The sequence below is a fragment of the Prochlorococcus sp. MIT2304 genome (genome assembly GCF_059772405.1).
In genome coordinates this window covers 57,672-115,342 of record NZ_CM186286.1, presented here as the reverse complement: position 1 = coordinate 115,342, position 57,671 = coordinate 57,672, and the positions used below count along the sequence as shown (strand labels likewise).

At 33.8% G+C, this 57,671-nt stretch carries 59 protein-coding genes and 1 tRNA gene (2 of these 60 cut by a window edge); 25 read left to right on the top strand and 35 right to left on the bottom strand.

The annotated features are described in order from the left end of the window. Nucleotides 1-278: the 5' end (the start) of a uracil-DNA glycosylase gene (locus AC6EIY_RS00565; protein ID WP_498507019.1), read on the bottom strand. The gene continues 289 nt to the left of window position 1, outside the view; the window shows 278 of its 567 coding nt (coding positions 1-278); it begins with the start codon at nt 276-278; its stop codon lies off the left edge, out of view. Continuing rightward, nucleotides 275-679 carry a lactoylglutathione lyase gene (locus tag AC6EIY_RS00560; protein WP_498507018.1) on the bottom strand — a complete coding sequence of 135 codons (405 nt, stop codon included), beginning with the start codon at nt 677-679 and terminating at the stop codon, nt 275-277. Before AC6EIY_RS00560 ends, AC6EIY_RS00565 begins: the two co-directional genes overlap by 4 nt. A gap of 100 nt (nt 680-779) precedes the next feature. Here AC6EIY_RS00560 and AC6EIY_RS00555 point away from each other — a divergent pair, with 100 nt between their 5' ends. From AC6EIY_RS00555 to AC6EIY_RS00535, 5 genes are read left to right on the top strand one after another with little or no spacing between them, the layout of a single operon-like run. Further along, entirely contained in the window at nt 780-1,958 is a 1,179-nt protein-coding gene (locus tag AC6EIY_RS00555) for a pyridoxal phosphate-dependent aminotransferase (protein WP_498507017.1), read from the top strand. Between the two features lie 9 nt (nt 1,959-1,967). Then, entirely contained in the window at nt 1,968-2,879 is a 912-nt protein-coding gene (locus AC6EIY_RS00550; RefSeq protein WP_498507016.1) for a putative selenate ABC transporter substrate-binding protein, read from the top strand. After that, a complete protein-coding gene (locus AC6EIY_RS00545) occupies nt 2,876-3,613 on the top strand; it encodes an ATP-binding cassette domain-containing protein (RefSeq protein WP_498507015.1) in 738 nt (245 codons plus the stop codon). Before AC6EIY_RS00550 ends, AC6EIY_RS00545 begins: the two co-directional genes overlap by 4 nt. Beyond that, nucleotides 3,613-5,166: a PhnE/PtxC family ABC transporter permease gene (locus AC6EIY_RS00540; RefSeq protein ID WP_498507014.1), complete on the top strand. Its 1,554-nt coding sequence runs from the start codon at nt 3,613-3,615 to the stop codon at nt 5,164-5,166. Before AC6EIY_RS00545 ends, AC6EIY_RS00540 begins: the two co-directional genes overlap by 1 nt. A 24-nt stretch (nt 5,167-5,190) precedes the next feature. Then, complete coding sequence (locus AC6EIY_RS00535; protein ID WP_498507013.1) at nt 5,191-5,838, top strand: GDSL-type esterase/lipase family protein; 648 nt, start codon at nt 5,191-5,193, stop codon at nt 5,836-5,838. A 4-nt stretch (nt 5,839-5,842) separates the two neighbouring features. Here the strand turns inward: AC6EIY_RS00535 and AC6EIY_RS00530 are convergent, their stop codons facing one another. The 3 genes from AC6EIY_RS00530 to AC6EIY_RS00520 all read right to left on the bottom strand — a co-directional run bounded on the left by AC6EIY_RS00530 (nt 5,843) and on the right by AC6EIY_RS00520 (nt 7,870). Further along, nucleotides 5,843-6,586, bottom strand: a complete 744-nt coding sequence (locus AC6EIY_RS00530) for a TIGR00297 family protein (RefSeq protein WP_498507012.1) — start codon at nt 6,584-6,586, stop codon at nt 5,843-5,845. Nucleotides 6,587-6,649: 63 nt separating this feature from the next. Next, a complete protein-coding gene (locus AC6EIY_RS00525; RefSeq protein ID WP_498507011.1) occupies nt 6,650-7,414 on the bottom strand; it encodes a 16S rRNA (uracil(1498)-N(3))-methyltransferase in 765 nt (254 codons plus the stop codon). Nucleotides 7,415-7,420: 6 nt separating this feature from the next. Beyond that, nucleotides 7,421-7,870, bottom strand: a complete 450-nt coding sequence (locus tag AC6EIY_RS00520) for a DUF3531 family protein (RefSeq protein WP_498507010.1) — start codon at nt 7,868-7,870, stop codon at nt 7,421-7,423. Between the two features lie 115 nt (nt 7,871-7,985). On the opposite strand from AC6EIY_RS00520, the gene AC6EIY_RS00515 reads away from it, so the two are divergent. Both AC6EIY_RS00515 and hslO read left to right on the top strand, forming a co-directional pair. After that, on the top strand, nt 7,986-8,612 hold the full coding sequence (locus AC6EIY_RS00515) for an ABC transporter ATP-binding protein (protein WP_498507009.1): 627 nt from the start codon (nt 7,986-7,988) through the stop codon (nt 8,610-8,612). Nucleotides 8,613-8,628: 16 nt separating this feature from the next. Then, nucleotides 8,629-9,528: an Hsp33 family molecular chaperone HslO gene (gene hslO / locus AC6EIY_RS00510; protein WP_498507008.1), complete on the top strand. Its 900-nt coding sequence runs from the start codon at nt 8,629-8,631 to the stop codon at nt 9,526-9,528. Nucleotides 9,529-9,532: 4 nt separating this feature from the next. On the opposite strand, the gene AC6EIY_RS00505 is transcribed toward hslO, so the two are convergent. The 3 genes from AC6EIY_RS00505 to AC6EIY_RS00495 are packed head-to-tail and all read right to left on the bottom strand — an operon-like array spanning nt 9,533 to nt 12,664. Next, a complete protein-coding gene (locus AC6EIY_RS00505) occupies nt 9,533-10,222 on the bottom strand; it encodes a CPP1-like family protein (protein WP_498507007.1) in 690 nt (229 codons plus the stop codon). Nucleotides 10,223-10,276: 54 nt separating this feature from the next. Then, entirely contained in the window at nt 10,277-11,944 is a 1,668-nt protein-coding gene (locus AC6EIY_RS00500; protein ID WP_498507006.1) for a peptide chain release factor 3, read from the bottom strand. Between the two features lie 36 nt (nt 11,945-11,980). Further along, entirely contained in the window at nt 11,981-12,664 is a 684-nt protein-coding gene (locus AC6EIY_RS00495; protein ID WP_498507004.1) for a class I SAM-dependent methyltransferase, read from the bottom strand. 118 nt (nt 12,665-12,782) lie between these two features. Between AC6EIY_RS00495 and nrdJ the strand changes: the two genes are divergently transcribed. Then, a complete protein-coding gene (gene nrdJ / locus AC6EIY_RS00490) occupies nt 12,783-15,113 on the top strand; it encodes a ribonucleoside-triphosphate reductase, adenosylcobalamin-dependent (RefSeq protein ID WP_498508242.1) in 2,331 nt (776 codons plus the stop codon). Nucleotides 15,114-15,273: 160 nt separating this feature from the next. Further along, on the top strand, nt 15,274-15,537 hold the full coding sequence (locus AC6EIY_RS00485) for an RNA recognition motif-containing protein (protein ID WP_498507003.1): 264 nt from the start codon (nt 15,274-15,276) through the stop codon (nt 15,535-15,537). A 72-nt stretch (nt 15,538-15,609) separates the two neighbouring features. On the opposite strand, the gene AC6EIY_RS00480 is transcribed toward AC6EIY_RS00485, so the two are convergent. Beyond that, complete coding sequence (locus AC6EIY_RS00480) at nt 15,610-15,804, bottom strand: hypothetical protein (protein ID WP_498507002.1); 195 nt, start codon at nt 15,802-15,804, stop codon at nt 15,610-15,612. Nucleotides 15,805-16,001: 197 nt separating this feature from the next. Between AC6EIY_RS00480 and AC6EIY_RS00475 the strand changes: the two genes are divergently transcribed. The 3 genes from AC6EIY_RS00475 (at nt 16,002) to AC6EIY_RS00465 (ending at nt 18,807) form a co-directional block, all read left to right on the top strand. Then, nucleotides 16,002-16,088 (top strand) — tRNA-Ser (locus AC6EIY_RS00475). A 372-nt stretch (nt 16,089-16,460) separates the two neighbouring features. Next, nucleotides 16,461-16,631: a hypothetical protein gene (locus AC6EIY_RS00470; protein WP_498462485.1), complete on the top strand. Its 171-nt coding sequence runs from the start codon at nt 16,461-16,463 to the stop codon at nt 16,629-16,631. Nucleotides 16,632-16,962: 331 nt separating this feature from the next. Beyond that, the gene (locus AC6EIY_RS00465; protein WP_498507001.1) at nt 16,963-18,807 is read left to right on the top strand and encodes an ArnT family glycosyltransferase; all 1,845 of its coding nucleotides are present in this window, start codon (nt 16,963-16,965) and stop codon (nt 18,805-18,807) included. A 51-nt stretch (nt 18,808-18,858) separates the two neighbouring features. Here the strand turns inward: AC6EIY_RS00465 and AC6EIY_RS00460 are convergent, their stop codons facing one another. Continuing rightward, on the bottom strand, nt 18,859-20,064 hold the full coding sequence (locus AC6EIY_RS00460; protein WP_498507000.1) for a lipid-A-disaccharide synthase-related protein: 1,206 nt from the start codon (nt 20,062-20,064) through the stop codon (nt 18,859-18,861). A gap of 253 nt (nt 20,065-20,317) precedes the next feature. Here AC6EIY_RS00460 and AC6EIY_RS00455 point away from each other — a divergent pair, with 253 nt between their 5' ends. Next, entirely contained in the window at nt 20,318-21,028 is a 711-nt protein-coding gene (locus tag AC6EIY_RS00455; RefSeq protein ID WP_498506999.1) for a pectate lyase, read from the top strand. A 224-nt stretch (nt 21,029-21,252) separates the two neighbouring features. On the opposite strand, the gene AC6EIY_RS00450 is transcribed toward AC6EIY_RS00455, so the two are convergent. Beyond that, nucleotides 21,253-21,723 carry a pentapeptide repeat-containing protein gene (locus tag AC6EIY_RS00450; protein ID WP_498506998.1) on the bottom strand — a complete coding sequence of 157 codons (471 nt, stop codon included), beginning with the start codon at nt 21,721-21,723 and terminating at the stop codon, nt 21,253-21,255. A gap of 370 nt (nt 21,724-22,093) precedes the next feature. Here AC6EIY_RS00450 and AC6EIY_RS00445 point away from each other — a divergent pair, with 370 nt between their 5' ends. Beyond that, nucleotides 22,094-23,737: a GMC oxidoreductase gene (locus AC6EIY_RS00445; protein WP_498506997.1), complete on the top strand. Its 1,644-nt coding sequence runs from the start codon at nt 22,094-22,096 to the stop codon at nt 23,735-23,737. On the opposite strand, the gene AC6EIY_RS00440 is transcribed toward AC6EIY_RS00445, so the two are convergent. Then, a complete protein-coding gene (locus AC6EIY_RS00440; protein WP_498506996.1) occupies nt 23,727-23,996 on the bottom strand; it encodes a DUF2811 domain-containing protein in 270 nt (89 codons plus the stop codon). The two genes, AC6EIY_RS00445 and AC6EIY_RS00440, sit on opposite strands and share 11 nt — an antisense overlap. Before the next feature lie 385 nt (nt 23,997-24,381). After that, nucleotides 24,382-25,437, bottom strand: a complete 1,056-nt coding sequence (locus AC6EIY_RS00435; RefSeq protein WP_498506995.1) for a sirohydrochlorin chelatase — start codon at nt 25,435-25,437, stop codon at nt 24,382-24,384. A gap of 80 nt (nt 25,438-25,517) precedes the next feature. On the opposite strand from AC6EIY_RS00435, the gene AC6EIY_RS00430 reads away from it, so the two are divergent. Next, entirely contained in the window at nt 25,518-26,786 is a 1,269-nt protein-coding gene (locus AC6EIY_RS00430) for an FAD-binding protein (RefSeq protein ID WP_498508241.1), read from the top strand. Nucleotides 26,787-26,835: 49 nt separating this feature from the next. Here the strand turns inward: AC6EIY_RS00430 and AC6EIY_RS00425 are convergent, their stop codons facing one another. From AC6EIY_RS00425 to AC6EIY_RS00405, 5 genes are read right to left on the bottom strand one after another with little or no spacing between them, the layout of a single operon-like run. Continuing rightward, nucleotides 26,836-27,729: a homoserine O-succinyltransferase gene (locus AC6EIY_RS00425; RefSeq protein ID WP_498506994.1), complete on the bottom strand. Its 894-nt coding sequence runs from the start codon at nt 27,727-27,729 to the stop codon at nt 26,836-26,838. A 21-nt stretch (nt 27,730-27,750) separates the two neighbouring features. Next, on the bottom strand, nt 27,751-29,076 hold the full coding sequence (locus tag AC6EIY_RS00420; protein ID WP_498508239.1) for an O-acetylhomoserine aminocarboxypropyltransferase/cysteine synthase family protein: 1,326 nt from the start codon (nt 29,074-29,076) through the stop codon (nt 27,751-27,753). Between the two features lie 53 nt (nt 29,077-29,129). Then, the gene (locus tag AC6EIY_RS00415) at nt 29,130-29,825 is read right to left on the bottom strand and encodes a hypothetical protein (protein WP_498506993.1); all 696 of its coding nucleotides are present in this window, start codon (nt 29,823-29,825) and stop codon (nt 29,130-29,132) included. Nucleotides 29,826-29,880: 55 nt separating this feature from the next. Then, a complete protein-coding gene (locus tag AC6EIY_RS00410) occupies nt 29,881-31,044 on the bottom strand; it encodes a phosphotransferase (RefSeq protein WP_498506992.1) in 1,164 nt (387 codons plus the stop codon). Between the two features lie 10 nt (nt 31,045-31,054). Next, nucleotides 31,055-32,596, bottom strand: coding sequence for a DUF8648 domain-containing protein (locus AC6EIY_RS00405; RefSeq protein WP_498506991.1), 1,542 nt, complete (start codon nt 32,594-32,596; stop codon nt 31,055-31,057). Nucleotides 32,597-32,758: 162 nt separating this feature from the next. Between AC6EIY_RS00405 and stpA the strand changes: the two genes are divergently transcribed. Both stpA and arsS read left to right on the top strand, forming a co-directional pair. Then, nucleotides 32,759-33,958, top strand: a complete 1,200-nt coding sequence (gene stpA, locus AC6EIY_RS00400; RefSeq protein WP_498506990.1) for a glucosylglycerol 3-phosphatase — start codon at nt 32,759-32,761, stop codon at nt 33,956-33,958. Between the two features lie 76 nt (nt 33,959-34,034). Continuing rightward, entirely contained in the window at nt 34,035-34,979 is a 945-nt protein-coding gene (gene arsS, locus AC6EIY_RS00395) for an arsenosugar biosynthesis radical SAM (seleno)protein ArsS (protein ID WP_498506989.1), read from the top strand. An 8-nt stretch (nt 34,980-34,987) separates the two neighbouring features. Here arsS and AC6EIY_RS00390 read toward each other — a convergent pair whose 3' ends face one another. Next, the gene (locus tag AC6EIY_RS00390) at nt 34,988-35,374 is read right to left on the bottom strand and encodes a Fur family transcriptional regulator (RefSeq protein ID WP_498508237.1); all 387 of its coding nucleotides are present in this window, start codon (nt 35,372-35,374) and stop codon (nt 34,988-34,990) included. A gap of 213 nt (nt 35,375-35,587) precedes the next feature. Here AC6EIY_RS00390 and AC6EIY_RS00385 point away from each other — a divergent pair, with 213 nt between their 5' ends. Together AC6EIY_RS00385 and AC6EIY_RS00380 are read left to right on the top strand one after the other, a co-directional pair. After that, nucleotides 35,588-36,196 carry an isochorismatase family protein gene (locus AC6EIY_RS00385; protein WP_498506988.1) on the top strand — a complete coding sequence of 203 codons (609 nt, stop codon included), beginning with the start codon at nt 35,588-35,590 and terminating at the stop codon, nt 36,194-36,196. Between the two features lie 66 nt (nt 36,197-36,262). Further along, nucleotides 36,263-37,279, top strand: coding sequence for a mechanosensitive ion channel family protein (locus AC6EIY_RS00380; protein ID WP_498506987.1), 1,017 nt, complete (start codon nt 36,263-36,265; stop codon nt 37,277-37,279). A 7-nt stretch (nt 37,280-37,286) separates the two neighbouring features. On the opposite strand, the gene AC6EIY_RS00375 is transcribed toward AC6EIY_RS00380, so the two are convergent. Then, the gene (locus AC6EIY_RS00375; protein ID WP_498506986.1) at nt 37,287-38,309 is read right to left on the bottom strand and encodes an SDR family NAD(P)-dependent oxidoreductase; all 1,023 of its coding nucleotides are present in this window, start codon (nt 38,307-38,309) and stop codon (nt 37,287-37,289) included. A 293-nt stretch (nt 38,310-38,602) separates the two neighbouring features. Between AC6EIY_RS00375 and crtL the strand changes: the two genes are divergently transcribed. Beyond that, a complete protein-coding gene (gene crtL, locus AC6EIY_RS00370; RefSeq protein ID WP_498506985.1) occupies nt 38,603-39,889 on the top strand; it encodes a lycopene beta cyclase in 1,287 nt (428 codons plus the stop codon). Continuing rightward, nucleotides 39,886-40,599: an SDR family NAD(P)-dependent oxidoreductase gene (locus tag AC6EIY_RS00365; protein ID WP_498506984.1), complete on the top strand. Its 714-nt coding sequence runs from the start codon at nt 39,886-39,888 to the stop codon at nt 40,597-40,599. Before crtL ends, AC6EIY_RS00365 begins: the two co-directional genes overlap by 4 nt. Before the next feature lie 366 nt (nt 40,600-40,965). Here the strand turns inward: AC6EIY_RS00365 and AC6EIY_RS00360 are convergent, their stop codons facing one another. Further along, a complete protein-coding gene (locus AC6EIY_RS00360) occupies nt 40,966-41,526 on the bottom strand; it encodes a GIY-YIG nuclease family protein (protein ID WP_498506983.1) in 561 nt (186 codons plus the stop codon). A 183-nt stretch (nt 41,527-41,709) separates the two neighbouring features. Between AC6EIY_RS00360 and AC6EIY_RS00355 the strand changes: the two genes are divergently transcribed. Continuing rightward, on the top strand, nt 41,710-42,378 hold the full coding sequence (locus AC6EIY_RS00355) for a glutathione S-transferase (RefSeq protein ID WP_498506982.1): 669 nt from the start codon (nt 41,710-41,712) through the stop codon (nt 42,376-42,378). 9 nt (nt 42,379-42,387) lie between these two features. Here the strand turns inward: AC6EIY_RS00355 and AC6EIY_RS00350 are convergent, their stop codons facing one another. The 3 genes from AC6EIY_RS00350 to AC6EIY_RS00340 form a co-directional block, all read right to left on the bottom strand. Next, nucleotides 42,388-42,645, bottom strand: coding sequence for a hypothetical protein (locus tag AC6EIY_RS00350; RefSeq protein WP_498462464.1), 258 nt, complete (start codon nt 42,643-42,645; stop codon nt 42,388-42,390). A 74-nt stretch (nt 42,646-42,719) separates the two neighbouring features. Next, the gene (locus AC6EIY_RS00345) at nt 42,720-44,105 is read right to left on the bottom strand and encodes a sodium/glutamate symporter (RefSeq protein WP_498506981.1); all 1,386 of its coding nucleotides are present in this window, start codon (nt 44,103-44,105) and stop codon (nt 42,720-42,722) included. A gap of 444 nt (nt 44,106-44,549) precedes the next feature. After that, entirely contained in the window at nt 44,550-45,602 is a 1,053-nt protein-coding gene (locus tag AC6EIY_RS00340) for a chlorophyll a/b binding light-harvesting protein (protein WP_498506980.1), read from the bottom strand. Between the two features lie 376 nt (nt 45,603-45,978). On the opposite strand from AC6EIY_RS00340, the gene AC6EIY_RS00335 reads away from it, so the two are divergent. Next, nucleotides 45,979-46,143 carry a hypothetical protein gene (locus AC6EIY_RS00335; RefSeq protein ID WP_498506979.1) on the top strand — a complete coding sequence of 55 codons (165 nt, stop codon included), beginning with the start codon at nt 45,979-45,981 and terminating at the stop codon, nt 46,141-46,143. A 46-nt stretch (nt 46,144-46,189) separates the two neighbouring features. Here the strand turns inward: AC6EIY_RS00335 and AC6EIY_RS00330 are convergent, their stop codons facing one another. The 7 genes from AC6EIY_RS00330 to AC6EIY_RS00300 form a co-directional block, all read right to left on the bottom strand. Beyond that, nucleotides 46,190-46,432, bottom strand: coding sequence for a helix-turn-helix domain-containing protein (locus AC6EIY_RS00330; RefSeq protein ID WP_498506978.1), 243 nt, complete (start codon nt 46,430-46,432; stop codon nt 46,190-46,192). Between the two features lie 51 nt (nt 46,433-46,483). Continuing rightward, nucleotides 46,484-46,819 (bottom strand): TIGR02450 family Trp-rich protein, encoded by a 336-nt coding sequence (locus AC6EIY_RS00325; RefSeq protein ID WP_498506977.1) that lies wholly within the window; start codon nt 46,817-46,819, stop codon nt 46,484-46,486. Nucleotides 46,820-46,882: 63 nt separating this feature from the next. Next, on the bottom strand, nt 46,883-47,092 hold the full coding sequence (locus AC6EIY_RS00320) for a hypothetical protein (RefSeq protein WP_498506976.1): 210 nt from the start codon (nt 47,090-47,092) through the stop codon (nt 46,883-46,885). 88 nt (nt 47,093-47,180) lie between these two features. After that, complete coding sequence (locus tag AC6EIY_RS00315) at nt 47,181-48,584, bottom strand: nucleotide sugar dehydrogenase (RefSeq protein ID WP_498506975.1); 1,404 nt, start codon at nt 48,582-48,584, stop codon at nt 47,181-47,183. Nucleotides 48,585-48,605: 21 nt separating this feature from the next. After that, entirely contained in the window at nt 48,606-49,877 is a 1,272-nt protein-coding gene (gene hisS, locus AC6EIY_RS00310) for a histidine--tRNA ligase (protein WP_498506974.1), read from the bottom strand. 128 nt (nt 49,878-50,005) lie between these two features. Beyond that, nucleotides 50,006-50,293 carry a hypothetical protein gene (locus tag AC6EIY_RS00305; protein ID WP_498506973.1) on the bottom strand — a complete coding sequence of 96 codons (288 nt, stop codon included), beginning with the start codon at nt 50,291-50,293 and terminating at the stop codon, nt 50,006-50,008. A gap of 94 nt (nt 50,294-50,387) precedes the next feature. Beyond that, the gene (locus tag AC6EIY_RS00300) at nt 50,388-51,089 is read right to left on the bottom strand and encodes a 3'-5' exonuclease (RefSeq protein WP_498508235.1); all 702 of its coding nucleotides are present in this window, start codon (nt 51,087-51,089) and stop codon (nt 50,388-50,390) included. A 285-nt stretch (nt 51,090-51,374) separates the two neighbouring features. Between AC6EIY_RS00300 and AC6EIY_RS00295 the strand changes: the two genes are divergently transcribed. Continuing rightward, nucleotides 51,375-52,100: a DUF1350 family protein gene (locus AC6EIY_RS00295; RefSeq protein WP_498506972.1), complete on the top strand. Its 726-nt coding sequence runs from the start codon at nt 51,375-51,377 to the stop codon at nt 52,098-52,100. Nucleotides 52,101-52,102: 2 nt separating this feature from the next. Here AC6EIY_RS00295 and acs read toward each other — a convergent pair whose 3' ends face one another. Further along, entirely contained in the window at nt 52,103-54,079 is a 1,977-nt protein-coding gene (gene acs / locus AC6EIY_RS00290; RefSeq protein WP_498506970.1) for an acetate--CoA ligase, read from the bottom strand. A 92-nt stretch (nt 54,080-54,171) separates the two neighbouring features. Here acs and AC6EIY_RS00285 point away from each other — a divergent pair, with 92 nt between their 5' ends. Then, entirely contained in the window at nt 54,172-54,870 is a 699-nt protein-coding gene (locus AC6EIY_RS00285) for an HAD family hydrolase (RefSeq protein WP_498506969.1), read from the top strand. On the opposite strand, the gene sds is transcribed toward AC6EIY_RS00285, so the two are convergent. The 3 genes in view from sds to AC6EIY_RS00270 are tightly spaced (at most 22 nt apart) and all read right to left on the bottom strand, a layout consistent with a single transcriptional unit that may run on beyond the window. Further along, nucleotides 54,854-55,825, bottom strand: coding sequence for a solanesyl diphosphate synthase (sds, locus tag AC6EIY_RS00280; protein WP_498506968.1), 972 nt, complete (start codon nt 55,823-55,825; stop codon nt 54,854-54,856). The two genes, AC6EIY_RS00285 and sds, sit on opposite strands and share 17 nt — an antisense overlap. 22 nt (nt 55,826-55,847) lie before the next feature. Next, a complete protein-coding gene (murI, locus tag AC6EIY_RS00275) occupies nt 55,848-56,645 on the bottom strand; it encodes a glutamate racemase (protein WP_498506967.1) in 798 nt (265 codons plus the stop codon). Nucleotides 56,646-56,647: 2 nt separating this feature from the next. After that, on the bottom strand, nt 56,648-57,671 hold the 3' portion of the coding sequence (locus AC6EIY_RS00270) for an N-acetylmuramoyl-L-alanine amidase (protein WP_498506966.1). It continues 62 nt past the right edge of the window; 1,024 of the gene's 1,086 nt are visible here — the last part of the coding sequence; its start codon lies beyond the right edge, outside the window — the gene reads right to left on this strand; its stop codon occupies nt 56,648-56,650.

Genomic DNA, 57,671 nt, shown 5'->3' with positions numbered 1-57,671 from the left:
GTTGGGCGTCTATTTTTTGGCGGTCTACATTTGACCACGTTGCAAAAATAAACATCTTGGCTGATATCAATCCCCACATTTTGAAGCAATTGATCTAGTAACTTTCCAGATCTTCCGACAAAAGGCTCTCCTAACTCCTCCTCCTTTGCGCCCGGAGCCTCTCCAACAATCATCAACTTAGCTAAGGGGGTTCCTCTTGATACAACGATTTTGTTTATGGGATTGCCTAAATTTAGAAAATCAGAAATACCCTTTTCAGGGGGAGTGTTATTGCTCAAATCAAGGCCTCCATATCTGATCTACTTGAAAGATATGGCACCAAAATTAAGAATTGGTTTTTTTCTGGATCAAGCATCCATTGCTCAGAACCAAAGTTTGCCAATTTTGGGATTCCCTTAGCACTACCTCCTATTTTCAAGATCTCAGATGTCCAGCTTTCTATAATTCTTGATGGATCTTCACAAGGTTCGCGTTGAAAACACAGTGAAGTTGAGTTTCCTTTCCTTTGCCATTCGTGATTTTCATTAGGTAGATAAAAATGTATTTTGGATCGATTACTTAATGAAATAAAATAATGAGTTTCATTGAAACCTTTATTCACCTTGTCAGAGTTGATCTTGGCATAAAATCCAGACAATTCTTTTGGGTTTTTAGAAGCGATTACAAAGTTTATGTTCATCAAAGGCATGCAAGTATCTGATTAAGTAGTAAATTTGTAATTACATCAATTCACTTTAAAAGTGAATCTAAGAAATACATTTTGAAGTTATGCTTCGAAGATGACTGAAAAATCACAGATATCTAAAAGAGCTCTCTCAATAAAACCTTCTCTAACTCTTGAGATCAGCGCAAAAGCTAAGGCTTTAAAAGCTGAAGGAAAAAACATTTGTAGTTTAAGCGCTGGAGAACCTGATTTCGATACCCCAGAATTTATTATCGATGCCACTTTAAAAGCATTAAAAGATGGAAAAACACGTTATGGACCTGCTGCTGGAGATCCAGTATTAAGAGAAGCCATTGCCCAAAAGCAATCAGATATTAATAAAGTTCCTACAAAAACAGACAATGTTTTGGTAACAAATGGAGGGAAACAGGCAATATACAATTTATTTCAAGTAGTACTTAATCCTGGAGATGAAGTTCTTATACCTGCACCATATTGGCTTAGTTATCCAGAGATAACCCTTTTAGCTGGTGCCAAGCCAATTAAAATTAAATCTTCAACTAAAGATAATTTCAAAATAGATATCAATTCTCTAGAAGAAAACGTAACTGATAAAACAAGGTTATTAATTATCAACTCTCCAAGTAATCCAACAGGCTGCGTTTTAACCGAGCAAGAAATGAATATTATTTCTGAGTTTTTAAGAAGACATCCAAGAATTTTTTTAATGAGTGATGAAATTTATGAATTTCTTATTTCTCCAAATCAAGTTCATCACAGTTTCGCAAAAATAGCACCAGATTTAAAAAATAGAATTTTCACAGTCAACGGTTTTGCCAAGGCCTGGGCAATGACTGGCTGGAGGATTGGATACCTAACAGGAAATACAGAGGTAATAAAGAAAGCAATTGCTTTACAAAGTCAAAGTACTAGCAATGTATGTAGTTTTGCTCAAAAAGGAGCTATTGCCGCACTTCAGGGCTCAAAAGATTGCGTTCATCAAATGGCAGAAATTTATAACAAAAGGCGGTTGTTGATAACAGAAAGACTAAAAAAAATAAAAACTATTTCATTTGTCCCTCCTACTGGAGCCTTCTATGTTTTCCCAGAAATTAATCTAGAGGAAATAGATTCAATAAGTTTCTGTAAATTGGCGCTAGAGAAGGTTGGCCTAGCGATAGTTCCAGGGATTGCTTTCGGAGATGACAAATGCATAAGAATCTCATATGCATCCTCAAATGAAATGATCAATGATGGAGTTGATAGATTAGAAAAGCTCTTGAATGATTTTTAAATAAATAAAATGAACCAAGCCATAAGAAAAATAAAGTTTACGAAAATAACCATTGCTCTTTTATCAATACTTAATTTATCTAATATTGGCTCATTAAAAGCAGAAGAAATACTTCGCATTGGGGCGATACCAGATCAAAACCCAGAGCACCTGAATCGTTTATATAAAATATTATCCTCTGAATTAAGCGAGCAACTCAATGTTCAAGTCCGTTATAAACCAGTAACTAACTATGCTTCAGCTGTAACAGCTTTTAGAACCGGGAATCTAGATTTAGTATGGTTTGGTGGTTTAACGGGTGTACAAGCAAGACTTCAAAGTAAAGGATCCAAGGTAATAGCTCAAAGAGATATTGATGAAAAATTCCATAGCGTTTTTATTGCAAACAAGAAAAGTTCAATCAAAAAAATAAACAACATAAATGACTTAAAAGCACTAAAAGGTAAGCGTTTTACTTTTGGCTCTGAAAATTCAACATCAGGAAGATTGATGCCACAATATTTTTTAAACGAAGCAGGAGTTCAACTTAAAGATTTCAAAGGTAGAAGCCCTGGCTTTAGTGGTAGTCACGATACAACACTAATTCTCGTGCAAAGTGGTTCATATGAGGCAGGTGCTCTTAGCGAAGAAGTGTGGAAGAGAAATCTTGAGAAAGGACGCGTAGATCCCTCAAAAGTCTTTGTAATTTGGAAGACTCCTTCTTATCATAATTATCATTGGCTTGCTCAAAGAAACCTAGATAAAAAGTTCAGAAGAGATTTTACGAAAGAGCTTACAAATGTATTTTTAAGTTTCAATGAAAAGTCAAAGAAACAAAAACAAATTCTCGAATTATTTAGCGCAAAGAAATTTACAATATCAAAAAACGAGAATTATAATAAAATAGAAAAAGTAGGTAGAAAAATTGGGAAGATTAAGTGACTAAGTTACTAGAATTAAAGAATATAAGCCATAAAAGTAAAGAAATTATTAGATTAAAAGATATTAATTTAACAATAAATCAAGGTGAGAAGATAGCGCTTATTGGCAAGAGTGGATCTGGCAAAAGTACTTTAATCTCGATCGCGAATGGATCACTAATCCCAAACGAAGGGGATGTAACATGGAAAGGTTCTCACATTAACAGTATCTCAAATATTGAGTCGTCAAAAATAGGAACTATATGGCAGGATTTATCTTTAATAGAAGAGCTAAATGTCGCACAGAATATAAACTGCGGTGCATTAGGTAAACACAATTTCATATGGGCTTTAAAAAATCTCCTAGGAGTCGTAGACAAAGGTTTATGCCAAGAGTGCTTAGCAGCAGTCTCTCTGCCTAAAGAAACTATTTATTCCTATATAAATAAACTTTCTGGTGGGCAAAAAAAAAGAATAGCAATTGCGCGTCTTTTAAGACAAGAACCAGAGATTCTTCTTGGAGACGAACCTTTCTCAAATTTAGACCCTCTATTATCAAAAAATATCTTAAATTTATTTATTAATCAAAAAAATTATCTTAGAATCAAAATCCCTGAGACCATACTTATAAGTCTTCATCAAATAAATCTAATAAATTATTTCAATAGAGTTATTGCGTTAAAAGATGGAAAGATTGTAATAGATAGAGAAATTTATAATATTAAGCAATCAGAATTTGATTGCATATTTAATTGATGATGAAATTAATAAAACCAGTATCAACTTTATTAACATTAATCCCATCAATAGCCTACATCCCCATTCTAATAGAAATCATTAAAGGGCTTCATCTTGGGGGTCTAGGTATCATATTTCTCTTCATAAGATCAGCAATTAAACCATCTTTAAATCTAGAAGTAGTTAAAAGCGCATGGGAAGGACTTCAAATAACAATTGCTACTGCTTTAATTAGCTGGGTTATCAGTATACTTATTGGAATTCTTTTAGGTGTACTATCTACAGATTTATTTTGGAAAAGTATTTCTAAATTTTCTTATTTAGGTAAATTCATAAAATACTCATTAGCAATTCCAAGATCAATACATGAAGTAGTTTGGGGCTTGCTATTTATACAAATCTTAGGCTTGAATATTTGGGTGGCAATTATATCTATAGTCATTCCCTATTCAGCCTTAACCGCAAGAGTAATTTCAGAGCAATTAGATAGTTTTGACATAGAAGCCCTATTAGCAATCAAGCAAACCGGATCTAATTTTATGAGCTCATTTATAACTATTTTACTTCCAAAGTTAATACCCATTGTATCTACATATGGAAGTTACAGATTTGAATGTGCAATTAGAAGTGTAACATTACTTGGAATATTTGGATTAGGAGGTATAGGAACAGAACTATATTTAACCTTAAAGTCCTTTGAGTTCAATGAAATGTGGACTTGTTTGTGGATGCTTTGGTTAGTAATAATTTTATTTGAGAAATTTATAAGATTTTTAAGAAATCATTTATCTAAAAAAATTATTCTTAAGAATTCTTTCTTAATTTCAATCTTAATATTTTCACTATCTTTATCATTAGGTATTAGTTGGCTTTATAATCTAAATTTTGAGATATTTACTCCATTAAGCTTTTCGTATTTGAATTTCCCTTCATTCGTAGAAATAAGAAATGGATTTAATACCTTACCTCTGTTTAATCTAATAATTACAACTATTTTAATAACTTTTTTTGCGTCTGGGATTGCAATAGGTACACCTCCTCTTTTACTAGTATTATTACCAGGTAAATTCTCTCTAAAAGTTCAAAATCTTATTTGGATCTTCTTTAGATTGATACCTCCTCCATTGACCACTATACTTATTCTTCTTTTTACTAATCCTAATATATCTGTAGCCGCATTATCACTAGGAATTACACATATGGGGGCCATGGGAAGATTACTTACAGATAACATACTAAATCAAGAAAAAACCATTTATCGAGCAATTAAAAGCAATGGATCAAAAAAGAAATCAGCAACTCTTTATGGAATATTAGCCCCCCAAAGTAATAGTTATTTAGCTTATGGAGCATATAGAAGTGACGTAATCCTAAAGGAAACAGCAATTATAGGTGCAGTTGGAGGAGTAGGATTAGGGTGGCAATTACAGGAATCACTAAGCTCATTCGATTGGGCTCAAGTCATGGTAATAACTGCTACTTTCTCTTTATTAACAATATCAGGAGAATTTCTATTTAACACTTCTCAAAATTATTGGTTAAATAATTCAACCAACAATTTCATTAGTTAATTATTTTATTAAACATATCGACTTATGAATAAATATCAGAAAAAATTAATCATAATTGGAGATAGTGGGGTTTACGGATGGGGAGATCTAGAGGGAGGAGGATGGTCTGAGAGATTAAGACAAAATTGGTTAAATTTAGATGGTGCTCCTATCATTTATTCTCTTGGAGTAAGAGGAGATGGATTAGAGAAAGTTGCTATAAGATACAAGAATGAGTGGGCAACAAGGGGAGAGTTAAGAAGAAAAGTTCCTGAAGGTATTTTGTTATCAATTGGATTGAATGATACAGCTAGAATTGGAAGAAAAGATGGCAGGCCCCAACTTTCCGAGGATGCTTTTAAATTTGGCTTAAAACAATTAGTATACGAAATTAAGAATGAAGTACATATAATGGTCACTGGATTAACACCTGTTAATGAAGACTCAATGCCTTTTGCAGAATGTCTTTGGTATTCAAACCAAGCTTGTTCTAAGTATGAAAATAAAATAGAAGAAACTTGCTTAGAATTAAATGTCCCATTTTTATCTATTCATGAAAAAATGATTAAGTTATTATCTTATAAGGAACTACTCTCATCAGACGGAATACATCTGAATACTAAGGGTCATAAATGGATTTACGAACAAATTAGTGAATGGCCAGCATTAAAGAGTTGGGCTGATTTAAGGTGAATATTTATACAAAATTCAAGTAAAAAAAGATAGAAATAACAGCTGCTATAGATGTTTGTATAGAGTTAACTAATTCATTAGTCATCCAATCAATCTGATTTTGCACCACTGCTCCAATATAACTCTCTAGAAAAGTTGCCAAATAGCCAGATAAGAAAACTATAAAAGCAACAGATAATCCAGAAATGATGGATAGATTAAGCATAAACAGGGTCATGATTAGACTTCCCAACAACCCTGCCATCGAACCTTCGATGCTTATTGCCCCTTCTGTCCCTGGTGATACAGGCTTTAAGGTCGTAATTAGAAAAGTTCTTTTACCAAATCTTTTGCCAATTTCACTTGAAAACGTATCGGAAAGTTTTGCACTAAAACTAGAAGCAAAACCTACCATGAATAAATTTAAAAAATTTGGCCAAAGACAACTTAATAAAGCGAGCGAGCAACCTGTGGCTGCAGACCCCCATACATTTTCAGGCCCACGTTGACCACCTCTTGCTTCAGCAATCCCTCGGGAAGCTTTATTTTTGTATCCAATTTTTGTAACTAAAGTTCCCAACAAGAGATATACACAAACTGATATCCAACCATTCCATCCAACAGATCCTAATAAAAGTGTGCCAAGTATTCCAGCATGAATCCAACCTTGCCTAGTTAAAAATGGAAGCCTATGTCCTAAAAATACCAACAAGAAATTAACCAAAAAAGCATTAACCCAAATACCGCTAATAAAAGAGAAGTTGGCCATAGTTTCTAATCAGCATGCCTGTTTCTAAACAATAGACGGTTATATGTTCAAAAATTTTCAATCTTAAAGGGATGATTTAACTCTTCTCCATGAAGTCATTAACTGACAGGCACTAACTGCAGCTGTTGATGTCCTCAAAATAGTTTCTCCCATAGACACCCCAGACAAGCCAGATTCAAAAGCTAATGCCTCTTCATCTTTATTCCAGCCTCCCTCAGGGCCAACTACCACCCAAACTTGATTGACTTTATTTGGTGTTTCTTTTAACCAATTCACACAATCTTGTAAGTTCTGAATGCGTGTAGTGGCAAATCCGATTTGAGCTTTGGAAGGCAAATCACTTATCCAATGGGGAAATGTCAATGCCTGCATTAGTTCTGGACTCCAGAGCCTTTCAGATTGCTCAACGGCTTCATGAATAATTTTTTGAAATCTAATAAATTTTTCGTTATTGCATTCTTTAACTACTGATCGTTTTGAAAATAATGGTTGAATAATATCAACACCTATCTCACAACTCATTTGCAAAATGTTTTCAAAACCTTTTTTAGGAATAACTACAGCAATGCCTACTAATGGAATCTCTCTTGAAACGACTTGAATAGGTTTATCAAAACCATTAGTAAGTTTTATAGTTTTTTTTTCAACAATTTTTGCGTTCCAAAGATGACCTTTTCCATCAATAACCTCTAAAAGATCTTCCGATCTCATCCTCATAACCCTAGATAAATAATGTGATTCATTGGAGGTCAATATCAACTCTCCATTTGAATCGATTTCATCACTTAATCGATTTGGATTTATAAATAATCTTCTTTTCTCAGCCATAGAAAATTAATCTGTTGAAGGAAAAATTGCATCAGGATGTTCTTCTACTGGCCAATCTTCATTTACTCCTCCGATAATTAGTTCCTCTATTTTCACAACATCAACATCCATTTGTTTAAGTACATTTATCAAAACATCTATTGCGATGAGGTCAGAAGTACCTAAATCGACCCAACATCTAGCCCAACACTCGTTAAATTCAAATTCTCCAAGATTATGCATTAATGATGGAAGACTAGAAGATGTATCTTCATTTTCATAGCTCATCCAACTGACATCAGAACCAATTTCATGAGTTTGCAAATTTTCAGAATTAAATCCCCCAAGTCTGCCCAGCACATACCAAGAATCAAAAATACCATCAACGTATTCTTTTTCTCCCTGACTTGGAACCTCTGAATATCTAAGCCATATCCAACAATTGAAAGGATCAACTTCACGAAATCGAACTTCCATAAACAATAGATCTTAAAAAAGAAAAACTAAAAGATATCAAACATAATCTAATGTAAATTGATTAAAGAAAATCAAAAAATCTTTATTTAATTGATCTAAATCTCAATAAAAAAGAATGCTTTGTTTAAAAAATATTTATTACCATCCCTCAACAGCAGAGAAACCAATCCTTAGAGATTTGTGTTTAAAATCAAATACTGGAAAAATAACAATAGTTAGAGGACCCAGTGGAAGTGGAAAAACTACACTAGTAGAAATCATTAGCGGTCTATCGGGATATCAAAAAGGAGAAATAACATGGTTCAACAAAACTCTAAATGCACGTCAGCGCAGGTCGTTATGTGGATTAGTTTTTCAATTTCCAGAAAGATATTTTCTTGGATTATCGGTAGCTCAAGAATTACTACTTGGACATAAGAGGTTAACGACAGAAGAACAAATTTCAGCTCTCACAAAAGTGGGGTTAATCAATTTAGATTTAAAGAAGCCGCCAGAATCTCTTAGTGGAGGACAACAACGCCGACTAGCTATTGCTGTTCAATTATTAAGGAGTCCAAAAGTACTTTTATTGGACGAGCCAACAGCAGGTTTAGATTGGTCAGTAAAAAACGGAATTATAGAATTACTCGTAAAGCTTAAAAACAAGCAAACTATTCTAATAGTTACACATGAACCAGAACTTTTTAAAAATTTGAATACCGAAAATTATGAGTTGCACAATGGTCAACTTTTCCCTGAGTAAACAATTCAATTAATCAATGACAGATTCACTAGTTAGAGCTACTGCTGCGAAAGGAGGGATCAGGCTAGTCGCCGTATCAACAACTGAATCAACAAAAGAGGCAAAAGAAAGACATTCTCTTTCATATTTAACTTCTGCAATTGTAGGTAGGGCCATGAGTGCAAGCCTCTTACTTGCAAGCTCAATGAAGGTAAATCATGGAAGGGTGACTTTGAGGGTAAGCTCAAATGGACCCCTAAAAGGATTAACTATTGATGCAGGTAGAGATGGAAGCGTGAGAGGTTTCGTTGGCAACCCAAGTCTTGAATTAGACCTAATTAAAAATAAAAGCAATCAATATACATTTGATTTTAAAAAAGCTACAGGCATTGGCTATCTTCACGTTATTAGAGATGATGGCAAAGGTGAACCGCACAACAGCACAGTTGAATTAATTAATGGAGGTATAGGTGAAGACATAGCTTCCTATTTACTTCATTCTGAACAAACTCCATCAGCTGTGTTTGTTGGAGAAAGAATTAATCAGGATGGAATAGTTTGTAGCGGAGGACTTTTAGCTCAAATACTACCCAAAGCTGAACGAGACTATTCATTAATAGCCCTACTCGAAGATAGATGTAAAGAAATCAACTCTTTTAGTGAATTATTAAACAAAAAAAGGACAAACCTTATTTCACTAATTGAAGAAATTTTTCCTGATCTTGATCAATCACATTCAGATATTACTAGCACATCTCAAGAAGTTCATTTTAAATGTAGATGCTCAAGAGAAAGAAGCCTATCAGCATTGAAGATATTGGGGAAAAAAGAGCTTCAGGAAATGATAAAACAGGATGGGAAAGCAGAACTTACATGTCAATTCTGCAAAAGTATTTATATTATTAAAGAAGATGAATTGTTATCTTTAATCGATTAGAGGATTAATCAAGGAAAATCACTCCTAACCAAAGTAAAAATACTGCGGGTATCGCCTCAAATTTATCTGAAGACAATGATCCAGCGTTGTCAATAAATGATTCAGCACCGCCCAAAAGTAATGCACCGGATAGAAGTCCAATACTAAGAAGAAGAATGCACCAGAGGATAGAAGAAAAGAAAGGCCTGCCTCTGCGAGACTGACTAATGAATAAGGCTATTGTTGAGAATGAAAGTATTAATTCAACACTTTCAGAAGGCACAATTAAAATGAGTAAAAAAGCCAATATTCCACAAGAAATTCTTATATTTAATTCTTGTCCAGAGGGCAACTCTAAGCTTGGTAAAAAATTAGATGTTGATGCCTCATATTTAGGAAGATTGAAATTTTTCAACCTAGTGAGAAGAGAACTAGGTCCTATGTCACCAACTTTCTTTGCTTCATTTTCTTTCTTTGATGCGGTTATTGCCTCGTTACTTGCATTACCAAGTTGTCTTGACTTAAGACTTACCATTAGCAACGAATCGTAAGCAGCTTCTATTTTTGCTTTAGTGATTTGGTCTTGTCCTGCCTCTATTAATTTTTTATCCCTTGCTTCTTGAATAGCATCAAAACTTGCACCCTCGTTTATTCCAAGTATCAAATATGGATCTTGTGAATTTGAATTTGATTGTGAATTAGTACCAGGATCCATAGATTTTCAAAAAAGATTTATGAACTCTCTTTATTAGTTAGATATTAATCTATTTTAAAGGGAAACAGGATCAACACCACTGACAACAGGAGCAACTGAATTTAATTCCATTTCAGGATGATCTTCCTTTAACTGATTTAAATTCCATTCATTTTTAAAAAGCAGTACTGGTCTAAGCCAAGCATCCTGAACAGTTTTGCAATTAAAAATTCTACCAACCTCCTCTAAAACAGGCCATCCCCCTTTTACCCATCTAGCAACTTGGAAACCCATTGGTTCAAGCCTGGTTTCCACTCCATATTCACTAGCAAGTCGATGTTGTACTACCTCAAGCTGAAGCTGACCAACTGCGGCCAAAATTGGATCTCTTTTGCTTTGATCTTTATCGTAAAGAATTTGGACTGCTCCCTCCTCTCTCAATTCATTAACACCTTTTCTAAAGTTTTTAAAAGCTGAAGGATTTGGATTTCGTAGCCAGCTAAATATCTCGGGGCTAAAACAAGGAATACCCTCAAATTCAACTCTAGATCCAATAAATAATGTATCTCCAATAGAGAACATTCCTGGATTATTCAAACCAATAACATCCCCAGGGTAAGCATCATCAACAACGGCCCTATCTTGTCCAAAAATCTTTTGGGGCCTTGAAAGTCTGATTTGTTTACCCGTCCTAGCGTGTTGAACTGTCATATCTTTTTTAAACCTTCCACTACAAACCCGCACGAAGGCAACTCTATCTCTATGTTTTGGATCCATATTGGCTTGTAATTTAAATACAAATCCACTAAATGATTCTCTTGTAGGTGAGATTGGCCCATCAAAGCTATTTCGAGCAACGGGTCCCTGAGATAGCTCAAGAAAATTATCTAGAAACGGCCTAACCCCGAAGTTGGTCATTGCAGATCCAAAAAATACAGGAGTTAATTCGCCAGATGATATTAATTCTTTATCCAGGTCAGAACCAGCCTCATCAAGTATCTCAATCTCTTCAAATGCTTTTTTCAATAGTTCTTCTTCTACTAAATTTTTAAGTTCAGGATCATTAATTTTCAACCTTATTTCACTAGATTGCTTTCCTCTTTCTGCTCGAGAGAATAAAATGACCTCGTTGGTTGCACGCTCAACAACACCTCTAAAAAGCTCACCACTTCCTATTGGCCAATTGACTGCAAAGGTTGATAATCCTAATTCAGACTCAATCTCATCTAATAATTCCAGTGGTTCTTGACCTGGCCTATCCATCTTATTGATAAAGGTAAAAATTGGAATTTGACGCATTCTGCAAACCTCAAAAAGCTTTCTTGTTTGAGGTTCAAGTCCTTTAGCTGCATCCTCAAGCATCACAGCATTATCAGCAGCGGCAAGTGTCCTATATGTATCTTCCGAAAAATCTTGGTGCCCAGGGGTATCTAACAAATTAATAGTCTTTTCCTTGTATGCAAATTGTAAAACAGTTGATGTAATTGATATGCCTCTTTGTTTTTCAAGCTCCATCCAGTCAGAAGTGACTTTTCTCTGCTCTCCTCTAGCTTTTACTGCTCCTGCTTGTTGTATAGCTCCGCCATAAAGTAAAAGTTTTTCTGTCAAAGTGGTCTTCCCTGCATCAGGGTGGGAAATAATCGCAAAATTTCTTCTTTTAGCAACCTCCGTACTTAAAGGTATAGTTATCTCTTCTTCTAAAATTTGATCTAAATTAGTTTTGTCTTGGGGATTTGATTTCATTATTGTTTTTGGTTGTTCAATTGTTCAGGGAAAAGATTAAATACACCCAATAATCTCAAAATAAAGCTCATCAATTTGAAAAACCTCTAAATGAGACAACCCTGCATCAACGAGCTGTTGAGATACTTCCTCAACTGTAAATGATGCCTTGAGAGATGCATAAAAATCCTTTTTCAGAATTTCTGGAGAATTTGAAAGATGTTTTTCTTTTAGCTCAAATGCTTTTTTCAGAGAAGCAGGCCTTATTAAATCACGATGAATATGAATAGACTTTGTTTTACCAAGTTTTTTTAATGCATCCCAAAAACAATAAGGATCGTGAAAATGATGCAAGGCACTATTACTGACTAGGACATCAGCTTTATCAGGAAGATTTATATCACCTGAGGCTATCGAATTGATGTCAATCAATTTATAAGAAAGATTCTTAGTAAGATTGCCGGAAAGTCTGTTTTCTGCTTCATTCAACATTTCCTTTGAGCCATCAATTCCAACAACATTTACAAAAGGCCAATTTTTGGCAATTCTCTCTGCAATATTTCCTGGCCCACATGCCATATCAAAAATCACATCATTTTTATTAAGAGTTCTTCCTGCTTTTTTTAAATATTCTTCAAGCGATTTAACAACCATAGAATCACTCCTAGAGAAGTCCGCATCCGCATAAGCCCTTACCTGCGAAGGGATTTGCATAAGTTCTGGTTCCGGTGTTCTCTTCATTACTAACAAAAAAACAATTTGTTTTCCCTTGGAGCCCTGTAGATGGTGTTAAAAAAACTTGCTAACGCTATACATGGCGTTACCGTAGTAGTTACTCAAGGGATAAAAGATTTTGACAATCGCAACAAGCCAGCCCGAAACCAATAATTCAGAATCGGGTAAAAAAAATGTCACAACTGATTTTCCAATAACTGCACCTGCAGCCAATCCTGTCTTTTACAGAACTTATAGCAGGAAACTTCCAGCAGGTCGTGAAAGCTGGGAACAAGTAAATACACGAAATCTCGATGGTCTAAAGAAACTTGGAGGATTAAACGAAGCAGAAATAAATTTAATGCAAAGAATGCAACAGGAGAAAAAAGCTCTTCCCTCAGGCCGATGGCTTTGGATAGGCGGAACAGAATGGATTGAGAAAGAGAAGAATTTTTCTGGAGCCTACAATTGCACCTCAACAAATCTTGTTGATTGGCAAGCCTTCGGACTTATGATGGATTTAGCGATGATGGGTTGTGGGACGGGTGCAATAATTGAGCCTCACTTGATTGATCAACTGCCAGAGGTTAAAAATACAATTAATATTCAAAATGTTTCAGATATTGGATTAACCCCTTCTGAAGAGAGAAATGAAAACACTACATTCTCCATTCAAGACAATAATGTACTCATCAAAGTGGGTGATAGTAGACGTGGATGGGTGGATAGCTATCAAAAAATCCTAGAACTGAGTAGTGACATTAGTTTCAATTCTAAAATTATTAATATCTCTATTGATTTAAAAGATGTAAGGCCAGCAGGTGAATCACTAAAAGGTTTTGGAGGCATGGCAAACCCTGTAAAACTGAAAGATTTATACCCTCGTGTGGCAAATCTTTTAAACAAAGCCGTAGGCAGGAAACTAACTTCAATTGAATGTTGTCTACTAATCGACGAAGCAGCGGTCACAATAGTTGCTGGCAATATCAGAAGAAGTGCAGGTATGCGACAATTTTCATCGAACGATTTAGAAGCTGCTGGCGCCAAAGAAAATTTATGGAAGCAAGACAAAGATGGAAATTGGAGTATAGACCCAGAAAAGGATGCCTTAAGGATGGCTAATCATACTCGTGTTTACCACACCAAACCTGAATTAAGTATTCTTATCGAAGCCGTTACCAAGCAATTTCATTCAGGAGAAGGTGCTATTCAATTTGCACCAGAAGCAATTGCTCGCTCTAATGCAGACATACTTTCAACAGTCGAACTAAGGAATGAATTTATAAATATCTATTGCGATCAAGGCAAAGAAGAGGCCTCTAAATGGATTCAATCAAATTACGGTCCATTTGATGCAAAAGAACTCTCTCACAGACTCAGTAGATATGGTCTTAATCCATGCGGTGAAATTTTAGGCTCAGATTTCCACTGTAATCTTGCGGAGATCCATCTTAATCAAATTGATCCATTAGACATAAATAAACAAGAAGATGCCTTCAGAGCAGCAGCTTTGTCAGTTGCATGTCTTCTTAACCATCGATTTGAAGTAGAGCGATACAGAAAAAGTCGTGAATGGGATCCAATTGTTGGGGTAAGCTTCACAGGACTTTTTGACTTTTTTGTTCATGCATTTGGAACCCCCTGGTTGAAATGGTGGGAAGCCGGACGACCTGAGACAAAAGAAGGTCAAGATTTTAAAAATAAAGAAGCTACTTTTTTGAGTCGATGGAGAAAAATCGTCAACGATACAGTATTTGATTATTGTGATAGACATAATATACGTCGTCCAAGTCGTTGCACAACAGTTCAACCAGCTGGTACAAAGAGCCTTCTAACTGGGGCTTCCCCAGGATGGCATCCTCCAAAAGCGCAGCGTTTTATAAGAAGAATCACTTTTCGGAAGAACGATCCAGTCGCACTAGCTTGCATGGATTATGGATACACGATTGTTCCTTCTCAGTCAGATAAAGATGAGAACGGAAAGCTACTAGACAACCCATTTGATCCAAAATGTACTGAGTGGTTAGTTGAAATTCCAACTGAGGTAAGTTGGGCAAATATACCTGGTGCAGATCAAATAGATATAAATAACTTCTCAGCTCTTGCACAATTTGATTTTTATATGCAAGTTCAAACCAACTATACTGACCACAATACTTCAGCCACAATTGAATTCAGAGAAAATGAGATAGGGGATTTAGCCAAAGCTCTTCATAGCTCTATAAATGAAAACAAAGGTTATATTTCAGCAGCTTTGCTAGCAAGATTTGATGCGAATGCAACCTTCCCCAGGCTCCCTTTTGAGCCTATTGATGAAGAATCCTATACAAAGCTGCAAGCAGAGGTAATAGAAAGAAGAGAAGATTGTGATTTCTTTGATGCTCTTAGTAAATATGATCAAGGTGAACTTGCTGAGGCGGGTCCAGCTGGGTGCGATTCTGATAAGTGCTTACTTCCACTTGCTAAACCCTCTTAAGACCAGTTTCTCAATCGTTGATGCGGCAGATGTTTTTATCTAAACCAAATTAAGCACTTGATTAAATAAAATAATTTTTTCATAGAAGTTTTAAAGAAAATTGTCCAAATGAAAAATTTTGGCTAACTATTAAATAGGTATTGTGTTTCTTAAAATTTAAATGACTACGATCAATAAACCATTAAATACAAGTAACAAGAGTGCTAATGATGCACTTATAGACCAATTGAGAGCTTGTCAAAACCCTGAGGAAATTCTGAAATTCGAAAAATGGTTTAATTCAAATATAGAATCTGAAAAACTTTATAAAAGGATCTGCCAACTACTGAAAAGTAGAAGTATCTCTAGAGCATTAGGTTCAAAATGGCTACTGGTACTTATTGAAGATAGAGAAAATACTATAAAAAAGTTGTCAGTTAAATAATCTTTAAATCAATCTTTAAATCAATCTTTAATTCATTCTACTAATAAAAAAACAGTTCCGTATCCCTTTCTTCTAGAAAGGGAATGGTCCTGATGCTCCACTAGAAGAAGTAAATCCTGACAATGCCCAAATACCAAACGAAAACAGAGCGCATCCAATAAAGAACATCAAGTGAGCTACATAGCGATATTTCTCTTTTTGACTAATGCCACCTTCCATAGGAAGGTCTCCAAGGAAACGGGATTGCGGGCTCTTGTTGCTTGCCATGAATGTGATTTACCAATGCCTGAAATTATCGCACAAATAATATCATTGGTATTTATGCAGACAAAGAATCTATAGGTTCTGAAATTTTTTAGAAAAAAGGATTTACTTTAAAAATGAATTAATTGCTTAAAGGGAGGAAGATGTTATTTGACTAATTTATTTAAAATTTCAGAAGTTAATAAGGTAAAATTGTAAGTGGAGAGTTGGTCGAGTGGTTTATGGCTCTAGTCTTGAAAACTAGCATGGGGGCAACTCCATCGGGGGTTCGAATCCCCCACTCTCCGTTCTTACTATGGAGAGTGGGGAATCCATAAATATATATTTACTGGTTGATACGTTGCGAAATACAAGAGAAATTTTTAATTTAAAAAGCAAGCTCCAAGCCTCGAAGAAATGGTTCAAAGCCAAATCTTCTTAAATTTTATTTATTCTTAAGTCTACTAACATAAGAAAATCAAATATCTTATTCAGATAAGAATCTTGAAATTCCCATGATTTTTTTATTTTTTCGTTAATGTATTTTTGAATTTGGCTTTTTTGATTTTTAAGAAACTGATCTAATATCAATTGAAACAAATAAATAAATTTCAAAAAGTTATTTATTTGTTTTTTCTAAAAAAATTCAGAACGCCATACATTACTTAATTAAAATCAAAATGAGAGAAGAGCGCTACCTAAAAGACAGAGAAGCTATTGTAAGAGCTGACATTTGGAAAGAGATCACGTCATCATGCAAAGGACTAAGAACTGAGCTGGGCTATACAAACATTCAAATAGTAGAATTTTTAAAAGAAATAACAAAGACATTTGAAAGAGATCAACTTTAAATTCGACAATTATTTATCTACATTATTGAGTTATTATTTATTTTTTACTTATTCATCATTTCTGAAACTTCAAAAAATATTTTTATATTTTATCTATAAGTTTTGTCAGCTATTAAGCATAATTCTCAATAAATACAAATCCATACATTAACAACATCCCTATATTTACTAATTGTGAGATTTATTCTAAGCCAATATTTCCAAATTTTTTTACAAGCGAAATGATTCATTGAACCTATTTGATAAAATTTATAGAAGATATAATCAAGTTTTTGACTTTTAGAATATGAATCTAAAATTGTTTAATAACATAAAAGAGGACCAGTAAGTAGTGTTTTCTTTTAGTAAACGTGACTTCGCAAGTCTAACTTTTATAGCATTTCTTGGAATAATCCTTTTCTTTTGGGGGCTTGGAGCGACAGGATTGATAGACGAAACACCCGCAAAATTTGCTGCGGCAGGACGTTCAATGAGTGTATCCGGAAATTGGCTAACACCCGTTTCCAATGGAATACCGAGATTTGATAAACCACCCCTAATTTATTGGTTAATGGGATTGATTTATTCAATACCTAATCAATCTTCTTGGGATCCTTTAGGATCTTTTGCAGCTCGATTTCCCTCGGCTATTTCTTCTCTCTTATTGATGACAATCTTGGGGGAGACATTGTTGAGATGGCCTCAAAAGAAAAATATTAATCAAAGAAGAACTGCTGTATTAACTGCTCTTGCATTTGCTCTTTCTCCATTTGTAATGATATGGAGTCGTACGGCAGTATCAGATGCTTTACTCTGTGGGACATTTGGTTTAAGCATGCTTTTGCAATGGCGTTGTTATGTAAAACCTAGACAAAATTCGTGGGTTTATGGATGGATAATTTTAGGTTTTTCGATTCTTACAAAAGGTCCAGTAGCAGTTGTACTAATGATCTTTTCACTTTTTCTCTTTGGACTCTTTCAAAATGATTTTAGTCGATTAAGAAGTCATATAAAGCCTGTTTATGGACTTTTAGTTGCAATGATTGTAAGTATGCCATGGTTTATTATTGAATATATTTTAGAAGGGAATAAATTTCTAAAAAGTTTTTTTGGATATCACAATTTTCAAAGATATACGAGTATTGTAAATTCACATGAAGAAGGCATTTTCTTTTTTGTTTTAATGTTAATCATAGCCTCCTTACCTTTTACTCCTCTTTTAATTCTAGGGATTATCCAAGGCACAAAAGATATAAAAAGAAATTTCCTTAAGCAGACTCTTGAACCATCTAATTCCTTATTGATTTTCTCCATATCTTGGCTGTTATCTGTCTTTATATTCTTTACTTTATCCGGCACGAAACTTCCAAGTTATTGGCTACCTGCAATACCAGCAGCAGCAATAATTATAGGACAAGCTGAAAGTTTCGAAATTAATCAAGGCAACAACAAAAGTAAATTATTTAATACTTGTTGGTGGCTAACTATCTTATTCTTATTTTTGATCGCTATTGTTTTTTTATTACCAGTATTGATACCTAATTTGAGTTTATTAAATAAAATAAACGATAATGAAATGAATAATTTATCAACCCAACTGATTAGCAGTGGAATATTAACAAGAGGGGGAATATGTTTTTTGGTTTCTGGGATTCTAGGGATTATCTCAAGAAAATCACTAAAAATTAATTTATTAAGCCTTCAAATTCCAATTATATTCTTTCAATTACTAGCTATTAATCCTTTATTTAGATTAATCGATTTTAATAGGCAATTACCATTAAGAGAAGCATCTAAGTTTATAACCCTTTCAAGGAAGCCTAATGAGGCAATTGCAATGGTTGGGATAGAAAAACCATCTATTCACTTTTATACAAATGAGGTAATTTTATATGAATCTAATACAAATGTTAATGTAATTAATTTATCAGAAAGATTATATCTTGAAAAGAGAATCGGATGGGAAGGATATCAAATGCGAAATCCTAAAGCCTCAGAGAGCATATTAATTCTAATAGATAATTCGACTTCAAAATTAAGTCATTGGAAATTACTTAATCCAGAAAAATTGGGTAGATTTGGAATTTATAATGTATGGCGTGTTGAAATTTTAAGGTTGCAATATATAGCTGATAAGTTTAAAAAAGAAAATAAATTAAAATCTTCATGGACAGAATACGATCCTGAAAGATATTAGCGATAATATATTAAATCAAACATTTAAATTATTTAAGAGATTTATTACGTTTTAATGGTTTAAAAAAGAATTTGTTATTGATTTAGCCATCATTTCTGATATTCCTTCAACATTCCTTCTTCCATAAATTTGTTGCTTTTCATTTTCTTTTAAAAAGTCAAACTGACAGGTTCTATCTAACAAATTAAGAATCAATTTGCAGGTTGAAAGCATATATTTATCCTCTTGTACTGACCCATCAGCACAAAACACATTACGTCCTAGTAACCTCCTCTGTGCTTCAGCAAAGGATGCATTAAACTGCGGTCCTTTTCCTTCTATCTGAATAATTAACTTTCCTAGAAGAGCTGCTTGCTCAGTGGCAGTTCCAGCCATACTAATTAATACATTACTGCTTTGAACAACTTTGACAAATGAATTTCTATAGACATTAACAATTGAATGATTTTTTATTATTTTTAATGGATGGTCCTTGTTAGTTGGAAAACACAATCTCCATCCATCCAAAGTTATTATATTTTTTAAAGAATAGTCATCCAATGTGTGGACCAATGCAACATCAAAACTTATATCAGTATTTTTACTTTTTAAATTCGTGACATTTTCAATAACTTTAAGGATTAGACATAAATTCTCACCTACTTCAGGCATTCTGCTGCCAGGCAATATTCCCAAACGCTTATTATGTTTTGGCAAAATTTGATGTCTAGTTAAAAATGGGTCCATAAAAGGGTTGCCAATAAATTCAACTTTGCCAAATATTATTTTTTTCAAATCATCTGCAGTAAGTTTATCTCTCGTATAAACTTTTAAAAATTTATCGCTAGACAAACAATTAGAACAAGGCCAAGGTAGCTTTAACTTTCCTTCATAATGGCTTGAATACGCTACCAGATAAGTTACTACTGGCAATCTTGTAAACCACGCTACCGTAACGGGGAGCACATCCCCTACGACAACCAACAAATCATATTTAGATGAAATCAAAAATAAAAGGTAAATCCGTTTTATTAGATAAATGATCTGGCCTTGGATTAATTCAAGAATTCGACCTTTCAGACTTGTATATCCCATTCCACCAGTACTAAATGATTTGGTCTTTCCAAGAACTTTTATCCCTGCCTTCAAGTAAGATTCACCATTGCCAACAAGGGGTAGGGCCTTTACTTCATGTCCAAGCTTCTTAAATGCATCTCCCATAAGAGAACCTGAAAGGTCTTCTCCGTGCCCATTACTTAGGAAAAGGATTTTTGACAATTAAAAACTAAAATGTCTGAAAAACTAATAAATCAATATTAGGCTCAAAACAACTAAACTGAAGTAAAGAAACTATTTTGTACTAGAATTTTAAAATAAAGTATTATTTTTCTAAATTTATATTAGACAAAAAAAATGAAATCACTTTAGTATAATAAAAGATCTAATGTAGTTTTATAAATTACTAATAAGTTAAATACTCTATGAAAGGTAGTAAGAATTTATAATAAGGTTAAAATATTTAAAGCCTAATATGATCTCAATTCTTAAGTACCTAAATCCATTCACCATCAGCAAGCCGAAAACCATTTACACAAGTTGGGGAAATATTGAGCCTACTGTAGATATTTTCCCTGTCGTTTATCTATTATTTATTTACGGTTTTATATATATATTTCCTTATGGCAGAGACGTCGTAGGCATGAGCTGGTTTGATTGGTTTAGAAGCGAGGATGGACCTTTAGAGTGGATACAGTTTATAGGATATTTTTTAGGTTTTATTTGTTCAAGTCTTATCCTTTTTAAACGCAGAAGAATAGGAATTAATAAAAGATGGATAGCTTGGTTGATTTTAGCATTGGTTTGTTTTTTTGTCGCTGGAGAAGAAATAAGTTGGGGAGAGCGTATAACGGGGATAGGAATAGATTCTATTAGAGCAATAAATAGTCAAGGTGAGACCAGCATTCATAATATTCACTTTTTTCATAATTATCTATTAGATCCATCTTTCGAGATTTCTTGTCTCTTTCTTGGATGGATTGGTTGGAGAGCATGGCCCTCAATTGATGCTTTCCCCTCAAGAAGATATAGTCTTTATTTCCTATTTGTAGCTTTATTTTATTTCTATTTTGATATCTCTCAGGCATCAACAATAAGTCAAATTCGCAATGATCAGGAAATATTTGAAGTACTAATGTCTCTTGGTCTAGCTTCTCATTGCTGGAGTAAAGCATTTCAAAAATGACAAAAAGAGATTAAAAGTCTATCTTTATGATGAGTAGATAACTAAAATGACAATGCCAATTATATATTTTGATTTAACTGACAAATCTTTAAAATATTGTAGGCATAAAATGTACATAAAAAATATATAAAAAGAATTAGTAAATAATTAAAAATATGAAAATAATCAAAACCATAACATACTTTTAAGATCATTATCGTATGTGTATAAAAGCTTGATTTTTACTAACAATCCAATGAATCACTTGTTTTTTTATTAGTAATACTATTTGTCCCCTCTGCTATGGCACACAATTTTTTCTTAACATCATTAGCAATTAAAACATCAGTAAAATCGGCACCATCAATAATAACGTTTTCGAATTTAGCATTATAAGCAAAAGCACCTTCTAACACACTATTTGAAAGATTTGCTCCATTAAGGATGGCCGCATCCATTGTCACATCTCTCATATTTGTATTACTTAAGTTGGCGTTTTCAAGCTTTGCATCAAAAAAGCTAGCTCCTTGAAGATCACTGCCTGAAAAGTCAGCATCCTGGAGATCACTTAAATAGAAAGTGGCGCCTTTTAGATCAATGTTAGAAAAATCAGCGCCTATCAAGGTTTGCTTTCCATAGTCCAAAGCTCCAAAAACGGGAAGAGAACAATAGAAAACCAGGAATGAGCTTACAAAAACAAAAAGAAGTTTAAACATAAATTTCTTAAAACTACTATTGATTATATTTTAATTCCAAATGGATATAAAAGATATAAATATTGAATTTAATATCTTTTATATCAAAAAAAATATTTCTATAATCTCTCTTAAACCTTAGCAAAAAAATATTTACGTTGCATTTATTTTAAGTTAATCTAATCATCTTAATCCCTGTATTATATAATTTTTAAATTATATAATAAAAAATATTCAATAATAGAGTTGTTATAGTGTCAACAAAAAAGATATAACTTAATAAAAATTTCCAACTATCTAGCAAAATTCATATACTTTAATATATATTTTCTATATAAAGAAAAATTTATTAGCTAAATTTACTAAATCTAAAATATCAAATTCCCCATTAATGATTAACAAGCCATATGAAGTCATAATTATTGGTTCTGGTGCAACCGGAGGGATGGCTGCCTTAACAATGGCCAAGGCAGGAGTAAGAGTATTAGTAATTGAAAGAGGGCCAGAACTAGAAATAAAGAGAGCAAACGGAACAGAGCCTTGCAATATGATTCGGAGACTAATAGGAGTTACAACTGGCAATTATCAAAACCAACCTCAACATCCAGGGTTTTGGAAATCAAATCCATTGTTGTACGCCAACAAAAAAGCAAATCCATACACTCACCCACCGAGAGCTCCTTTCATGTGGACTCAAGGAAATCAAGTTGGTGGAAGAAGTCTTACATGGGGAGGAATAACTTTAAGATTAGCCAAAGAAGATTTTGAAGCCTCAAAAGAGAAAGAATACAATCTTAAATGGCCTATTAGTTATAAAGATCTTGAAACACATTACTCAGATGTAGAAAATTTTCTAGGGGTATTTGGAAACAAAGACGATCTAAATCAACTTCCTAATGGTGAATATATTGGCAAACTTCCATTCACAGAAAGCGAAGAAATATTCGCCTCCAATATAAAAGAAAAATTAAATCTTCCTTTTATACACTCTAGAGGATTTGGGGCCAATGAAGATAAAACTAAATGGCCCAAATATAGTAGTCTAGGTAGTACATTAAAAGAAGCAATTAGATTAGAAAAAGTAGAAATACTATCAAATCATATTGTAGAGAAATTAGTATTAAATAAGGATAGAAAGTCTGCAAAGAGTGTTATTGTTGTTAACCAAAGGAATGGAGAAAGAAGTGAAATAGAAAGTAAATTAATCATATTATGTTCATCAACAATCCAAACAATTAGAATTCTACTAAGTTCCGAAGAGAGCAATAATCAAAACGGGCTAATAGATCCATCTCAATCATTGGGAAGGAACTTAATGGATCATATATCAACTTGTAGATTTTTTACTGTCCCGATTGATAAGAATATGAAAAATTACTCTAACAAACATCGCAAAAATCTTTTAACAGGCGCTGGGAGCTTCTTTATTCCAATAGGAAGAGGACAATCAACTAAAAAAAGCTTTGTTGGAGGTTATGGTATCTGGGGAGGAATCGATAGATTTGAACCACCAGACTTCTTAAAAAAATACAACGATACAAAAACAGGATTTCTTATTGGTCACGGTGAAGTACTCCCTAATATTAATAACACTGTTTCTCTTTCAAAAAACACAGATCAATACGATATTGCTATTCCACACATATCGATAGTGTGGCGTGAAAATGAAAAACAAATGGTCAAAGAAATGAATAGAATGATTGAACTAATTATCAATTCTGGCAATGGAAACATTATCCCAGCAAATGAAATAGTAAATATTCCTTTTGCTAAACAAATTTTAAATAAATCTGTTGCCGTTAATAAGGATGCTCCACCTCCAGGTTATTACATCCATGAGGTAGGAGGTGCACCTATGGGAGACAACAAAGAGAAGAGTGTTGTAGACAATTGGAATCGTCTCTGGGAATGCCGAAATGTATTAGTAGTTGACGGAGCTTGCTGGCCAACTTCTTCTTGGCAAAGCCCAACCTTAACTATGATGGCAATAACTAAAAGAGCTTGTGAAAAGGCAATTTTTGACTTTAAAGGTTAAAAATATCATTTAAGTATTTCTCAGTAACGGCCCTATCTTCAGAACCATTTTGAAAAAGAAAATTTGCAATGGCTGAGCTAATAAGCTTGGACTGATCCCACTTCTCATTTCCACTAATAAAATCCTTCATGCCAATATATAGAGCCTCAGGCACCTCAGCCTCAAGACTTATAGACATAAGGTCCAATTCATTTTCACAACATTTAACCTCATCGGTTTTTATTTCTTCAACACGGGTTTCAATTTGATTAAACTCCATTTCCTTGTAAAAGTTCAATATCTATGAGATAAGGATCTTAAATTTTCAATAAAACGTCAAAGATAAAGAAAAGCTATACAAAGAAAACGAGACAGAACTAGACTCATTTATCAAAAAGGTTTTTTGAGAAATAATCTCAAAAGGAATAGGTTTATATATTGAAAGTATCTAAGTGTAAATTACTATTAAAATTTTCAATGAATCCCACAAGTTCTTCACTAAAGCTAGGGTCTTAGTATTTTTCAGTGGAAAACTACACACTTGCTGTGGAAATCACTTGGGGAAAAGAGCTGAAAGTAAACATTAAAAAAACATATAGATAACGAGTCCATTGCGTCGCAGATAAGAAAGAGACAAATGAGCCTTCGATTTGAACCTATTTTTTTTATATTTGGCTTTTATTTAAAGAGCGAAGCGTGACAGGTCCTAAAGGATGCTGAGCATGTGGATAAGGAAAATGTTCGTGTGAGTGCTCGTGTGTTTTATTCTCCGATAAATTTCTTTTCTTATTTTTGCCCTCATCGCAGAAATTAGGTTGAATATCTAGACACCCTTCAACATGATCATGATGACTTTTCTGCTCATATCCAACCTCACTCTCAAAGCCTAATAAATTGGAGCGGTATTTACATAAGGCGCAATTCATAAAATTCTCTCCACTCAAAACTTCTTGAATTCTTTCCATGAAGGTATCAATAACCAAATCTTGATCTGAGAGGTAACTTGCATTTAGAAACTGTACGTCAGGGTTATCATTTGAAACTCTTAAAGAATGAACTCTAACTCGACTTACCAAAACTCCGGAGAAAAGAAAATATGGTAAAAGAATTACTCTTTTAAAACCCAATTTAAGAGCATGTCTCAACCCAGGATCAACAAGAGGGAATGTTACTCCTGAAAAAACGGTTTCCCCCCATCCAAAACCAAAACCTTCGACAAGCATCCTTGTGATTTTACAAACATTTGAATTAGCATCTGGATCTGAAGAGCCTCTACCGGCTACAACAAGCAATGTTTGAGAAAGAGGGAAAATTGGATTACTATCTATTGTTTCTTTAAGTCTTGCGCCTGCTGCTCCAATCATTAACGAATTTAGGCCAAGCTCCCTACCGTATTGAATAGGAATTCCACTTTCAGAGGAATATTTATTTAAAAGTGCAGGAATATCATTTTTAGTATGTCCAGCAGCAAATAACATTGCTGGCAAAGCAATTATTCTCCTTATTCCCATATTTCTAAGTTGATCTAACGCTTCACTAATGATCGGACGATTAAACTCTAGGAAACCAAATACAACAGGAATATCAGGTATTCTGGCTTTTATTTTGTCTACAACATTAATAAACTCTTTAACTGCTTGAGAATCTCTACTCCCATGCCCACATAAAACAATCCCAATATCAGATGGATATTGATATTTAATTGAAGCGGGGGAAACCAAAATGATACCAAAAACTACTTTAATTGATTATATTTTTATAAAATATCAACTTAAGAAACACATTATAGAAAAAGGAGCAAATTATTAAAGATTTAATATCACTACAAAATCAAAATTCCAATGACAGTGATGTCCTTGGCGTTTTTGAAGCTGTCAACACAGAACTATTCCAATCCCTAAAAGGATCTGAACAAAAGTCCAATCCTTTTTTAGTTTCTAGTGGAGGTACTACAAGTAGAGCTGCAGCAGATAAACATTGGATATTAGATCTAAGGAAGAACTACCAAAACATATCTTTCGATCTAGACAAAAAGCTTGTAGAAATTGAAGCCGGAGTAACTATGGGCGAGTTATCCGATTTTTTAAAAAATCATAATAGAAGTTTTCCAATTGGTTTATCCGGGAAGACAGGGATAGGATATGTTTTGACCGGTGGCATAAGTCCACTTAGTAGAAGCAGAGGATTAGCAATTGATCAGATCGTTGAAATTAAGGGGTTTTGGGGAAATGGGAAGGAGTTTCATTTATTTCAACCAAATACACAAAAAGAATCATTCTTCGAATGGAAAGCCCTTTGCGGAGCCGCTATATTTCTAGGCATAATTACAAAAGTCAAGCTGAGGACTCAGCCGTTAAGACCATTATTAAGTTGGACAGCAAACCTTTCATTTGCTCAGCTATCAGAATGTATTAATCAAGCCGAAAGTTGGCCTAATTCACTTAGCTTGCAATGGATTTGTGGAGATGACATTTTTGCTCATGCAATTGGTGAAGTTATAAATGCAGATGACGAGTCCATCTTAATTAAGCTATTAGAGAAATTGCCATACTCGCGAAATAGAATAATTAATAAAGTCAACGATATGAATTCTTTACCAAATCTAAGCTTAGGAAAGACTAAAAATAATAATTCAAAGCACTCTGAAGTATTAGGTTTACTTGGTCCTGCTTGGCAAAAGAATAATTCAAAAGTATTAAAAATTATTCGTGAAATAATAAATAAAAGGCCCAATAAAAGTTGTTATTTAGCTTCTCAACAATTAGGAGGCATAACACATATAAATTATAGAGATACTTCATTTATTCATCGTGAAGCGACATGGAAACCTTGGATTAATGGAGCTTGGGATGCCTTCGATCAATCAAAAAGGAAAAGAACGCTCGAATGGATGGAGGAGGCTTGGAATAACCTTGAATTCATATGCCCTGGTGTCCATCTTGCTCAAATACACCCCCACTTAGATTGGCATCAAAGAGAATTATCCTCAGCATTTAAAGAATGGCTTCCGACATTACAAAAAATCAAAGGGATTTATGATCCAAGAAATTTAATGCCCCCTTTAAAATAATTGACTATATATATCGAATATAATTACTTGCCTAACGAATTTAATAAAGTCAAATAGTTAGACTTACATGTTGATAACAGAACCACAACCATTGTTGAAATAATAAGTTCCTATGTGATCGCCAAGAGGTATTTGATTTAGTCAAATCAAAGTTTTCTGGAGGAGGGACATCACCTCTTTTTTTATCTCTCTCCATCTCAGATTTCAATCTATCAACATTATATTCTGGATGGCCTAAGTGCATTAATTGCCTTTGGTCAGGTGTTTCAAAAATTGTATATCCTACTTTTTCCCCATGGGCCAATAACCTAAGTTTGCCATTCTTTTCTGCTTTTTCCATTTCAATATCTGATAAGCCAGCATGTCTACTTTGTGGGCAAAGGAACTCATCATCTTGTGTTCCCATTAAAGAATGGCCAGGCACAAGACTCCTCATTGGATATACACCAAATAGCTTTTTATTAAAATTATTTTTCTCAACTCCAGCCATATATGCCATTGCGAAACCAGCCCAACATAAACCTAGGGTACTTGCACATTTTAATTTTGATTCCTCGATTAGACTTACTAATTCTTTCCAATAATTAACCTTTTCGAAAGGGAGATGCTCCACAGGAGCTCCAGTAATAATCAACCCATCGAGAGGCCTTGGAGACATTGCCTCTTCCCAGTGAACATATAAGTTTTTTAGATGTTCTAAGTCCCATGTTTTATATGAATGGGATTTTAACCTTATCCAAATAGGTTCTATTTGCAGAGGAGACAGTCCCAAGGGGTGCAATAAATTAAATTCATATTGTTTTCCCAATGGCATAATATTTAATATCCCAATCCTAAGAGGTCTAATATCCTGCCTTTCTGCTAGTTCAGGTTCAATCCATGAAATATGATTTTTTTCAATTGAGGATATTTTATGATAACTACGTGGAAGTATTAAAGCCATATCAGTATAACTACTTGGAAGTCAAATTAAATTTAAGGCCTGCTCAAAGTCATCTAAAATATCGTCAATATGCTCAATTCCAACTGATACCCTTACCATAGTAGGAGTAACGCCTGCGGACAACTGTTCCTCAGGAGATAATTGTTGATGAGTTGTTGAAGCAGGATGAATTACTAATGTTTTAGCATCGCCAACATTTGCTAAATGACTAGAAAGTTTCAAAGAATTTATAAAAGTCACAGCATCATCAAAGCCACCTTTCAGAGAGAATATCAACATGGAACCTTTTCCTCTATTGGTCGTATAAGTAGAGGCTCTTGAATGGTATTTGTCGGTAGGCAATCCTGGATAACTAACATTATCAACTTTTGAGTGATCATCTAACCACTTAGCCAATGAAAGAGCATTAGAACAATGTCTTTCTATTCTTAAACTTAAAGTTTCTAATCCTTGAAGTAATAAAAACGAGTTAAAAGGACTAATTGCTGGTCCCCAATCTCTTAACCCCTCAAGCCGAGCTCTTAAAGCAAAAGCAATATTTCGATCCGCAGGGACTCCAAGCATTCCGCAAATATCACTACCAAATCCAAAAGCATCCCAATGAACTAAACCATGATAAGCCGCACTGGGTTGACTCATTAAAGGGTATTTCCCATTTCCCCAATCAAAAGTTCCTGCATCAACAATTACGCCTCCAAGGCTAGTGCCATGACCTCCTATCCATTTTGTAGCACTTTGAACAACCACATCAGCTCCATGCTCAATAGGACGAATCAAAGCCCCAGCAGCTCCAAGAGTGTTATCAACAATTAAAGGTATGTTTTTCGATTTTGCCAACTTCGAAAGTCCCTCAAAATCAGGGATATTAAATCTAGGATTCCCCATTGATTCCACATAAATTGCTTTTGTAGATGAATCAATTTGTTCTTCAAAGCTCTCGGCATCATCCCCATCAGCAAACTTGACATTAATTCCTAAGCGTGGAAATTGAACTTTAAATTGGTTATAACTACCTCCATACAAAAACGAAGTTGATACAAAACTATCTCCAGCAGTAAGGAAATTGGTAATTGCGATAAATTGTGCAGACTGTCCTGATGCAGTAGCTAAAGCAGCGACTCCTCCTTCAAGTGCAGCAATTCTTTTCTCAAAAACATCAGTTGTAGGATTCATCAAACGGGTATATATATTTCCGAATTCCTTTAAGCCGAATAAGTTCGCACCATGATCAACATCGTTAAAAACATATGAACTTGTCTGATAAATAGGAACCGCCCTTGAGTTGGTAGCAGGATCTGGCACTTGGCCTGCATGCAATTGAAGCGTTTCAAAACGTTGGGAAGTCAAAGAATTAATTATCTCTATTTTCTTTTTAGCCACATAAGTCGAAAAATGCCTACTTAATTAATCCAATCATTAGGAGGTAAAGATTTATCCGACTCGGCTAATGATGGTAAATTATCTTTAATAAATGTCAAAAGTTTTTCATTCACTATTTTACGAAATTCAAGAACACTTGCTTTATCAAGAATTTGATAATCTTGATTGCCTTCATGATCAACATCTCGAAGAGATCTCCAACTAGCGTTTTTACCACTTGATTTTGCACTAGCCAAAGCACCTTGGAAATCAAATTGCTTTGTGATAAATGAGTCTTTATAGATTTCCAAAGCTGTTTTGACTAAATCCTCTCTAATAGGACCAATTAATTTAGCTTTTATAGTATCTGGCAATCCTAGTACTGGCTCAAAATAATCAATAACACGGAGTTCCTCTTCTAAAAAAATTGGCCAAACCCCTCTCATACCATCATCAAGATTTTCATTTAACTCAAAATTATTCATTTCATTCAAGAAAAACTGAATCCAACAATAATATGACTTTTCCTTGAGAGGTTTTTTAACTGAAAGTTTGTTTTTAGAAATTTCAGGCAATAAAGATTCTGCTTTTCTCAGAAACAATCTATCTTCTCTCTCTAAATTGATAGAGCCCCACCTTTGTCTGTAATCCCATAATTCAATATATTTATACAAATCTTCCTGGTTCCAACCTAACTGCTTGAGCTCATCAGCCCTATGGGTTAATTCCTTTACCACAAGAAAAAATAGATATCAATTTTACTTTAGTGACAAGATGGGGTATGTGAAAACCCTAAACAATTTTTTGTACATCTGAGACAAAAGTTTGGTTTGAGAAAATCCCAATTTCATGAAGTAAATTTGATAAAGTAGGAATTTGAGCAACGAAACTTGAAAGTAATTTGTATTGAACCTCTGCTCTATATAGATTTTGAGTTTGGTATTTTATTTTAAAGTACGTATTTGATTGTAAAAAGTCGTTCAAAAATCTAATTGTTAATTCAATTATGATCAAATAAATAAATTCGGGAAGGAATTCAAAATAGTAATTGCCGTTTTGATTTGATACTGAGAAATATCCTTCAAGAAAATACTTACAAGCGTTAATATCAAAGGATACATTCTCTATATTTTCTGGGTCTCCGCCTGCCAGATTACAAATTGAACGAATACAGTCAGCCAAGTCAGTAAGAAGATAACCAGAAGAGACAGTATCAAGATCAATCAAAGAAACAACATATTTTGAGTTAATATCAAAAAGAAAATTACTTAGTTTAGGATCACCATGTATAACGTTACGATCTATTGATTTGTTCTCTATAGATCTTAGGATTGAACTAGCATATAAAATGTGATTAGATAGACAAAAAATTAATTTTTGAACCCTTTTATTTACTTTATAATCTAACTTGAGAAAGTTATAATCTTTAAGATTTATCATATACTGATCAATATAGTACTTAGTATTATGGAAATTTTTTATACTGGTTCCTAATTTTGAAGAATCAAAATCAGAGCAATTTATATGAAACTTAGCAAGACCAAGACCAGCCTGATAAGCCATTTCTTTATCTTCTAAAGTATCTAAGCTATAAGTATCATCTATATATAACATTGCTCGCCAAAATTCAGAACAAAATGGGAACGCAAAAAGGTTGTTAGATCTACACCTAATCAATGTTGGAACTTCCCACCTTTGAGAATGAAAATCAAGATAGTTTTTATTAATATTTTTTCTGATATGATCTGTTATTAATTTATGATTTATGTTAACTATCTCATGCGATTCGAATATATTACTTAGGCACTGTAAGATAAATTTAGACTTTACCCCATCTATAGAATGATGAATAATATAGGTTTTATTGATAAGACCAAAATCTATCAAATCTATCTTTAATACTTTACTATTATTGAAAAAATTATTTGTAATCAGTTTTATTTTTTGAACATCCATAGAATTTCGTTTATAAATCAGATTCTATTAAGTTAGTTTCAATATAATCAATGACCTTGTTATAAGTCGCCTTATTTTCTGACTTGAATGGATCATAAAAATCAATAGAATTCAAATCAAAAAATAGTCGACTCTCATCAGTAAGTGACTTAGTTATAAAATCAATAGAAGTTTTTAAATGGAAATTATCTAGCGAATCAGATATCTTCTTACTCTGAAATGACTTAACAGATTCTTGACAATAGTTAGTCAATTCAGGACTCTTTGTCATGACAGTAAAAATATCTTTTTTAATCCCAGCAGGTCCCATAATACACATATATAAAAGATTTATCATTGAAGAATTACTTAAAGGTATTTCATATTTCCTCAAGATATGTGGCCAATAATTTAAAGAATTTATTCCCTCTAAAGCTCCACGTTTTAGACCAGATTGTTCGCACCATTCTATAAACTCATCTACCCCTTTTGGACATCTTTTTAACTCAATCATCTTCTTAGCAAGGACTTCACCAGCCTGAAAGTTTCTTGTTGGATTACCACTTACAGGCAACATCATGCTCCCTCTGACATCAGCAACCATAGCTGTCAATTGACTAAAAGTATGATCCCTTACCGGGACGAAGTCTCCATCCTTAAGGAAGGATGCATCTATACGTTGGACAATATATCCAAGCTCTGTAATTGGGAAAGGTTGTTTTGTATATAACTTATCTCTATCAGCGCGACGCATAGAAACATAAGCAGCCTGATCTAGACATTGATCTAATAAAAGGGTTAATAAAGTTGGAAGTAATCCAGGATTATTCTTATGAAAAGCATGACCAAAACCCGCCAAAATAGAAGATATATTTTTAGCAGCTTTTATATATTGACCTTCGACGTTATGAACACCTGAAGAAACTTGAATATTTGGGGAAATTTTATTTAATAATTTTGAACCTAATATTGCATTCATAGCATCTGGATGACAAAAATTAGCAGTAAAACTATCTAATGGATTTCGAAGAGCGCCGTGTCGATGGAAGCCAGAAAAGAAAGCTAAATTGTTGATTTTTTCACACAATACAAAAGATTCATTCTTTTCTTCATCATGACAAAATGATCCCACCAAGCATGCAATTAAAACATTATCTCGATTAAGCTTTTTTCTGAGCTTAAATGCTAAGTCAACATCGTTTATTATATGCTTACTATTTGAGCCTAAAACAACCAATTCACAGTTAATTATTAAATCTTCAAGAGTATTATATGTTCCGGAATTATCAACACTGGAAACTGCCATAGATTCAATTTTAGTTTTTATAACGTTATCCATTTCTGAAAGATCAACATCAGAAAAAGCCCCAAAAAGTTCTCTTCCTTCTCTAGGAGCTAAAAGAATGTTTAATCCTTGATTATGCAATGCACAATTATAGGCAAGAGAGGCAGGATATAAACCAACGCTATAAAATCCAACTTTTCCGTTCAAAACCTCACTAATTCTTTTAGCTATAGGCTCACTCGAATAAGGCTCAGTAAAGAAGCTATTAGTTAAATTCTTCTCAAACACAGTTTATTTGGATTCAATTTCATTATATACAAAAAGAAGAAATTTTTAAAAAAGAGTTTTAATAATACTGAATATATATCTATATACTTATTTAAGGATAAGAACTACAAGAAAGAGTATATTTATTTGAAATATACTAAACAAAATTTTAAAGCTTTTTTTATGAATATTCGTAAAACAAAAGAAGAAATTATCAATACAATAACAAATGAAGAAAATATTCTAATAGTTCAGGATCTTGACGGGGTATGTATACCCCTTGTACAAGACCCTCTAAAAAGAGAGCTCGAAAAAGGATATGTGGAAGACGTTTCAAAATTAAGAGAGAAGTTTTCAGTACTAACCTGTGGCGAGCATGAAGGCAGAAGAGGTGTTAATCGTTTAGTAGAAAAGGCACTTAATTCAAGAACAAAAGCTAAAGAAAATGGCTTTTACCTTCCTGGTCTTGCTGCTTGTGGAGTTGAGTTTCAAGATAGATTTAGCAATTCTTCCTATCCAGGGCTTAATGATAATGAGATTGATTTTTTAACAAAAGTGCCAAAGATGATGCGATTGATGTTAACTAATGAACTAAAGAAATTTTTACCAAATCTTTCAAATAACTTAAGAACCAAATTAATTGATGTAGCTGTATGTGATACACGTTTCACTCCCACTCTTAATTTCAATGAAATCTTTACCTTGGTTAAGAATGATTTAAAAAAAGTAAAAAGTTTGCAATTGCTTATGGAAAAAATAATGAATAATTTAATAGAAGATTCTAAAAGTATTGGATTGGAAAACTCCTTTCATCTACATTTAATGCCAAACTTAGGGTTAAAAAATGGCAAAGAAATTATGAAATATGCGACTCAAAATGATTTCGGAACAACAGATATACAGTTTATTATCAAGGGCGCAATAAAAGAGGCAGGCCTTTTATTGTTATTAAATAAATATATTTCAAACAAAACTGGCGTCTATCCTTTTGGCGCAAGCTTCAATGTTAGAAATGCTCCAAAGACACTTAATAAATTAATAGACCTATGCAGAGAGAAAATTCCTCGTGATCAGATGCCTCTGCTAGTAGGTATTGGTGATACAGTTACTTCCGTCAAAGATGATAAAAAAAATATATGGTTAAGAGGTGGAAGTGACAGAGGCTTCTTAACCTTGATACAACGGCTAGGAGAATCATATAAGAAAGATAATCAAGTTATATTTGTCAACAGCTGTAATGATCAAGTATCAAGACCAAGAGTTAATGGAACTGACATGAAAGGCGTTAGTGACCCTAATGATGATTTAAAATTCAATATGATTATCAATGATGGGCCACAAGAATATATAAATTGGTTTAGACAATTAGCTGGCAAATTCTAGATTATTAATAAAATATTTTCACAGAAATAAAGATTTAAACTATAATGTAAATGACATTAATCATATATATAGTTTTATGGAAATAACTAAAACAAAGTTCCCAAAAATCAAAAGAGATAGTCTGGATACTTTACAAATAAATATAGGATATAAATGTAATCAAGCTTGTAGTCATTGTCACGTTGATGCAAGTCCAAGCAGGACAGAAATGATGAGTGATGACATTATAGAACTTATACCGAAAGTTATAAAAGCTAATAAAATTAAGCTATTAGACATTACCGGAGGAGCACCCGAGCTGCATCCTAAATTTAAACAATTAGTAAAAGAAGTGCGTAGTCTTAATGTTGAAGTAATGGACAGATGTAATTTAACAATACTTACAGAACCAGATCATAAAAACTTAGCAAGTTTTTTATCATCAAATAAAGTTCAAATAACAGCCTCCCTTCCATGTTATCTCGAAGAAAATGTTGATAAACAAAGGGGAAAAGGTGTTTTTGAAAAAAGCATATTAGGTCTTAAACAGCTTAATTCTCTTGGATACGGTATTCAAGATAGTGATCTAGTTTTGAATCTTGTTTACAATCCCAGCGGCCCACAACTTCCACCATCACAAATAGAACTAGAAGATACTTATAGAAGAGAGCTTAAAGAAAGGCACGGTATTTATTTTTCAAATTTATTTGTTTTAGCGAATATGCCAATTAATAGATACGAAAAATATTTAAAACTAATTGGAAAACTAAACGAATATAATAAACTACTTAAAGATAATCATAACCCCGTCAACCTTAGTTCAGTAATGTGTAGAACAACATTGAGTGTTGATTGGGAAGGTTATCTATATGATTGTGATTTCAACCAACAACTTGGGATGAGGAGAGATGGTGAAATAAAGCACTTGGGTGATCTATTGATTCCATTGGTTTCCTTGAAGAACAATCCTATTTCAATAGGAAATCATTGTTTTGGCTGTACTGCTGGATCTGGTTCTAGTTGTGGAGGAGAATTAACTTAAAACAAGGTTTATTTGTTAAGACACATTGGACATAATGCTCTTACATTTAGCGTTGATTCTAATAATTTAAATCCAAATTTTTTAGCTGCTGCTTTACCAGCATTAATAACTTCATTATTTTCAAACTCTTCTGTCCTGCCACAGCGAATACAAATCAAATGATGATGATCTGGATGATCATGACTAAGCAATTCAAACCTATTTCCCCCCTCACTTAAGTCAAGTTCATTAAGAAAAGTCATTTTGACTAAGAGTCTTAAAGTTCTGTAAATAGTCGCAAGAGAAACTTTTTCCCCAGAATCTGTCAGCTTGGAATGCACATCCTCCGCGCTGAGATGTATTCCGGATCCAATTTCCTCAAATAAAGAAAGAACTTTTTTCCTTTGAGGAGTCATTCTTTTACCATCTGATCTAAGACCAGATTCAAAAGGAGAAGGATGCGTACGGTAAGAAGAAGGAGAAATCAATATCAGCTTTATTTTCTCAATAGCATAGCGTAATGAGAACCACCTGCAACACAAGCGAAATACAACAAAGTGTTTTAGTTGTAAATGATGTCTATTTTTATTAAATGATTTATATTTAATTTATACAAAAAATATCCGAAAATGGATCAGTTTTCAAGGAAGACTCCTCCCTTAAATATATTAAATAATAATAGGCAAGTAATCTTAGAGGATGAAACATTACTACTTATTATGGATATGCAAGAAAAGCTTATTAAAAATATAAAAGGGGATCAACTACTAATATTTAACATAAAAAAACTAATAGATGCATGCAATTTACTAAATGTTCGTATTGCCATTACTGAACAAAATCCATTAAAGCTAGGCATGACTTTAGAATCAGTTATAGACAACAATAAATATCCTAAATTTGAAAAAATGGAATTCAGTTGTAGCAAAAACGATCGGTTTATAAATTACATAAAAAAATATGATTTTAAAAATATAATAGTTTGTGGCATTGAGAGTCATATATGTATTCTACAAACATCGATTGATCTTTTAACAAAAGGGTTTAACGTCCTTATCCCAAGAGATGCTATCGGGAGTAGAAGTGATATAGATAATGATACTGCCTTTTTACGCCTCATATCTTCTGGAGCAGTTGCGGCAACGACTGAAAGTCTAATATGTGAATTATGTAAGAGCTCTAATAGAAAAGAATTTAGGGAGATTAGTAAAATTTTAAAAAATTCATTTTCAAATTAAATAATAAGAAAATAGCTAGACAAAAAATTTTTTTCAGGCAATCTAAAATAAAAGTAATCTGACATCATGGATGATTTTTATAAAAACATAATTATCTCATTACTTACTTTTAGTTTAGGTTGCATTATTTCCCTAGTAAGTCCAAAAGTCCTAAAAAAGGTTTTACGGAGAATAACCTCTGCGACACAAAGCAAAACAGATGACTACATAGCTACTCTTTTAATTGAAACTATTAAGCCTTTAGGCTTTATCTTAAGTTTCATTGTCGCATGGAAAGTTTTACTCATAGGTGGAATAGTAGACAAGACATTTATTGGAATAAGCAAGTTTTTATGCCTTATTTATATAGTCAGATTTGTAAATAGAGTCTTTTTAAAAATAATTCAAAGATGGGCGTCCAAAATCAATGATCAATCTATCAGTGAAATGATTCGTTCTCTCAGTCCAATGGTTGGTGCATCTGTTTGGAGTCTAGGAGTAATTTTTTATCTTCAAAATATGGGTGTACAAATGGCAGCTATTTGGGCTCTATTAAGTGCAGGGGGGATAGGAGCCGGACTCGCCTTAAAGGAACCCGTGCAAGAGTTCTTCGAATACATAACTATCCTCCTTGACAAACCATTTCAAAGTGGTCAGTTTATTCATATTGATGGAATCTGGGCAAAAGTTGAGAGTGTAGGTGTTAGATCAACACGTTTAAGGAGTATTAATGGAGAAGCAATAGTTATGAGTAATAGCAGACTCACTAATGGAGTAATCTCAAATTATGCTGAGATGAAAAAAAGAAGACTGGTTCATAAATTGGGAGTGGTCTATGAAACCACATACGAGCAAACAAAAAAAATACCTGAAATGATCAAAAATATCGTTGACAATACTGAAAATGCAATCTTCGATCGGTGTCATTTTATCGAATTCGCTAATAGCAGTCTTGATTTTGAACTTGTTTATTACATTCCCACAAGTGATTATCGTCAAGCAATGTCAGCTCAACAAGAGATTAATCTAGAAATAATGAAGAAGTTCCAACATGAAAATATTAGCTTTGCATACCCAACTCAAACAATCCATGTTAATAAATAAAGTGTATTTATTTAAGTTTTTTATCAATTATTAATTTAGATAACTCCCATAATTTATCAGATAAATCTTCTCTCTGGGCATCATTACTTATATTCGTTTTCTCAAAAATAAATTTACCTGATGAAATAATTTTATTACTATAGTAATTGAAAGCTGGTTTCTTATATTTAGTTGAACAAGCCAAATCAGTCAGAAGTAAACCTGCTTGCTTATTTGAGGTAGTTATCCTTAAAACATCTCTGGCTAAAAAAGCAAATAATACCTGACCTAATTGATTGTATTTCCTACTATACCTAAAAAAACCTTGACTATCTCTAGAGATAACTAAGCCTGGCGCCCAGGCAATAACTGGGATTGATAAGTTTTTTGCTATCAAATTACTACTTAATTTTTTTGCAAAAAGAATATTACACAATTTACTATCCTTATATGCTTTATCAGCATTAAATTTACTTCCATCAATCATCTCAAATCCAGCACCTAATGCTAATCCTTCTAAGTTCCCTAAGCTAGCCCTAGCTCCTACTCTACCTCCGCCACTGTTAGGATTATGAACCTCTGATGAGGTAATAATTATTTTTGGATCATTACTTTTATCTATCAACGGGAAAATCTTTTGTGTCAGATAGAAATGTGATAAATGGTTAACGGCAAAAGTTAATTCAATTCCCTGCGTTGACCATCTAGGTTTTTTTGATCCTGTATATTGAAGGCCCGCATTCATAATTAGAATATCAATCTTCAATCGTCTTTTCTTAATTTCTAAACAAAGAGAGTCAATGCTTTTCAAATCAGAAAGATCCATTATTGGAGTATAGATTTCTCCTTTTCTAGATAATTTCGCTGGAAATTGATTGAAAATATTAGTTAATAATTCATTCGCTCTATAAATATTTTTGCATGGTAAAATTAGATTATGGCCAAGAGAAATTAATTTTAAAGCTGCTTGATAACCAATACCTGATGAGCCACCGGTGATAAAAATAGTTAAAGGTTTATACTTTTTTAAATTATCTGATTTACTTTCCATAAGTTTGTAGTTTTGATATTTAAATGATTTTGGATTTAAATTCAATTGTTTATTAGTTCAATTTTTAATCAAAAAGTCTTCATATATACTTAAAAACAAAATAAAATCATTAAGTTGATAAAAAACATTAATACTATTCATTGTTAATGCCATCAACAGCTATTGTTGATTCTATAGGCAGAGGTGATTAAAGTGGAAATTCAAGGAGGCAAACAAATAACTAAATATTATTACAAGAATTTAACTTCTATTTTTCGACTCCAACAAAACGGCAATGTTCCTCAAGAGGAACCATGAAAGCTAGTGCATTAAAAGATGCTCTAATACTAGGTTCAGGCCCAGGTGCATTATCAATTGCGGCAGCATTAGCAAGTGAAAACTTAAATGTTGAACTCTTATCGGAACAATCTCCAAAGGAGCCATGGCCCTTCACGTATGGCATTTGGGGTGAAGAGGTTGACGAGCTTGGACTAAGTCATTTGCTAGAACATCGATGGATTAACACCATTAGTTATTTTGGAGAAGGCGACAAGGATCCCAATTCCAAGAAGAATGAAGTTACAAAGCATAATCGAGATTATGGTCTTTTTGATAAAAATAAATTGCAAGCGTATTGGTTACAACAATGCAATAAAGCTGAAATAGAATGGCATAAAGGATCAGCAATCAACTTAGAAACCAATCATTTAATTAGCACAGTTAAAACTTCTAATGGTAAAGAACTAAATGCTCGATTAGTAATAGATGCAACGGGTTACAAACCAGTTTTTATTAAAGCTCCTAACCAAGGGCCAGTAGCAGTTCAAACTTGTTATGGAATTGTAGGAGAATTCAATACCCCACCCGTTGAAAAAGGTCAATTTGTACTAATGGATTATCGTTGTGACCATTTGGATCCAGAAGAAAGAAAAGAAGCTCCAACATTTTTATACGCTATGGACATGGGAGATGGAAAGTTTTTTTTAGAAGAAACATCCCTAGGTCTTTTTCCACCAGTCTCACTTGATGAGTTAAAAAGAAGACTGGAAAAAAGATTAGCGACCAGAGGTATAAAAATTAAAAGTCTTGAGCATGAAGAGCACGGATCATATTTGCCAATGAACATGCCTATCCCTGACTTAACGCAACCGGTCCTTGGCTTTGGAGGCTCAGCTGGAATGGTTCATCCTGCATCGGGATATATGGTTGGCAGTCTTCTAAGAAGGGCTCCTAAAGTTGCTAAAGCCCTTTCATTGGCAATGAAAGATCAAAAAGCATCCTCAGCCTCACTTGCTAAGAAAGGATGGCAAGTATTATGGCCATCGGAACTTAGAAGAAAACAGGCTATTTATAAATTTGGATTAGAAAAATTAATGCGATTTGAAGAGAAGTTACTTAGAGGATTTTTTGTTGAGTTTTTTAGTTTGCCTAATAAACAATGGTATGGATTCCTTACAAATACACTTAGCCTTAAAGAATTAATATTTGCTATGTGGAAAATGTTTAGAAAATCACCTTGGTCTATCAAACAAGGCTTGATGAACATGCATGGTAGAGAATTAAATTTATTATTTAAAGCGTTACTAATTAATAATAAATGAGAAAGATTCTTATAAGTGGATCAAGTAGAGGAATAGGTAAAGCGATAGCTTTAAAATTACTTAAGGAAGGACATTACATAAGCTTAGGAGTAAGAAAGAAAGAGGATTTAATCAATACAACTTTAGATCCAAAGTTAAATAAGTCAAATAGATTAATTGTAAACACCTACGATGCAACAAATGAAAATTCATCAAAGGAATGGATAGAAAGAACGGTAAAAACTTTTAACAATATTGACACTATAATTCATTGCGCAGGAATTTTTAAAAGAACAAGTCTTATTTTTAATGATAATGATATGCAAGATATTGAAAATTTATGGAAAGTTAATGTAATGGGACCTTGGATATTAACAAAAAATGCATGGAAGTACTTATCAAGCAATAATTCAGGACGAATAATTGTATTAGTATCGATGAGTGGAAAACGATCAAAAGGCAACTTAGCTGGTTATTCTATGAGCAAATTCGCTTTAATGAGTCTATGCCAAACCATGCGAAATGAAGGATGGGGAAAAGGTATTAGAGTTACTGCTATTTGCCCAGGATGGGTAAACACAGATATGGCTAAAGAAATAAATCATTTTCCGAAAAAAGATATGACCCAAGCAAATGATATTGCAAATATTTGTTCAAATTTACTTGATTTACCAAACAGTGCTGTTCCCTTCGAAATCGCCATAAATTGTCAACTTGAAAAATCAATTTAGAAAAAAGGTTTCTTTCCCTAAATAGGATTAGTAGTTTTCTTGAATGTGCCCAAGACTCCCAGAATTGCCTTACGGAGATACTTATGAAAGTAATTTCTATAAAAACTTCCAATGGCTTTACCTACAGAATATGTTCGTTGTATGAGCCCAACTATAAAATTAAAAAGCCACAAACATAGCAAAACAGTAATAGCCAAAGAAGCGATAGAGTAGACCTTATTAAGCTGTTCTTGTATTGGTTCTAAAAATTGAAGATAATCAGAAATGTTCATATTTGCTAAAGAACCTTATCACTAATTATTTTAATAGCCATAGTTCAATTATCAAGCAAGAAATAATATGTATAGAAACAAAAAGGGACTCTGATCAAAATGCAATTGAAAAATGGGAAAGAGTATATAGTACATATGCCGATGAAGTCATCGAAATAGCAATCAAAAAGCCTTTTATTCTGGTAAGAACTGTCGAAAAAAGCGGAAGATCATCAACATCGTAACCTCCAAAGCTACCAAAAATTGCAAGTGACCACATAGGAAGAGAGGAAAATAATATTGAAAGAAAAAAACTAAAAATAAACATATTATTTATTATAAATGAAATCAAAAAAGCTATGGTTGCAAATAACAAAGACCCATTTAAACCTATTCTTAACTCATCATTTAAAGTTTTTGGTAATTTACTTTTACCTTCTAAATGTTTTCTACAATTATTAACTTCTGATTCGGACAAACGAAAATAGTTCGTATCTGGGATTCTTTTTTTCTTATAAAGTCTTAGCAATCTCACCTGAAAGGATTTGGGGTCTTTAGTCTTGAAAGAAGAGATTATTTCACAAGGTTTCATTTTACTAGCCTCACTTTTCAAATCAGAAGTACATCCGAGTTTATATAAATCACCATTTTTCATTAAATAAACAAATTCTGACATAACTTAATTTTCTTGAGAAATGATACGATTGAAATATAAAAAAATGGATTATATCTTTATAGTAAAATATAATTTCCAAGGAAAAACGTAAAGGATACGCTTATGAAGCACATTCTTTACGATTTATAGGATTGACTAAACATATATTGGAATAGGTCACAAGTTGATTTTAACAGGAAAATTATGAAGCACAATATTCTATATAGCTTCAGACGATGTCCTTACGCCATTAGAGCTAGATGGGCTTTAGTAAATACAAATCAGATAGTGGAGTTAAGAGAGGTAATACTAAAGAACAAACCTATTGAATTAATTCAAATCTCAAAGAAAGCAACTGTACCTGTATTGAAAACTAGTTTAAATAAAGTAATTGATGAGAGTCTAGACATAATGATCTGGAGTATTGAAAGATCAAATAAGCATGCATTGCTTGGTAAAAATAGTGCTCAATCACAAGAAATATTTAGTCTCATACAAACAAATGATAAAATATTTAAATATCATTTGGATCGATATAAATATGCATCTAGATTCGATTTAGAGGAATCAAAAACTCATCGAACTGCTTGTATGAAAATACTTTTATCTTTAAACAATAGATTAAAAGAATTTTCAAATAAAGGTAAACCTCTATTTCTTGTTGATGCAAAAGAAACTTTAGCCGATTGGTCTATCTGGCCATTTGTGAGGCAATTTAGAATTGCGGAAATCAAAAAGTTTGATCAAAACCATGAAATTACGTTCTTAAGGAATTGGTTAAATTATTATTTAACTCACAAAAAGTATTCAGTAGTCATGAAAAAGAATGAACCTTGGAGTAAGCAAAATAATCCAATCATCTTTGGAGAATAAAGTAGAAAGTCATTCTGAAGACCTTCTTTTGTCAATGATTCTTGATAGCTCTAAGAAATAGCCAGCTGTGCAGAATTTACCTAAATTTCTATCTCTGTTCCCTATATCACTCCTAAACTCAGCAGTCTCTGCCATAACCAAATCTAACTGATCTTGAGGCAACTCATAGAGTTCTCTTAATTCAACCTCTTTTCCTAAAAGATGACTTTTAAACCATTTTTCTTTTAATTCTTGTGGAGGAATATCTTTGTAAATTTGTCGGTTCATATAAAAGGGGGGAGAAATAGTTTATTAAAACTAACATTTTTACAAGTTATAACTTCTTCTAAGTGTATTAATTGTCATGCTGAGGCTTTAGTATATTTGAACTGCAAAGATATTGCGACTGCGCATAATGATAATGAAATTACTCCACAAAATTCAGTCCACTCCCTAAGCCCAAAATTACTAATAAACAAAGGTGCTATTACAGTAATTAATCCTCCAGAAAGAAGTGGTTGAAGAAATAATTGCTTAATAGAAAATACAGGTAAAGTATTAGTAGAGTTTCTTGGATCAGCCAATCTCAAAAGCAATAGTCCACTGGCTGCAACCCCCGTTGAATTTCCAAACTCTGCTATCGCTCTTTCAAACCATTCTTCTTTAAAAAATAATCTAGAAAAAATCAACATCCCTGCAAGATTCCAAATCAAACCCCCAATGGCCAAAATAGTTATGGGTAGCCAGTAGTCAAGCAATAAAGGTAAATTCAATCCCGCCATAGCAGTAATGATAAGCAAATCTGTTGAGAGTATCCCAATCTCACGTTGAAAAAGTGATGAGACAAATTTTGTATTCCCAGTTTTTTCCAATGAAAATCTTATAAGAAATGAACCAATTAAAGCCAACGGAAATAGAGGGAAAGCTAACATCACCTGTTTAGTTATATCTCCTAAGTATTGAGAAGATAGTCTTAAACAATAGAGTAAAAAAATACCAACTAATACCGCTAATCCTGCCAGAGCAAAGTTATACAGAAGCAACTTAAATTGTTCAATTGGTTTGAATTCTAAATTTGTATCATTTAAATCATTGATGATCTCCTTTTCAGCAGGTACTAGCCATCCAAAGAACCTACCTAGCACGACCAAACAGCTCCCTAATAAAGTTGAAGATAGTAAGCCTACAGTTGCCATAGCAAAACCTAGATCTAATCCCTCTGGGAAACCTAACTGCCTAAAAGTGTCTCCCATTATTGCGGCGGCCCCATGTCCTCCTTCAAACCCAACCTCAATAATGCATCCCATCAGTGGATCTACCCCTAAATAAGGAAGTAGAAATGACAATACAATTATGCCGCCAACAACATATTGGCCAAAACCCAGAACAAGTCCCAACAATGCCTGCGAGGCAACTGGTTTCCATAAAACGCTGATTCTCGGAATAGGCCTTCCTAACATTAAAGTCGCAAACACCAAGGTAAGCAAAGGAGTTGGTAATTGCATCCAAGTACTCAAAACCCTTTCTGGCAATAATGAAAAAGGTCCATAAGGACCAATTAAAAAGCCTAAGGCTCCAACTAATAGGGCTATTGGAATACCAAATCTTTCTAACTTCATCGCAGAATCCAATCGTCTACCCAGGGTTAAAAGAATCCCTATGATTCCAAGCAAACCCAAAGAAAGAACTAATGTTGGGATTGCATTAATTTTATATAGGTCATCAAAACCAAAAATCAACTGGCTCATCTATTAATTCACTTACGAAATAAATAAAACCTAAAAAAATAATATCCCATATGAATATTAAATATCCAAATCAAATTTTGTTCTTATTATATCTCAACCAACTCTTTTACTTACCCTTAATTTTTTAGTAAATATCTGATTAAGCATGAATTAGCTCATGATAAATAAATTTATTTAAAATAAAAATAAAATTCTATATATACTTAAGTAATAAAAAAACATCAGCATTTGAAATGAGCTCATCCAAACCAATTTTTAATATTAAATCTAACTAATTGCTTTTTTCCATATTTAGGAATTATAACTCTCTAATTATTAAATTTAAATAAATCATTCATTTTACATAATCCATAACTTAAACATCAAGCAATAAAAAATAACACTGCCTAATAAAAAAGGCCCCAGATAAAGAGGGGCCTTTTTTATTGAGTTAATTTTATTTAACTACTTTAATGATACAGAAGCAGTATCAAGATTACTCAAAGCATTTGTTACTCGTTTGAAATCGAATCCCATTGCCCTTAGAGCATGCCAAAGATGACCTTGGATAAAGAAGAACCCAAAGTAATAATGAACGTTAGAGAGCCAAGCACGAGATGTATGAGCTCCGTTAGGGAGATCAACAGTATCTATCCAATAAGGAGAAATGCCAAACTTAAGCGCCAATGGTTCACCGAACCATTCAACCGGATAGACAGTAGTGTTTTGCGCGCACCAGAATGCTGCAACAACTGCCATCCAGCCAATACCAGCTAGAGACCAAGAAAGAATAGCTTCTGCGGAAAGAAGACCAGCTCCTTTGAACTTCGTATATTCTCCAACTTGCTTTGTAGCGATATGGAAGGCTCCACCAGTAATTTCCAAGAAAGCCAAGAAAGCATGACCTCCCATAACATCTTCCAAACTGTCAATTGTAAGGAAGTCAAACTGGTGGTCCCAAATATGACTCAAATTAAGATCATATTCAACCTGGCGAATAGCACCAACAGCAGGATCATAAATTCCATGAATTCTGGCCCATTCAACAAACCAAATACAAGCAACTCCAAAGAAAATCAAATGATGTCCAAGGATGAAAGTCTGGTTGTCAGGGTTATCCCATTCAAGTTTAAATTTCCTAGCTTGAACTACTGAAGAGTCCTGCATATCACTAGAGAAAAGCAATGAATGCATTAATCCACCAGCACCATAAACCATAGACAAAACTAAGTGAACGACTGCAATTGAAACGACTGCAGTACCACCCACAAAAGTACCTGTCTCATCAAAACCTAAACCTAGAGCTGCTAAATGAGGAAGCGCAATTAAAGGCTGATGACCCATTGGTACAGATGGGTCAAAACGAGCCAATTCAAATAACGTGAAGGCACCAGCCCAGAAAGCAATCAAGCCGGTATGAGCGGCATGTGCAGCAATAAATTTGCCTGAGCGGTTGGTGACCCCTGAGTTGCCAGCCCACCACCCGTAGGTGACACCTGGATTTCCATAGGTCTGCATTAGAAGTGCAATTTTTTCAAAACCGATCGGAGATTACTGCAAATTCACGAAATAAACATGCAAGAGAAAGAATCTGTAAATTTTTTTTATTATTTAAATCCGACAGAACAAAAAAAATTATCAGAAAAATAATTTTTGAAATAGAAAAAACTGAACGCAGAGTATTAATTACATATGAAACCATGCATTCCCTCAAACTAAGAATCTTTTAGTTAAAGAATTAATTGATACATAAAAAATATTTATATCAGGCATTCGAGACCAATCAAGGGGAAAAATCAATATAATCACACTCAAATATGTAATTAATATAAAAGATCAATTTGCTGTCTTTATTTACAACTATTAAATAATTAAATACATTTATGTTAATGCCATGGCATTGAAACCACTTAATGGCCTAGAGATGGAGACAGAGGATCATTATAGAGAAAAAGCGAATTCCTATAGAACTTCCCCTCAATACGGGAAAATGATTTCTCTTTATCCAGTTCTTGAGTGGACTATAAAAGACTGTAAAGGAGAAAATTTGGTAGCTTAGAACACAATGTTTTTATAAAATCTACTCATTGAAATCTTTATATTGGTTAAGCAGCTATTTGCTTAACCGAAACATGATTTTCTTTCCAATTTTGAATAACTTCTTTACATAGACTTATATGATAAAAAGGTATTGGTTTCCATGGCAATTGATCTGGATCAGTCGAACTTCTCCAATGAAAGCCAGGTTTTAAATATCCTTCTTCTCTCAAAGATTCTAACGTTTGCTCATTTAATTTTAAAAAAGCACTAGCTTCTTTTTCTGACAACCAATTGGAAAGCTCTATCATCTTTAGTAAATCTTTCTCTTTTTTTAACGTAAAGACCTCAAAAAAGAAAGGTTATGTATTCCGAAACCAGGGTCTAATGAAATCCTTCGTTATGGGTATTGTTAAGCCAGAATCAATAGATAGATGCGTAAATGAATCAGTTATTTTCTCAATACTTTGAATACTCTGAAAATTCTTTGAACAATTTCTTTCACTCCATCCAGGTTCCCAATGAGACGAATCAATTAATTGAGACCAAGAAACTTTCACAACCAAACTCGATTCAAGAACAGAAATCAAGATAACCCATCTATCCTCAAGTGTGCCTCCATAACTTATAGCGACAAAATGAGTCTGCCCTTCAATTAAAAATTTACTAGTCCATGCTTTTAAAGGAGGCCAAATCATAAAAAAGGTTGATTTTTCATTGGAATTTTAATGTATCAATCTTTTAGATTTAATAAATAAAAATTATTTTTTATTATTCTTTAATTTGATATATTCTTTTCTAATTGATTTCAATAATTCTTTTTTCTTTTTCATTGATTCGTCCTTTTCTTTTGAATCTATTTCCAGCCTTTCTTCTTTGGATAGGTCCATCCATCCATATATATTAGAAGTAGATTTAATTTCTTTTTGATTTCTTTTTCTCTGTCTTTTAAAAATAAATTCAAGGATCATCTTTTTGTAAAAATAAATTAATTAAAAACTAAACATATTTTTTTAATTTAAGAATAAATCAAAAAAATATAGTTTGTATTAATTTATTTTAACTCCCTTCACCTAGCTTCCAGAGATTTATGTCTGTATTCTCGATTTCTTGTCGACTGACAACTGATCTAGTATCAAAGATCCAAGCTGGTGATCTCATTAAAGAAGCTAAATAATTCCAATCAAGTCCAAAGAATTCATCCCAAGCTGTAAGAATTAAAACAGCATCAGCATTTTTCAATGCTTCTGGAATGGAATTGGCCATTTTCCAAATCCCTTGATTATTTAATGAAAACTTTTCTAGATCTTCCTCTATTCTCTCAAATGACACCTTTGGGTCATAAATTGATAAAATAGCCCCTTCTTCGAGCAAATCACCAGAAATACTTATTGCAGGAGACTCTCGAGTGTCGTTTGTATTTGCTTTAAAGGAAAAGCCGAGTATTGCTATGTTCTTTCCATTAACTGTACCGAAAAGCTTCTCAAGAACAATTTTGTAAATCCTATCTTGCTGCCAAGTATTTAATTCCACAACTTGACTCCAGTATTTTGCAACCTCTGGCAACCCAAAATATCCACTTAAATAAACCAAATTCAAAATGTCCTTTTTAAAGCAGCTTCCTCCAAAGCCAGGGCCTGCACTAAGAAACTGATTACCTATCCTTTTATCTGTTCCTATTGCTTTTGCAACTTCCGTAACATCAGCCCCAGTAGCTTCACAAAAAGCGGAAATAGAATTTATGGAACTAATTCTTTGCGCAAGAAATGCATTCGCAGCTAATTTTGAAAGCTCGCTACTCCATAAATTCGTACAAATAATCTGTTCATGAGGAACCCAATTCAAATAAATATTAACTAGCGCCTCCACAGCCTCAGGATCTTCTCCTCCAATTAAAACCCTATCGGGATTTTCCAAGTCATTAATAGCAGTTCCCTCAGCCAAGAATTCAGGATTCGATAAAACAGAGAAAGTTTTTGATATTTCATTTTTATTGTTATCTCTATTTGTTGTCTTAAGTATCTCGTTTATTGCTTGAGCAGTACGGACTGGAAGAGTACTTTTTTCTATTACTATTGTGTGCCCTTTTGAATATTTAGCTACTTGCCTGGCACTAGCTTCTACCCAACTAAGATCACTTGCTTGTCCAGCCCCAAGACCTTTTGTTTTTGTTGGAGTGTTAACTGAAATAAAAACCATATCAGCATGAGATATTGCCTTTGCCATTTCCGAGCTAAAAAAAAGGTTTCGTCCTCTCGTTCGTGAAATTATTCGATCTAGTCCAGGTTCAAATATTGGCAATTTGTTGAGATCTGAATTATTCCATGCGTCAATTCGTTCTTTATTGATATCAACGACCCTGACTTCTATATCGGGACATTTATCTGCAATAACAGACATTGTTGGCCCCCCAACATAACCAGCACCAATACAACATATTTTTTGAATTTTAATAGAGCTCATTTAAAACTATCCATCATTTTATTAATCAATCAATATTTTAACTAACTGATCTAGATCCTCCTTTAAAAAAATACATTCATTATTCTCGACATCATTTGATTTATCTCTTAATTTCTTCATCAATAATTGACCTTTTGATGCTTCATCCTCCCCTATAATTAATGCCCATTTTGCCTTGCTCTTATCTGCACGCTTAAATTGTTTAGAGAAAGATGAGCCTGAGTAATCCAATTCAATTTTCAAGTTGAATGATCTTAACTTACAAGTAATTTCCAAAGCAAGTTGCTCGGCGTTTTCGCCTCTATGAATGACATAAATGTCTGGAGATTTAGAGTCTAAAATTTTTTCTCCAGCAAGTATTATGAGCCTTTCCATCCCAATAGCCCATCCAATTGACGGGGTTTGAGGACCTCCTAATTCGCTTATTAGCCCATCGTAACGACCTCCACCACAGACAGTCGCTTGAGAGCCTAAAAGATCACTTGTGATTTCAAAGGCTGTATGTGAATAATAATCAAGTCCCCTTACCAAATTATTGTTGATTTTGTACGGGATCTTTAGCTTGTCGAGTAGATTCAATAAAGAATCAAATCTAATCTTACTTTTTTTCGATAAAAAGTCGTTTAAAGAAGGAGCTTCAAATAAAAGTTCTTTCGTGGAATTATTTTTACTATCTAATATTCTTAGGGGATTAACATTTATTCTTTTCTGGGAATCTTCATCCAACAAATCAAATCTCTGATTAAGCCAATTCTTTAACTCTTCTTTGAAAATATTTCGGTCTTCATTACTTCCAAGACTATTAATTTCTAAAGTCAAATCAACTAGACCAACATCCTTTAAAAAGTCCCAAGCAATTGAAATAACCTCAGCGTCACTAATAACAGAAGACAATCCAACAAATTCAACTCCAATCTGATGGAACTGCCTTTGTCTTCCTGCTTGAGGTCGCTCGTATCGGAACATTGGACCTCTATACCAAAGTCTTTGAGGTCCATTATTTAATAATCCATGTTGAACTATTGACCTCGCAACAGAAGCTGTTCCCTCAGGTCTCAAAGTGCAAGAACGACCACCTCTATCGTCAAAGCTGTACATTTCTTTGCCCACAACATCAGTATTTTCTCCAATTCCCCTTGAAAACAATTCAGTTTGCTCGATAATCGGTGTTCTAATTTCATTAATCCCAGCCAGACTAAAATTTTTTAGTGCAATTGATTCAACCTTTTGCCAACCCTGACTTTGAGCAGGTAAAAGATCTACCATTCCTCTTAAATTCTTGAAATTAGTCAAAGTAGCTTCAGCAAAATTATTTGTTGTTTGTTTTTATAGTAATTGAATACGTAAACTATTAAATAATATTTATTAAGTGATTCTGCTAAACCAAATTGTTAAGACTAAATTTAGAAAGAGATTTGAGTCTAATCCTCTAATCGGGTAGCACCTGAATATTTAATCAACCAATAATTAACTCTTCTTCTCACATTAAAAGGCATTTCATTTTGGAGTTGAATTAACTCTATAGCTCCTAGTCGTTTTAGTTCTTTTGACTCAAGACTCCACATTTTTTCCGCTTCACAAATCAAACGAGCCCAACTTCTTGAATACTGCCATTGCCTGAGACGCTTTTTTAATTCATTACCGTCAGTCTTACTTTTAACAAGACCAAACTGACCAACTATATTTTCCTTAGTGAAATATTTTCTCATAAATCAATCATGGAAAGAACTCTAAAAAACTCATTTATCAATACATTAAACATATAGCAAAGATTTGAAATGAGTACTTTATGAAAAATCCGCTTCAATCATAAAAATCAACAACCTGTACGGGGAATTCTAATTTTTCCATATCCCTACGACTCATTTTTCTAGACCAGGCACCCTTAATTGCATCATTCCACCTAAAACCAGCGTCTTTTGCCAGATGCCTTTTCTCATAGGAGATCTCAGCACGAAGCAAAACTTTTGGTTCTAGCGCTCTAATCAACAATTTTTCAAGTTCACCACATCTTTTGAAGACCTCTGCCAAATATATGCAATCTGTCAAAGCTCTGTGTGCATTCCAAACTGGTACACCATAAGCCAATGCAAGATCTCTTACTGATGGGCGCGTCTTCAATTGTCTATCAGCTGGCCAAGTTATATCATCCATAGAGCAAATCCATTTTTTTTCAATTTGAGGCAATTTTTTAAAACCAAACCATTTCATATCAAATTCTGCATTGTGAGCAACAACTACATCTGATACTCGAACTAAAGATTCGAAATATTTAATCGCTTCAGATACAGGTTGAGGCAATCTAGTAATTTCAGCAGGAATATTATTGATTTTTTCTGCTTTGTTGCTTTCAACAGGTAAAAGGAAGGATTGCTGCGCTAACACAGATCTACTTTTGACATTAAAAAGGATCGAACCTACTTCAAGACAATCATCTTTTTCATTATCGAGGCCTGTGGTTTCCGTATCCAAAATCAGGATATTCTCAGGTGAACTCTCTTTCATTAAAATTCCAATCCGTTCTTCGTTTAATTTGGAAGACTTTCTTTCTCCTAGATCTTTCTCTTTCTTATTGGCAATTTTTTTTGTTTTTCCATTTAGAAAGTCAAGCTGCTCACTCTCTTTCTGATGATTTCGCTCTTCTTTCACATTAAAATTAATTAGTCATGCTTCTATTATTATCAAAAAAATAGAGTTGAATAAAAAACTTAGCACAACATTAAAAGAAAAGATACTTATATTTAATTTATAATCGTTGTCTATATTTCTTTAAAGAGTGACTATTCATCGATGAGCACTATTAGACGTATAAATAATATTTTATGTCAATGGCCATATAGGCCAGTAGGTCTAATAGAAATAATTGGAGGTAGCTATATTTCAATAAAGCCAGAAGTTACATATAAAAGACTTATTTCTGCTTTTTTGCAAAGAAATTTTGCAGTACATTCATGGAGCTATATACCTAACTTTGACCATCAACTTCAATCGAATCAAGCCTGGAAAGAGTTTCGTAAATCTCAAAAAGTGCTTGAGAGAAGAGTCGGCTTAATACCAAAATCAATAAGGTTGGGTCATAGTCTTGGTTGCAAATTACATTTACTCGCACCTGATGGAGGGAGGAATTGCGATGGTTTAGTAGCTATAAGCTTTAATAATTTCAAGGCAGCTAAATCTATCCCTATGCTTAGGGAAGTGTCACAAAGAATAAATTTCCAAACTGAATTCAGTCCAAGTCCTGTCGAGACATTCAATCTTATTAGAGAACACTATGAGCAAAAAAATAATCTATTAATAAAATTCAAAAATGATAATCTAGATCAAAATAATTTATTACTTAAATTACTGAAAGATAGAAATTCAGATAAGTCTGAACTAATTCGACTTGAGGGTAATCATTTAACCCCAGTAAGCTTAGGTCTTAGAGAAAAATTCATGAAATCTAATTCCCAGAAATTTTCAAAATACGAAAAAATTAATTCGATAGTAGATCAAATAACAAATTGGGAACTTTAATATTAACTTCTTAATTTGTCTAAAACTGATCTATCTTCAAGAGTACTTGTATCTCCGCTTATTTCATCGCCCGAAGCCAGTGCCCTCAAAATTCTGCGCATTATTTTTCCACTTCTTGTTTTAGGAAGAGAATCAGTGAATTTAATTTCATCAGGTTTGGCAATGGGTCCTATTTCATTAACAACGTGCTTTTTTAATTGTGCATCAATATTTTCATCACCTTCTACTCCTATTTTCAAAGTGACAAAGGCTACTATTGATTCCCCTTTTAAATCATCGGGTCTACCAACAACTGCAGCTTCTGAGACAAACTCATTACTAACCAAAGCTGATTCTATTTCCATTGTCCCAAGCCTATGACCAGAGACATTTATAACATCATCAACTCGACCCATAACCCAAAAATAACCTTCTTCATCTTTTCGAGCTCCATCTCCAGCAAAGTATATGTAGCTATTGTCTGAAGGTTTTAAATACTCCCAATAACTCTCTCTGAATCTTTTTTCATCTCCATAAACATTTCTCATCATTCCAGGCCATGGTCTTTTAACTACTAAATATCCACCCTCATTATTAGCCACAGAATCCCCGTCTGAATTGACTACATCGGCTTCAATGCCAGGCAAAGGGAAAGTTGCTGATCCAGGCTTGGTTGAAGTCGCTCCAGGGAGAGGACTAATCATTACTCCACCAGTTTCTGTTTGCCACCATGTATCAACTATTGGGCACCTCCCTCCTCCTATGACATCTCGATACCAGATCCAAGCCTCAGGATTGATGGGTTCTCCAACAGTTCCTAAAAGTCTCAAACTAGATAAATCGTATTGATTAGGAATCTTTTCTCCCGCTTTCATAAAGGCCCTTATAGCGGTTGGAGCAGTATAAAATATCGAAATTTTATGTTTTTGAATTACATCCCAAAAAGCCCCTGGATTTGATGGCCTAGGAACTCCTTCATACATAACAGTAGTTGCCCCATTAGATAGTGGGCCGTAAACGATATAACTATGTCCAGTTATCCATCCCACATCAGCGGTGCACCAATAAACATCATTTTCACGAATATCAAAAATCCATTTAAAGGTTAAATGAGCCCAAAGGTTATACCCAGCAGTTGTATGAACCACTCCCTTCGGCTTACCTGTAGACCCTGAGGTATATAGAACAAATAAGCAATCCTCACTATCCATGTGCTCTGGCAGACATTCTTCAGATTGACTATCTACAACTTCATGCCACCAATGATCTCTCACATCATCCATGACAATATTTTTTTTAGTCCGTTGAACAACAATTACTGATTCGACCTTTGGACAGACACCACCTGCCAATGCTGAGTCAACAGCATCTTTAAGAGGAATTACCTTATCTTTTCTAAAGCCGCCATCAGCTGTAATTATTGCTTTTGCTTCTCCATTAATTAGTCGGTCTCTAAGTGCCTCAGAGGAAAAGCCTCCAAATACCACTGAATGTGGTGCTCCAATTCTTGCACAAGCAAGCATTGCAATTGCGGCTTCAGGAACCATAGGCATATACAAAGCCACAAGATCTCCTTTGCCTATACCTATAGATTTGAGTGCATTAGCGGCTTTGCAAACTTCTTTGTGTAGTTGTTTATAAGTATATTTTCTTCGATCACCTGGCTCGCCCTCCCAAATTAATGCGACTTTTTCTGCTGTTGGAGTATTTAAATGGCGATCTAAGCAATTAAAAGAAATATTAATCTTGCCTCCTTCGAACCATTTTGCGAATGGTGGTTTAGACCAATCAAGTACTTTATCAAAAGGTTTAAACCAATTTAATTCTTCTATAGCCGCATCACCCCAAAACTTATTTGGATCTGATTTAGCCATCTGCGACATTGTTAAATACTGAGAAAAAGATGAGATTCTACTTTTACTGGCAAAATCTTCAGAGGGAGGGAAAACTCTCTGTTCGTGAAGAACAGACTCAATAGAGTTAGAATTGTCTGAATTCATGAAAGATAAAAACAACTTTTCATTTATTGCATTCAAGCTATTTCTGGGCAAAAGGCTTGGATAGTGAAACTCTTATTTAAAACAAATTCACAATGAAGAAAGATTGGAATTTTCCTAAAGCATTTTTATTTGATCTTGATGGTGTTTTAATTAATTCAGAACCCTTACATGGACAGGCATGGAAAGAAACCGCTGCGTTTTTTGATTTAAATCTTACTCAAAGCCAACTAAAACTCCTAAGAGGCAGAAGAAGAATTGATTGTGCAAATGAATTGCTTAAATTGATTCCTGAGAAAGTCAAATTAGAAGACTTACTGAATCTACATAAACCTATTTCAAAGAAACTCATTCTCACAGCGCAAGCAATGCCTGGTGGAGAGAGTTTAGTCAAATGGTGTTATGAAAACAATATCCCAATGGCATTAGTGACAAGTAGCAGCAATGAATCTGTCGACATTAAAACTTCCCCTCATAAATGGATGAATCTATTTTCTTTAAGGGTTCTTGGTGATGACGAACAACTTTACAGAGGGAAACCTGCTCCTGATCCATATCTTTTAGCTGCTGAAAAATTAAATATTGCGCCTCAAGAATGCTGGGCTATTGAAGATTCAATTTCCGGAGTTTCTTCAGCACTTGAGGCGGGATGTTTTGTTTTCTTTTTAAAAGAAAAAAATAATGACCTTCCGAAACAAGAAATTTTTGAACAAAACAAAAATTTAAAAGAAATAAATCATCTAAAAGAAATTGAGAAAATATTAAATGACTTTCTAATTAATAAAGCCTGCTGATAACAAATTCAGGCAATTCAAGCAATGCTTTTTTTGATGGTGAATCTGGTAACCAAGAAATTGAATCTTTAGACTCCGAAGCAAATTTCTCTGCTAATTCTCTTGATTTCCTAATCGCGCTTGAATCCCTTACTAGAGAAAGAGCCTTATCAAGATCATCTTTTTGGGAGAATTTAGCATTAATAAGTTCGCCAAGAGCTGGATTCTCCTCCATCGCATAGAAAACAGGCGCAGTAAGGTAACCACTTTGCAGATCACTTGCCGCAGGCTTCCCTAGCTGTTCATCATTACCAGTAAAATCGAGAATATCATCAACGACTTGAAAAGCTAATCCTAATTGTCTTCCATAGAAATAGAGCGAATCTAAGCTCTCTTGATCCACATCGGATAAGACACCAATTGCCTTTGAGCTATTAGCAATAAGGGAAGCAGTTTTACAATAGCTTTTCTCTAAATAACCCTCAAAGGATTGACTAGAGTCAAATCTATTTAGACCCTGTTTTATTTCTCCTTCAGCTAAATCCATAATTACCCTGCTTAACAATTTAACAACATCTAAATTCTCAAGGTTTGCTAAATGCCAACTCGCTTGTGCAAACAAAAAATCCCCTGCAAGGACAGCTATCCTCGGATCAAATCGGCTATGTACGGTTTCAACACCTCTTCGGATATCTGCTTCATCAACAACGTCATCATGAACAAGGGAAGCGGTATGAATCATCTCCGTGATTTGGGCTAATTTTCTATGCTTCAAAGGAAGATCTTTTTCAGTAGTCAAGGCTCTTGAGATCAACAGGACGATTCCAGGTCTTAAACGTTTTCCCCCTGCGCTAAAAAGGTGTTCTGCAGCCGCCTGCAAAATAGGGTGTCCAGCACCTATGAGGCTGCGTAGATCCAAAAGCAAAGCTTCTAGATCAAGTTCTATAGGTTGAAGAATTTCCGTGGCTGTAGTCATAGAAGCGCTCTGCTTTTTGATATTAAGAGACACAACCCTTCTTCTGCAGTGAAACGAGATTAACTTCAGGAAACACGTTTAACCAATGCTGGGCTTTAAGAGGAAAATGCTTTTGATCGGAGGTCACATAAAACTTTGATTCAACTAAAAATTTTTTCTTTGAAAAATTGCTCATTTTTGAATCCATAAACAACTTTAATTTCAAAGAAAGAGCTTCAGCAGGGTCTATCAATTTAACACTGGGCGGTAATATTTTAGTGAGTAAAGGGGTTATTAGAGGATAATGACTACATCCAAGAATTAAAGTATCAATTTTCTGATTTAAAAGAGGCTGTAAATATCCAATTGCAACATTAGTAAGATCCTCTGAATTAATATTGCCCATTTCAATCATTGGCACAAATTCCGGACATGGTTGCTCAATTACAAAAGTTTTTGGCTTATATTTTAAAATCGCATTTGTGTAAGCCTTTGTTCTTACTGTAGATGGGGTAGCAATAACACCCACCCTTGATTCTTGGATAGTTGAGGCTGCAGAGCCAATTAAGTCAAAAACAGGAACATCTAAATTCTTCTTAAGCAAATCCAATGCTATTGCATTAGTTGTGTTACAAGCAACCAAAAAAGCATCGATATTTTGCTGACTAAACCAAGACGATATTTCTTCAGCAATTTGCATAATCTCATAGGTTGTCTTCAATCCATAAGGAAGTCTTGCCGTATCAGCAAAATATATAAATGAAGAATTTGGACATAATTCGAGCACCTTTTTTAAGACCGTGAAGCCCCCAACACCACTATCAAATAATCCAAGACGCATATTTAATTCGTAACTTTGAGATAATTAAGTATTCCCTTCGCAATAGCAAAAGACATTTTATCTCTGTAACTTTTTTGACGTAACAAATCTGCATCATACATACCAGTAACAAATCCAATCTCTACTAAAGCTGCGGGCATAGAAGTTTTTCTAATAACATAAAAACGAGATCTGCGAACTCCCCTATCAGGGCTTTGAGGAGAAAAAATTAAAATCTGTTTTTGAATATTTTTTGCCAGAGAATAGCCTCTAAAACCAGAGTAATAATAAGTCTCTAAACCATTTACATCTCTCCGCCTCCCTCTTGTTGCGTTTGCATGAATACTTACAAAAGCATCTGCTTTTGAATTATTGGCTTTAGTAACTCTTGGTTGCAAGTCTAATGTTCTCTCATAGTTCCTAGTGAGTAATGTTTTAACCCCTTTCTTTGATAAGAATCCTGAAACACTTTTCGAGACCTCTAAAACAATATCAGTCTCTCGTAACCCATTTATTCCAACAGCTCCAGGGTCTGTTCCACCATGACCTGGATCGAGAACAACTTTATACTTTCCATACGGAACATTAGGCAAGGAGGAAATATCAAAATCTTCATTCTTTATTACTTCATAAGTTCTCTTTATGGAATTTCTTAAGATATTACCTTCTTCTATAGAACGAAAAGAATTACTTTCTAAACCAACTAATTTCAACTCCCAATTGTTTGGAGAAGTACCAATTAATCGTAATTTTGAGTGTTCTAATTCAACTGATGGTTTGAATTCTATAACAAGCCTTGTTTTACCCTTTGAAGGCTTACCTAGTCTAATTTCCTTAACTGATCCATTGCCTTTAATAGTTCTTGGTCTGCTTAATTCTCCGGGAAAGTCTATCCATACTCTTTCACCCATATCTGTAGTTGATGATTGATAAAAAGCATCTAAGTTAGCCCCAGAAGAAGTTCTTAATTTCAGGCTTCCATTACCGGTCAAAGCCCAAGCTGCAAGTGCACTGGCAGATCTTATTGGTAAAGGAATAAAAAGGTTG

What these genes read in the sequence shown, in the direction of transcription:
- AC6EIY_RS00560 (WP_498507018.1), bottom strand. Translation starts at nt 679, where the DNA reads ATGAACATAAACTTTGTAATCGCTTCTAAAAACCCAAAAGAATTGTCT.
- AC6EIY_RS00555 (WP_498507017.1), top strand. Translation starts at nt 780, where the DNA reads ATGACTGAAAAATCACAGATATCTAAAAGAGCTCTCTCAATAAAACCT.
- AC6EIY_RS00550 (WP_498507016.1), top strand. Translation starts at nt 1,968, where the DNA reads ATGAACCAAGCCATAAGAAAAATAAAGTTTACGAAAATAACCATTGCT.
- AC6EIY_RS00540 (WP_498507014.1), top strand. Translation starts at nt 3,613, where the DNA reads ATGATGAAATTAATAAAACCAGTATCAACTTTATTAACATTAATCCCA.
- AC6EIY_RS00535 (WP_498507013.1), top strand. Translation starts at nt 5,191, where the DNA reads ATGAATAAATATCAGAAAAAATTAATCATAATTGGAGATAGTGGGGTT.
- AC6EIY_RS00530 (WP_498507012.1), bottom strand. Translation starts at nt 6,586, where the DNA reads ATGGCCAACTTCTCTTTTATTAGCGGTATTTGGGTTAATGCTTTTTTG.
- AC6EIY_RS00525 (WP_498507011.1), bottom strand. Translation starts at nt 7,414, where the DNA reads ATGGCTGAGAAAAGAAGATTATTTATAAATCCAAATCGATTAAGTGAT.
- AC6EIY_RS00520 (WP_498507010.1), bottom strand. Translation starts at nt 7,870, where the DNA reads ATGGAAGTTCGATTTCGTGAAGTTGATCCTTTCAATTGTTGGATATGG.
- AC6EIY_RS00515 (WP_498507009.1), top strand. Translation starts at nt 7,986, where the DNA reads ATGCTTTGTTTAAAAAATATTTATTACCATCCCTCAACAGCAGAGAAA.
- hslO (WP_498507008.1), top strand. Translation starts at nt 8,629, where the DNA reads ATGACAGATTCACTAGTTAGAGCTACTGCTGCGAAAGGAGGGATCAGG.
- AC6EIY_RS00505 (WP_498507007.1), bottom strand. Translation starts at nt 10,222, where the DNA reads ATGGATCCTGGTACTAATTCACAATCAAATTCAAATTCACAAGATCCA.
- AC6EIY_RS00500 (WP_498507006.1), bottom strand. Translation starts at nt 11,944, where the DNA reads ATGAAATCAAATCCCCAAGACAAAACTAATTTAGATCAAATTTTAGAA.
- AC6EIY_RS00495 (WP_498507004.1), bottom strand. Translation starts at nt 12,664, where the DNA reads ATGAAGAGAACACCGGAACCAGAACTTATGCAAATCCCTTCGCAGGTA.
- AC6EIY_RS00485 (WP_498507003.1), top strand. Translation starts at nt 15,274, where the DNA reads ATGACTACGATCAATAAACCATTAAATACAAGTAACAAGAGTGCTAAT.
- AC6EIY_RS00480 (WP_498507002.1), bottom strand. Translation starts at nt 15,804, where the DNA reads ATGGCAAGCAACAAGAGCCCGCAATCCCGTTTCCTTGGAGACCTTCCT.
- AC6EIY_RS00470 (WP_498462485.1), top strand. Translation starts at nt 16,461, where the DNA reads ATGAGAGAAGAGCGCTACCTAAAAGACAGAGAAGCTATTGTAAGAGCT.
- AC6EIY_RS00455 (WP_498506999.1), top strand. Translation starts at nt 20,318, where the DNA reads ATGATCTCAATTCTTAAGTACCTAAATCCATTCACCATCAGCAAGCCG.
- AC6EIY_RS00450 (WP_498506998.1), bottom strand. Translation starts at nt 21,723, where the DNA reads ATGTTTAAACTTCTTTTTGTTTTTGTAAGCTCATTCCTGGTTTTCTAT.
- AC6EIY_RS00445 (WP_498506997.1), top strand. Translation starts at nt 22,094, where the DNA reads ATGATTAACAAGCCATATGAAGTCATAATTATTGGTTCTGGTGCAACC.
- AC6EIY_RS00440 (WP_498506996.1), bottom strand. Translation starts at nt 23,996, where the DNA reads ATGGAGTTTAATCAAATTGAAACCCGTGTTGAAGAAATAAAAACCGAT.
- AC6EIY_RS00425 (WP_498506994.1), bottom strand. Translation starts at nt 27,729, where the DNA reads ATGGCTTTAATACTTCCACGTAGTTATCATAAAATATCCTCAATTGAA.
- AC6EIY_RS00410 (WP_498506992.1), bottom strand. Translation starts at nt 31,044, where the DNA reads ATGGATGTTCAAAAAATAAAACTGATTACAAATAATTTTTTCAATAAT.
- stpA (WP_498506990.1), top strand. Translation starts at nt 32,759, where the DNA reads ATGAATATTCGTAAAACAAAAGAAGAAATTATCAATACAATAACAAAT.
- arsS (WP_498506989.1), top strand. Translation starts at nt 34,035, where the DNA reads ATGGAAATAACTAAAACAAAGTTCCCAAAAATCAAAAGAGATAGTCTG.
- AC6EIY_RS00390 (WP_498508237.1), bottom strand. Translation starts at nt 35,374, where the DNA reads ATGACTCCTCAAAGGAAAAAAGTTCTTTCTTTATTTGAGGAAATTGGA.
- AC6EIY_RS00385 (WP_498506988.1), top strand. Translation starts at nt 35,588, where the DNA reads ATGGATCAGTTTTCAAGGAAGACTCCTCCCTTAAATATATTAAATAAT.
- AC6EIY_RS00380 (WP_498506987.1), top strand. Translation starts at nt 36,263, where the DNA reads ATGGATGATTTTTATAAAAACATAATTATCTCATTACTTACTTTTAGT.
- AC6EIY_RS00375 (WP_498506986.1), bottom strand. Translation starts at nt 38,309, where the DNA reads ATGGAAAGTAAATCAGATAATTTAAAAAAGTATAAACCTTTAACTATT.
- crtL (WP_498506985.1), top strand. Translation starts at nt 38,603, where the DNA reads ATGAAAGCTAGTGCATTAAAAGATGCTCTAATACTAGGTTCAGGCCCA.
- AC6EIY_RS00365 (WP_498506984.1), top strand. Translation starts at nt 39,886, where the DNA reads ATGAGAAAGATTCTTATAAGTGGATCAAGTAGAGGAATAGGTAAAGCG.
- AC6EIY_RS00360 (WP_498506983.1), bottom strand. Translation starts at nt 41,526, where the DNA reads ATGTCAGAATTTGTTTATTTAATGAAAAATGGTGATTTATATAAACTC.
- AC6EIY_RS00355 (WP_498506982.1), top strand. Translation starts at nt 41,710, where the DNA reads ATGAAGCACAATATTCTATATAGCTTCAGACGATGTCCTTACGCCATT.
- AC6EIY_RS00350 (WP_498462464.1), bottom strand. Translation starts at nt 42,645, where the DNA reads ATGAACCGACAAATTTACAAAGATATTCCTCCACAAGAATTAAAAGAA.
- AC6EIY_RS00345 (WP_498506981.1), bottom strand. Translation starts at nt 44,105, where the DNA reads ATGAGCCAGTTGATTTTTGGTTTTGATGACCTATATAAAATTAATGCA.
- AC6EIY_RS00340 (WP_498506980.1), bottom strand. Translation starts at nt 45,602, where the DNA reads ATGCAGACCTATGGAAATCCAGGTGTCACCTACGGGTGGTGGGCTGGC.
- AC6EIY_RS00335 (WP_498506979.1), top strand. Translation starts at nt 45,979, where the DNA reads ATGGCATTGAAACCACTTAATGGCCTAGAGATGGAGACAGAGGATCAT.
- AC6EIY_RS00330 (WP_498506978.1), bottom strand. Translation starts at nt 46,432, where the DNA reads ATGATAGAGCTTTCCAATTGGTTGTCAGAAAAAGAAGCTAGTGCTTTT.
- AC6EIY_RS00325 (WP_498506977.1), bottom strand. Translation starts at nt 46,819, where the DNA reads ATGATTTGGCCTCCTTTAAAAGCATGGACTAGTAAATTTTTAATTGAA.
- AC6EIY_RS00320 (WP_498506976.1), bottom strand. Translation starts at nt 47,092, where the DNA reads ATGATCCTTGAATTTATTTTTAAAAGACAGAGAAAAAGAAATCAAAAA.
- AC6EIY_RS00315 (WP_498506975.1), bottom strand. Translation starts at nt 48,584, where the DNA reads ATGAGCTCTATTAAAATTCAAAAAATATGTTGTATTGGTGCTGGTTAT.
- AC6EIY_RS00305 (WP_498506973.1), bottom strand. Translation starts at nt 50,293, where the DNA reads ATGAGAAAATATTTCACTAAGGAAAATATAGTTGGTCAGTTTGGTCTT.
- AC6EIY_RS00300 (WP_498508235.1), bottom strand. Translation starts at nt 51,089, where the DNA reads ATGAAAGAGAGTTCACCTGAGAATATCCTGATTTTGGATACGGAAACC.
- AC6EIY_RS00295 (WP_498506972.1), top strand. Translation starts at nt 51,375, where the DNA reads ATGAGCACTATTAGACGTATAAATAATATTTTATGTCAATGGCCATAT.
- acs (WP_498506970.1), bottom strand. Translation starts at nt 54,079, where the DNA reads ATGAATTCAGACAATTCTAACTCTATTGAGTCTGTTCTTCACGAACAG.
- AC6EIY_RS00285 (WP_498506969.1), top strand. Translation starts at nt 54,172, where the DNA reads ATGAAGAAAGATTGGAATTTTCCTAAAGCATTTTTATTTGATCTTGAT.
- sds (WP_498506968.1), bottom strand. Translation starts at nt 55,825, where the DNA reads ATGACTACAGCCACGGAAATTCTTCAACCTATAGAACTTGATCTAGAA.
- murI (WP_498506967.1), bottom strand. Translation starts at nt 56,645, where the DNA reads ATGCGTCTTGGATTATTTGATAGTGGTGTTGGGGGCTTCACGGTCTTA.